Origin of the sequence: Nostoc sp. (genome assembly GCF_036917415.1) — a bacterium.
In the GTDB taxonomy this organism is placed as follows: domain Bacteria; phylum Cyanobacteriota; class Cyanobacteriia; order Cyanobacteriales; family Nostocaceae; genus Nostoc.
Window position 1 is genome coordinate 1 of the sequence record NZ_JBALDJ010000131.1, and the last position, 43,706, is coordinate 43,706.

Here is a 43,706-nt window from a genome sequence, read left to right on the forward strand (position 1 = left end):
GTCCTGACACAATTCAACTCAGCTTCCCTGAATCGTCACATCGCCCGTACCTACAACTTTACTGGCTTCAATGAAGGGTTTGTGGAAGTGCTAGCAGCACAACAAACACCAGAAAACCCTAACTGGTTCCAAGGTACAGCCGATGCTGTACGTCAGTACCTGTGGTTAATGGAAGAATGGGATGTAGAAGAATATCTAATTCTCTCAGGCGATCACCTCTACCGCATGGATTATCGCCAGTTTATCCAGCGCCATAGGGAAACGGGGGCTGATATTACTCTCTCAGTCATCCCTATCGATGAGCGTCGCGCCTCAGATTTTGGCTTGATGAAAATTGACGATTCTGGTAGGGTAATCGATTTTAGCGAAAAACCCAAAGGTGAAGCGTTACTCCAAATGCAAGTTGATACAAGTGTACTGGGATTATCAAAAGAACAAGCCCAGCAACAGCCTTACATCGCTTCAATGGGGATTTATGTCTTTAAAAAAGAGGTTTTGTTCAAGTTGTTGAGAGAGGGTATAGAAAGGACTGATTTCGGCAAAGAAATTATTCCTGATGCCTCTAAAGATTACAACGTTCAAGCTTACCTTTTTGATGACTACTGGGAAGATATTGGAACAATCGAAGCATTTTATCATGCCAATTTAGCTCTAACTCAGCAGCCTCAGCCACCCTTTAGTTTCTACGATGAAAAAGCGCCAATTTATACCCGTGCCCGCTACTTACCTCCAAGTAAACTTTTAGATTGCCAGGTAACAGAATCAATTATCGGCGAAGGTTGTATTTTGAAAAATTGCCGCATTCAACATTCAGTATTGGGAGTGCGATCGCGAATTGAATCTGGTTGTGTCATCGAAGAGTCCCTACTCATGGGTGCAGATTTTTATCAAGCTTCTGTAGAACGTCAATGTAATGTTGAAAAAGGTGACATTCCTGTAGGTATTGGTACTGACTCGATTATTCGCGGTGCCATCATTGATAAAAACGCCAGTATCGGTCACGATGTCAAAATCATCAATAAAGATAACGTGCAAGAAGCTGACCGCGAAAGTCAAGGTTTCTACATCCGTAGTGGCATCGTTGTCGTGCTGAAAAATGCTGTAATTCCTGATGGAACCATCATTTAGTCATTAGTCATTAGTCATTGGTCATTGGTCATTGGTCATTGGTTAATAGTTACAAGCAACAAAGGACAAAGGACAACGGACAAAGGACTAATGACTAAACTCATTCTGCTGATTGGTCTTCCAGGTAGTGGGAAGTCAACTTTGGCAAAACAATTACTGGCAGAATGCCCCCAAATGGCGCTAATTTCTACAGATGCCATTCGGGGGCAATTGTTCGGTTCCCAAGCCGTTCAAGGGCCGTGGCTGCTGATTTGGCGCGAAATTGAGCGGCAATTTCAGCAAGCTATTTCCACAACTAATATAGCTATTTTTGATGCCACCAATGCCCAGCGCCGCCATCGTCGTGAAATCATTGCTTTAGCCCGTAACCAGGGCTTTAACCACATTAGGGGAATTTGGGTAGATACACCAGTTTGGCTGTGTTTGGCACGGAATAAAAAGCGATCGCGCCAAGTTCCTGAAGAAATTATTTTGCGGATGCACCGTCAACTCCGGGATGCTCCCCCAAGCCGGCAAGAAGGACTAGATAGCCTGAGCCGCTTATCAGAAAAATCGGAGTACGGAAATTGCGATCCTTTGGTGAGCGAGAACCACACTTAATTTTCTATATTTTTTGTTAATTTAAAATCAGATTCTATTTTGTTTGGCACTATACCAAGCAAATTAAACATCTCTCATCTAAAAAAAAACATAACGGGAATTTCTATAGGAGGCTGGTAGATGGCTGCAACCGACTTCAAAGACTATTATGCTATTTTGGGAGTCAGTAAGACTGCCAGTTCAGAGGAAATTAAACAAGCCTTTCGCAAACTAGCCCGCAAATATCACCCTGATGTCAACCCAAACAATAAACAGGCAGAGGCACGCTTCAAAGAAGTTAGCGAAGCCTATGAAGTTGTATCAGACCCAGATAAACGCAAAAAGTATGACCAATTCGGTCAATATTGGAAACAAGCTGGTGAAGGTTTCCCATCTGGCGGCGCTGGCCCCGATATGGGTAACTTTGACTTCAGTCAATACGGCAATTTTGATGAGTTTATTAATGAGTTGCTAGGACGCTTTGGTGGTGCTACCCCTCGTGGTGCGGGGCGCCAAAGTCACTCACGAAGTTACTCTTACCGCACTTCTCCAGGCACCTCAACTAATTTTAACAGCAGCTTTAACGATTTTGGGTTTCAAGATGGAAGTGTGGGTAGTGCCCAGGATAGTGAAGCTGCGATCGCTCTAACTTTTACTGAAGCATTTAATGGTGTGAAAAAGCGCTTCAGTTTAGGTAATGAAACAATAGATGTCAGCATCCCATCTGGGGCGAAAACTGGTACTCGCTTACGGGTGCGGGGCAAAGGTCAGATCAACCCCATGACTCAACAACGGGGGGATTTATACTTAAAAGTCGAACTTCAGCCGCACACGTTCTTCCAAATGGAAGGCGATAACTTGGTATGCGAAGTGCCAATCACACCAGATGAAGCTACCCTGGGAGCGTCTATTGATGTACCCACTCCTGATGGTTCAGTTAATGTCAAACTACCAGCAGGAGTGCGTTCTGGTCAATCTCTACGTTTACGTGGCAAAGGTTGGCCCCTCCCTAAAGGTGGACGCGGCGATCAGTTAGTGAAAGTGGCGATCGTTCCACCAAAAGACCTCAGCCAACAAGAGCGGGAATATTATGAAAAAATCCGCGCTATACGTACTTATAATCCCCGTAGTCATTTGAACCAATTCAGGCTGTGAATATTTTGGATTTTAGAGACGCCAAGCAAAGCGCTACAAAGTGCAGTTTCGCGTCTCTAAATTAATTAATTGTGAATTTACTGCGCCATTCTCGCCATAACAATAGACTTAAACGCTTCTATTGCCTCCAGTGTAGCCTCGGTAGCTTGCCACGTTGGACGTGTTACTAAACGATCGCACCAAGTATTTAATTTTGGATATTCACTTAAGGAAATGCCTACACTTGGCAGCACATTGACTACAGTCCCAGCCACAACCTCGGCGAGAGTGAGGTGGTGACTAGCAAAGTAAGGGCGATCGTCTAATAAATTTTCAAAAAACTTCAGCACTGTGGCAATTTTATGCTCTGCCTTCTCGATTTTTGCTGGATCTCCTCCAGCCAAGCCGAGAAACTGAGGTAAAAAGGTGGTGGTTGCTGGCAAAAGATCGTTTACAGTTACTAGTTGTACCATCCGTGCGATCGCTAAATCCTTGGCGTCTTTAGGCAACATCGCAGGTGTAGGATATTTTGCCTCTAAATAGTCCAGAATTGCCAAAGATTCCACTAGATTAAAACCGTCATCTACCAACACTGGAATGTGATGGAAGGGATTAATTGCCAAAAATTCTGGTTGAAACTGCTCCCCATCCAGTTTTATCTCCACCAATTCAAACTCAAGTCCTTTTTCCAGTAGAGTAATCCAGACGCGGCGTGAGTTGGGAGAAATCGGTGCGTGGTAAAGTGTCAGCATGAGAAAACCTCACAGCTTTATAAGTGGGGCGAATATTGCCAATTTTACACCTTATACTTAATTAAATTGTTCTAACAATGTCTCAACACTAGCATTATGATCCAAAAAAGAAAATAAATGCCAGTAGCGCAGTTTTCCTTCTTTATCTAATACAAACTGTGCTGGTAAAGGCGCTCCTAGTGCTTGTCCTACTTGATATTTATGAAACACTCGACAACTAGGATCGCTCAATAGTGGCATTTTTATACTTAAATCTTTCACAACTATTTGACTCTGCCGTTCATCGGTACTAGTAATCATTAAAACTTCTATACCGCGGTTTTTAAATTGTTCGTAGTTTTTATTCAAAGCTTTGATGTGAGGAAAACAGAAAGGGCAATATTGCTTTTCGGTAAAGATGCGAGTAAAGGCAAGTAACACTGGTTGTTTGCCTTTATAATCAGACAATTTTACTAAAGTTCCGTTGGTAATATCTGGCAATTGAAAGTCTGGTGTTCCCACTCCCAATCTGAGTTGATTGCTAGCTGGGACTGGTAAAAAATTGCGGAAGAATCGCTCATTTAATAAGCCACTAAAGTCAGTTGAAGTCAGCATATTTTTCACCTTGATTCTTGATTTAAATACAATTTTAGAAAAAAACCACAGATATATGACGGAGGTTGACATTGTTTAATGTGTATCTCTGTTTATCTGTGGTTTTCATTGATTTTGCTTTCAACTCTAAAAGGCTGGATTAGAGTTTTTTAGCTAGCGGAATTTAGACAGCAGAGAAATAGACTTTAGACTTCACTGGGTCAGGATTCATTGTCTTGTCACCAGGTTGCCAACCAGCTGGGCAAACTTCATCAGGGTGAGACTGAACATACTGAATTGCTTGTAATGTCCGCAGGGTTTCATCAACGCTACGACCAAAAGCTAGATTGTTAATGGTGGCGTGCTGTATGATACCATCTTTATCGATGATGAACAGACCACGCAAGGCAATGCCTGCTGCTGGGTCAAGAACGTTGTAAGCGGCGCTAATCTCTTTCTTGATGTCGGAGACTAGAGGATAATTCAGGTCGCCAACTCCACCAGACTTACGATCTGTTTGAATCCAAGCGAGGTGAGAGAATTCACTGTCAACGGAAGTCCCAAGGACTTCAGTATTGATTTTCTTAAATTCTTCGTAGCGATCGCTAAATGCTGTGATTTCAGTGGGACAAACAAAGGTAAAGTCTAGTGGGTAGAAAAACAGGACGACATACTTACCGCGATAATCGGAAAGTTTGATTGTCTTAAATTCCTGATCTACCACAGCCGTTGCTGCGAAATCGGGAGCTTGTTGACCAACGCGGAGGCTTCCTTCGGTTCCGTAAGTGAGGGACATTAACCTAATTCTCCTTTATCGATTTAGTAGCGTTGGAATTTGGGTCAAGTAAAACTTACCCATCCACGCTCTCACAATTTAATTACGATCTGTTACGACTATATCATACTCATAACGATTTTGAGTAGCAAATGCCTGATTTAGATACAAGAGAATGGTTGCTTACCAATGGCTTGGGAAGTTTTGCCAGTGGTACAGTTTCTGATGTCCGCACGCGCACCTATCATGGTTGGCTGTTTGCCGCGACAAACCCACCTTCTGGAAGGACTCTGCTGTTTTCGCACCTAGAAGCTAGCTTGGAAATATTAGGGAGCGTTGTGGCACTGGGGACAAATGTTTGGGGTAACGGTGAGATTGAGCCAACAGGTTACGAACAGCTACGCCGTTTTGATATTAACCCAGTTCCCAAATGGACTTGGGGTCAAGATAACTGGCAATTAACCAGACAATTGTTGATGCCCTATGGTTTGGTGGAGACTGGGGGCTGGGGATTGGGGATTGGGGACAAAGGGACAAGGGGACAAGGGGACAAGGAGACAAGGGAGGATAAGCAATGGCCCAATGCCCAATTTTGCCATCGAATTTTAATCCAGTATCGCTATGAGGGAAGTGAAACAGCTATTTTACGGTTGCGACTGTTGATAGCAGAACGTGACTTTCACCACCAGCAAACTGCTAGTCAAGAATTACAGTTTTCACAATTGCTAGGGCAACAGCAAGTCTGTCTACAAGCAATCAATTCTGGGCGCTTCGGCATACCTTGGCACTTGCGTTGGACACAAGGAAATTATCAACCAGATGCAGTTTGGTATTGGGATTATAGATTGTCTGAGGAGACAAAACGGGGGTTAGGCGACAAGGAAGACCTCCACAGTCCTGGTTACTTGATAGTCACACTTCAACCAGGAGATACGGTGACTTTGGAAGCACGAGTCGGTTTTCCCGACTCCGTGCCAAGTGTTCTCACCCTCAAAACCTTCACAGAAGCTGTGGAGGCAGAGCAAGAAAGGCTCTCACAGATTTTTGGATGGAGAGAGAGAGGTACGGGAGCAGAGGAGCAGGGAAGCAGGGGAGACAAGGGGGACAAGGAGGAATTATTGAAAATCTCTCCCTTGTCTCCCCCTTCTATCTTGTCTCCTTTGTCTCTTCTCCATGACGGCAGTTGCTTCAAGTCGGGAAACCGCAAGGGCGCACTGCCTCCCCAATGCCCAATGCCCAATGCCCACTCTCCAATTTGGCAACAACTACTCAAAGCAAGCGATCGGTTTATCGTCTATCGAGCCTCAATTGCAGGTCCCACGGTCATTGCTGGTTATCACTGGTTTAATGACTGGGGACGCGATACATTAATCGCTTTACCGGGGTTGGCACTAGTTCCACAGCGCTTTGACCTAGCAAAAGGAGTATTGCGAACTTTTGGGCATTATTGTCGCCACGGTTTGATTGCGACTGCATTTCCCGATCTCAATGGCGAACCAATTTATAACAGTATTGATGCGGCATTGTGGTGGATTGAAACTTTAGGACTTTATTTGGAAGCTACCCAAGACTGGGATTTTTTGGCAGAGCAATTCCCTGTAGTACAGCAAATCTATAAAGCATTTGTCGGTGGTACACATTTCAATATCCAGGTCGATGCTACGGATGGGCTAGTTAGTTGGGATGCTCGTGGTGTAGCTCTCACCTGGATGGATGTGGTAATTGGGGCACACCCCGTCACACCCCGTTATGGGAAGCCAGTGGAAATCAATGCGCTGTGGTATTCTGCTCTATGTTGGCTGAGTCAGTGGGCAGAGCGCTTGAGCCAAATGGAATATGGCTCACCAGTGCGTCTCACTAAGCAAGCACAGCGTTATGCTAACCAAGCACAACACGTGAAAACCTCACTGCAAAAATTCTGGAATCCTCAGCTAGGTTATCTGTACGATACTATTGAGCCGGACGATCGCCGGAATTTTCAAATTCGTCCGAATGCCGTTTTGGCGCTGTCGCTACACCATTGTGGGTTTTCTGAACAGCAAGGGTGTCAGATATTAGATTTGGCAACTACTAGCTTGCTCACACCTTATGGTCTTCGCAGTCTCGATTCAGGAGATCCCGAATATAAAGGGAAATATGAGGGCAATCAACAGCAACGCGATCGCGCTTATCACCAAGGCACTGTTTGGACTTGGCTAATTGGCCCATATATTCGGGCTTGGCAACGTTTTTATCCACAACAAGCGCTGCCTTTTGATTGGCAACCCTTGCTAGAACACTTTTTATTTGACGCTTGTCTTGGTTCTATTTCTGAGATTTTTGATGGCGATTCACCTCACACACCCAGAGGAGCGATCGCTCAAGCTTGGTCAGTTGCCGAAGTAATCCGCCACATTAAATAGTTGTAGGGACACAGATGGTCTTGGATAATTATTCTTGATTAATATACGTTCACAAATTAATGTTGCTAGTTTTAACCTACAAAACCCCTACTATACAAGATTTTTATTAATTTATCTGATTATCCAAAAGTGACTAGGATTTTCGATAATTTCACAAATTGAGGCCGCAAAACCAAAAATTTTTATTTTCTTCTGTGAGAAAATAAAATATGAAAAAAGTTTATCAACGAGATGTAGTATTCTTGATAGTAGCAATGTATTTCAGGCTTAATTAGATGCTCTACAGGATGGATGATTGATAGCGCAATTACTATATTAGAAGGCTGATTTTACATTTCCTTCTTATAAAACACATCATATCTTAACGCTAAATAAGCCTAAAGAAGTATAGATATGAATTGAGAAATAAATTTATAAAATAAAGTACAAAAAATCAAGTTCACGTAGGAATAATTGTAAATAAAGTGACTCAACCTAATAACAAGACTAACCTTCAAGAGGAAACAGATTTAGGGACTTCCATTGCTCTGGCTACTACTACAGATAAATGGCAAGTATTGTCGTACAGTGCTCCAATCCTACCTATACATGCCGCTCTACTTCGTACTGGTAAGATATTCTTTTTCTGTGGCTCAGGTAACGATCCCAATCAGTTAAATACTCCCTATGACAGTGTAATCTGGCATATAAACAAGGGAACCTTTTCCCGTCAAGCGCCTCCATTGGATAGTAACAATCAACCTATGGATCTTTTTTGCGCTGGTCACTCCTTCCGCCCTGATGGGATGTTACTGGTTGCAGGTGGAACTTTGCGCTATGACCCATTTTATGGTTCACCCTATGCTCTGATGTTCGATCCCATTGCTGAGAAATGGGTCAAGAAACTATCAATGAATAATGGTCGCTGGTATCCTACTGTGTTAACACTAGGCAGCGGTCGAGTCTTAGCAGTGTCTGGGCTGGATAAAGATGGCAAGCTCAATAGACAACCAGAAATTTATTCTGCTTTCTTTCCAAATGGTTGGAACGCTTTTCCAACAACGAGTGCTTTACCGGCATACGGGCATCTGTTTCTACTAAATAGTGGAAAAATTTTTTATTCAGGTGCTCAGATGGGTGGTACTGGAGTGACACCAAGGATATTAACCCTGCCAGAGACATTTACACAATCCATTACAGAAAAAGTGGTGACAGGGCTGCAAGACGCAGCTTTTGGCGATCAAGGTGCCAGTGTGCTTTTACCACCTGCACAAGATCAAAAGGTGATGATTCTCGGTGGGGGTAGTGGTAAGACAGCAACAAAGAGGGTAAATATTGTCGATTTAAAAGCTAGTAATCCAACTTACGTAGCAGCAAAGCCTTTAAACTATGCCCGAATGCATCACAGCGCAGTTTTGTTGCCCGATCGCACAGTGTTTGTTTGCAATGGTAGCAAAATGAATGAGGACACAACACAATCAATGCTGCCAGCAGAAATCTACAATCCAGCTACAAATACTTGGACAGTAGTAGCTAAACAAAATGTCCCCCGCGTATATCACTCAGTGGCCTTGCTCTTACCAGATGGTAGGGTCGTCACAGCTGGGGGGAACCCTCAACGGAGGGTAAATGAACTGCGATTAGAAATCTACAGTCCTGCATATATGTCGCGATCGCGACCAGTTATTCAGAGGGCTCCTCAAATAGTGACCTACGGGCAGCAATTTACGATTCAGACACCCCAGGCTGCGAATATTAAATGGGTTAGTTTTATTAGACCAATGGCAACTACCCATTCTTGCGATACAGAACAAAGGTTAGTGGATGCACCGATTACTTCTAGAAACGCTACTTCTCTTAAGGTCACGGTGATAAACAATCGAAACATCGCACCTCCAGGCTGGTACATGCTTTTTATTAGTGACAACAATGGAACACCCTCAGTAGCAACCTGGACGCAAATATATTAGCCTTATCTGTTTATGTTCGCACTGCTACCTAATAAAAATCATTAATTCTAGGAAGGAAAATATGAATTACAAGCTATCACGTCGACAGTTTGGACAGTTGGCACTTGCTGGAACTGTAGTATCTGGACTTAGTTATCTCACCAAGAAAGCCTTGGCAGAAACACCAAGTTTAAATATTGTAGGTATAGGTTCCAGCCCGATGGTTATTACTGACCAAACGGCTATTACAGAGGTAAACACTACTGAATTAGTAGAGAACACTGCCCTAAACAGTGTAAGCACAGATATTCGCACAGATATTAAGCCTGTAGGACTAGTTTTGCAATCCTTAATTACAGGAAAGGCTCAGGTACTTACAGATAAAAGTACACCTCTATTAGAGCCTAATGAGATATTGAGTGGTTTTACCTCTTTAAGCGATGGCACACTTGTTGTAGCCATTACTCCGGTTGCGATTAGTCAAAGACAGGCAACACCTACTCGCATTACATTTTTGGGTACGCTTGTAAAAACTTTGATAGTCTCAGGACTTAAACAAAATCAACAGCTTGGGAGCTTGCTAGGTACTAACGATGGGCGACTCATTGGTCTAGTAGGTAAGAAGAACGGTACACCACCGATCAAATTGGTAGATATTAACCTTCAAACAGGAGAGATAAGTTCTATTAATAAGATTAAATTCCTGGACGATGAGCGGGTCGACAATTTAGCTGAGTGCCCAGATGGAATACTTTATAGCTCTATAGTTGGTGCGTATGGTGATACAACTCTGGTGCAGCTAGATTCAAATCAAAAAAAGCCCATTAAACTAGGACAATTGAAAGTTAATGGTCAAGCATGGAATAATGGCTTACAAAGCTTAGTTTGCTCTGCAACAGGTCAACTCCTGGCCTTTGGAGCTATGAGATATGAGACACCTAATGCTGTGTATATTGTTGACAAGAACAGTGGAAATATGACTCGGCTACAAGACTTTGATACTACTCAGATTACGCGTGCTCGTGCTTAAAAGGAATTGAGCTGATATCTCTAGCAAAAAAAACTGCCTAGTACTTTGTCACACAAAGTTTGAGGGGTAAGGGAACGAACCACAGAGGCGCAGAGAACGCAGAGTAGGAGGAAAAGCGAGGTTCAAAAACTTGGTTTACTCCGCAAAGTTGCTATGACAAAGTACTAGCCCTCATCTTTGCTTGAGGGTTTTTTATTGGCATTGATTGGTACAGCTTATTCCTAATTACCACTGCTTTATCTGCTTGCATTAGCCTGATAGGAGCCGGATTGCTGTTGTCAGGCAAAGTTACAGAAGGAACGTTTACTGTCGTTGAGGGAATGGCGACGAGTGTGCAATGCATTCGGTTTGCCAAGGAAGCTAACGATAGGCTTGATAAAACTTTGGCTGAAATGAAAGACAGAGATTAAACGAGTGCTGCTAAGGTCGCTTTGCTTTGAATTTCAACTACTGAAACAAAATTACCTAACACCCACCCGATAACGGGTGGTTTTTATTTAGGCATTGGTCAAGTTGTAGGGGCAGGTTATGAAAAATTTTTCAGGAATTTGGTGTTGGGGTCGTGAATCTAATATCTAATAATGCTTCAACACTATTAGGACTTACGCAAAATATCTCTCAAACTCTGATTTCTCCGTGCCGCGCCAGTTGCTACAAGTCGGGGAACCCGCCCAACGCACTGGCTTCTCTGTGCCTCTGCGGTTCGTTATTCCGTAACTTGTGCGTAAGTCCTAACTATATCTAAATCTAAATGAAATTCATTTCTCCACATACAAGATAGAAGAATAAAGAAATTGAGGTGCAGACTTGTGAATAACAATAATCGGTGGTTTTCGTGGTTGAGTTGGGGTCTCGTTGCGGTATTAGCGGTGTTATGGTGGGTGTGGTGGATATACTTTCGTCCTCTCCCCTACGCGAATCCCTGGCGGAGTCTCGGACTGCATGGCACGATTTTGTTAGGATACATCTTTGTGTGGATTAGTACCTATTATCGTCGTGGAAATGACCCAGGTCGTTGGTGGTTCTGGGTGTATTCGGTTGTTGTTGGCTTTAGCATTCCAGGCGTTATCCAAGACCTCCTTCACGTCAATCATGTGAAGACTTTATCACCGTTGGTCGAAAATGCCCTTTTAAGCTTTGGATTCTTGACGACCATCGGGTTGGGCTTCCTTGCCCAAAGAAGAAGATAAAGAGCCATTCAAAGCCAGCTTTCAGAAATGGCAATCGCTTTGGCATTTGGCAGCTTGGTCAATTAGAACACCATTTAAATCTCCGATCGCATCTTACAACTGGCTAATACACCGCGTAGACTCTCTGTTTCTATAGCCAACCCCATTGATGATGCAGCAGACTTGATGAATAAACTTGCTCGTGGTCAACTAGCAGTTGCGGGAATATGAAAAATTTTTCAGGATGCTTCACTTGCAAAAAAAGAGGAGCAAAAGCGATGCCAAAGGCTGGCTACGAAGACAGCACCTGGAGCGTTCGCTTGCTTCATTTGTGATTTCAGTCCTCAGTAGCCGTGATTCACATCACTTCTAGGAGTGACGTGAATCACGGTTGCTGGATTGAGTTGGTATTAGTTACCCCTGGAAATTCTAATTGATACAGAATAGCAGTAACTCAAACAAATTTATAATGATTTTGATAGATAGCTTATATCAGCCAAGGTTTTTGAAGTTCAAAATTTAGTGTATTAGATTCTCCTTTGGAGTACGGCGATCGCCTTTTCGACAGCTAAGAATCTTTATCATCTTCCAATACGCTTGGGTTAGCGTCAACAACGATAAACTGTGTAGGTTGGGTTGAACGAAGTGAAACCCAACAAACCACTGAAAATGTTGGGTTTCGTTCCTCAACCCAACCTACGATTCTACGATTCTCCTTAACCCAAGCGTATTGTATCATCTCTTACTTAATTGGTACTGGGCAATTTAAGCCATCCAGTAGACCGGAGCGCAAAAAGAAAGGGCAGAATCATTATCTGCCCTTTAGACATTAAAACTTAATTTTTGATCTTAAAGCTTAGTAGCGCGATCTATTGTATCCACCGCCACCACCGCCGCGACGATCGCCACCAAAAGAACCACCTCTATCTTCCTTTGGTTTAGCCTTATTCACTTTGAGGTCGCGTCCCATCCATTCAGCTCCATCAAGAGCATCAATGGCAGCTGTTTCTTCAGCTTCTGTGCCCATCTCTACAAAGGCAAAGCCGCGTGGACGTCCTGTTTCACGGTCAGTAGGTAACTGAACCCGCTTTACAGTACCGTGTTCGGCAAACACAGAATTGAGGTCATCTTGTGTGACCTCGTAGGATAGATTACCTACATAAATTGACATGCATTATCTCCAAAATCATAGGTGTGTAGAGATTTAGATTTCGGAGGCAAGCTTGTTAAGACCAAAAGGGAAAAGCCTGTCAATACTAAAAACAAACAATGTAACCGAATTTTATTCTCACTTGATTACCTTAGCACATCATTCAGTTCTTACCCACCGTGTAAAAGGAAGTACTAAGAAACAGACGGGCTACGGGCAAGATTGGGGATTGGGAATTAGGTATTAGGTATTGGGAAGAATTTAATCCCTAGTCCCAGTTTCAGTCTTCAGTCTTCAGTTCCCTCATAATATTGATTAGCAGAAATTCCCCAAATAATTGCAAAATAAATGCAGTTCGTCATTGTTACTAATTGGAAATGCCGACTACACTTACTGACGCACAAAATTTACTTTCTGACCTGATCGCCCGCTACTCTAAGCGTGTAGATTATCTGATGATTCGCCTTGAAGAAGCAGAAGGGACTGATATCTTGTTGCGTGGCGACAAGGTAGAAACCCTTAGTGAAGGTCTCTCCATTGGTGGACATATTCGCGCTTGTTATAAAGGCGGATGGGGGTTGAGCTGCTTTAACCAGCTGGCAACAATCAAAGATCGCATAGAAGAAGCGATCGCTGCTGCGCGGATGGTTGGTGATGAAGAAACTTTACTTGCACCTATTGACCCGGTGCAAGCAGTATGCATTCTACCCCTAAAAGGTACTGACCCCCGAAACATCCCACTCTCGCAGAAAAAACAATTGTGCGATCGCTATGCCCAATTGCTTAAAAGCGTCGATCGCCGAATTACCACTACCTCGGTGCGTTACGGTGACAGCGCCCAAAAAGTAATCATTGCTACTTCAGAAGGTACTTCGATCGAGCAATCTTGGGTGGATATGGAAATGCGCTTTGCCGCTACCGCCAGAAATGGCGAAACCGTACAAACTGGACGGGAAACTACTGGCTCTCGCAAAGCTTACGAAGATTTAACTGGTTTGGATGAACAGGTAAAAGGTGCGGCTCAAAGAGCGATCGCTGCTTTATCTCTACCATCGGTCAAAGGCAATACTTACACCGTAGTCATTGACCCAATTCTCACGGGTTTATTCGTCCACGAAGCCTTCGGACATCTTTCTGAGGCTGATATGGCTTACGAAAACCCCGATTTGCTGGAAGTTATGACCATCGGACGGCGGTTTGGCCCAGAAGAACTGCAAATTTTTGATGGTGCGGCTCCAGAGGGGCATCGCGGTAGCTATTTTTACGACGATGAAGGCACACCTGCCACTACTACTCAACTAATTAAAGATGGAATTTTAGTGGGACGTTTACATTCTCGTGAAACTGCTGGCAAATTGGAGGAAGCACCTACGGGTAACGCCCGCTGTCTTAACTATCACTTTACTCCTATTGTGCGGATGACAAATACCTGGATTGAACGGGGTAAAACACCAGTCGCAGACTTATTTACCGATATCAAAGAAGGAGTTTATGCCCGTAATTGGTTGGGTGGGATGACGAATGGGGAAATGTTCACCTTTAGTGCTGGGGAAGCCTGGATGATTAGGAACGGCAAAATTGCTGAACCTGTCCGGGATGTGACGCTTTCAGGAAATGTATTCCAAACCTTAGCGGATATTGAGGCACTTGGTGATGATTTTTACTGGGATGAATCTGGCGGTTGTGGTAAGGGAGGGCAAAATGGCTTGTCAGTAGGTTGTGGTGGCCCTAGCCTCCGAATTCGAGATGTAGTGGTTGGTGGGCAAACATAAACTATACTGCTTCAGTCGTAAGAATCATAATCTGCAAAAGAATCGGAATTGGTTTTGCCATAACCTCTGCCAGACGAACACCAGAATTAAGTATAGCGATCGCTTTGGACTAATGCTTAACGTGAGTCTCCAACGGAGACTCACGTTAATACTTAAATTTTTCAGGTGAGCAACATCCCTCCCAAGTATGAAATTAACTCACAACTCTAGGTGGTAGCGCTAGTAGTTAAAAATAGCTAATTTAGACAAAGTTGATTCAATATCCACTCTAGTTTCATTCATCACACTAATCCTCTGTGGCGCGTGCTGGGGATTTAGTGTTAGTCTGGATAGTCCAAAATTATTCATAATCGATCGCTTGCGGACTTGCTACTACTGCGCTAACGTAATTCGTAATTAAAGATTGTTTCAGACTCTTATTTAGACCCAAACTGAAATAAAGCCACGTATTATATAAAAAAAGGGCAATTACACTCAAAAATTACGAATTACGAATTAGTTAAACGTTCCTTAGCACAGTGACAGATATGAAAGCAGATCAACTCCTGAAAAACTATGCCGCAGGTGTCAGAGACTTTACTGGTGTCAACTTGAGCGAGGCCAACTTAAGAGAAGCCAATCTCAGTGGCGTAATTTTAGATCGAGCAATTTTAGATGGAGCTAATCTGAGTCACGCTAATTTAACCGACGCCAGTTTGATTGAAGCAGACTTAAATGGAGCAGATTTGAGCAATGCGGATCTCAGTAATAGCAACTTAAGCAAAGCTATTTTGGATGGAGCTATCTTGGATGGAGCTATCTTGGATGGAGCTAATTTGAGTCATGCTAATTTGACGGTTGCTAAATTGATTGAAACTAAATTGAGTGAGGCAGATTTGCAGGAAGCAAACTTGGTAGCAGCAAATCTAGATGGAGCGGATTTAAGTGGTGCAGATTTAACTGTAGCGGACTTATCCCAGGCAAATCTCACTCAAGCAGATTTGAGCCAGACAAATTTGAGCGGAGCCAATTTGGATGGAGCCAATATAGAAGGAACTATTCTGGATGAGAATGTTTAATCTCGTTTCTATACTCTGCCAAAAAAAGAGGCTAGGATTAACCCTCTTTAATCACTATCGGTAGAGAAAAATCTAAAACCCTTATTTCTCATGACTTTTATCAATTTAGACGTAGGTTGGGTTGAGGAACGAAACCCAACACCCAAAGACCTTAGAAAAGTTGGGTTTCACTTTGTTTAACTTAACCTACATTTATTTTTCTTTCCCCAAAGTGATAGAAGAGGGTTAAGGGAGAAGACTGCACTGGTTCCCTTAATCTCCTCTTTGCAGGCGCTACAGCTTACACACAAGTCTTTTGGAGTTGCAATGGCATTGTTTTGACTAACAATGCCATTGTTTCGACTGACAATGCCATTGAGATGAGAACTTGGAATATTGCACAAAAGTTTATAACTTGTGTGTACACAGAATCTGCTTGCCAGAAAAAGTCAGATGGATATTTTTTCTATACACAAGGATATTACTGTGAAAAAGTTTGCTACAAGTATTGTTATTTACGATTGTCATAATTAAAACAATTGACTCTCAACTATCAATGGTGAACTCTACCCTCGTTGTCACACTCTATGTCAACCCTATGACAGGGAATGATACCAATACTGGTTCACGGTTGAGTCCGTTTAAAAGCCTCACCCGTGCTTTAAAAGTAACCAAAATGCCGACGAGAATTCATCTGGAGTCGGGAACTTACAGCGCCGCCAGTGGTGAGGTGTTTCCGCTGATTGTCCCTGGAGGGGCGACAGTGGTGGGTAACGAAGCTAACAAAGGTGCAGGGATTGTAATTTCCGGGAGTGGCGAGTATCAAAGTCCCAGTTTTGGTATACAAAATATTACGTTGCTCTTGGTAGATAATGCCAGTCTTTTAGGTGTAACTGTCACCAATCCCTCAGCCAAAGGTACTGGTATCTGGATTGAATCAGCTACACCTACTTTAAGTAACAACACTCTGAGCAACTGTGGGCGGGAAGGTGTGTTTACCACTGGTACTGCCAAACCCACAATTTTAGATAACGTATTTGTGCAAAATACTGCTAGCGGGTTAGTGATAGCAGGTCATAGCCAAGGAGAAGTACTGCGAAATGTATTTCAAAAAAACCCTTTAGGCATAGCAATTAGTGACTTTGCCGCTCCGACGATCGCAAATAATAAATTATCAGAAAATCGCACGGCGATCGCACTTTCTCGTAACGCCCAACCTATGCTGCGTCAAAATCTGATTATTAACAATACCCAAGGTGGTCTATTAGTCAATGGCAATGCAGTCCCTGATTTAGGTAATACCCAAGATTCCGCTGATAATATTTTTCGCGATCATAGTGAATTTGATTTATACAATGCCACTACACAAAAGCTGGTTTCCGTAGGTAATCAATTAAATCCTGCTCTAGTCAAGGGCTTGATCGAATTACTCCCAAGCAATCGAGTAACGGTTAACACCAGTCCCTTTGATACCCCGACAGAATCCCCTTCTCAAAAACTTTCCTTGTCCCCTTATCCCCCTGTCCCCTTGTCTCCCCCTTCCCCCCTTCCCACGTCTCCCGAACTAAACGGACATTGGGCAAAACCATTTATTCAGGCATTAGCGAGCATGGATTTAACTCATGCTTTTGCCGATGGTAGCTACCAGCCAGATAAACCCATGACTCGCGCCCAGTATGCAGATTTGGTGGCGATCGCTTTTAACCCATTTCCCAAAATCCCGGCACCTGATTTTACGGATGTACCCAAGGATTTTTGGGCTTATAGCGCTATCCAAATCGCGGCTAGCGGTGGCTTTGTTGGTGGATTTAGCGATCGCACTTTTCGCCCCGATCAAAGTGTGCAGCGGCTACAGGTGATTGTCTCCTTAGTAAACGGACTGGGACTACCAGCTGTCGATCGCGATGTTTTAGAAGTATATAGCGATCGTCATACCATTCCTGACTACGCCCGAACAGCCGTTGCCACTGCTACACAACAGGGAATAGTTGTCAACTATCCAGATCCAAAAGTTCTTGCACCTTTACGTTCAGCAACACGCGCCGAAGTTGCAGCGATGGTTTATCAAGCGTTAGTTGCCATTGGGCGAACATCTGCGATTAAATCAGTCTATGTGGGGTTGCATTTTAGAAGTTGATAAGTAGAATAGGGAACACTTGCCTATCGGCTTGGCAACTCTTGGAAAAATAAACCATGTAGTTAAAAGCACGCTAGGCTAATATGCGGTGGGTGACAAATCTTAGACCTATTGCCTAAAGCTAATAGCCTCATGTTAACAACACTTCCAGACACCTCTGCCAACTTGGCGATCGCTTTATTAATTAACTATAGTTTCGATCTCGGTGGGTATAGTGCCAATGAGCTAGTTGAGCGTTGGCAAACGCAATACCCCCTTAATTGGCTACACCTGGCAGTGATTGAGGCACTATATCAAGGTCGTTATAAAGCCGTTTCCGTGCAGCAAATTTTAGTATTTTGGCAGCGCCGGGATCAGGCTACATATCATTTCAACATGGAATTTGAACGGATGATTTGTAGCAAATTTCCTCAAAGCTTAACCTCATCAGCTGCACCAGTTCTACCGCCAGCCAAGAGAAAACCCACTGTAGAGCAAGTGACGAGTCCTCAATTACCACCAGCTAAGATTCGCAACGGCTATCAACACAGCAATACTGCGACTCTCCAACTGAAAAGTTATGAACCAAAGACATCTTTGAGTGAAGAAGAAGGAAAGCAGGAAGATAGAGACAATAAAACCGTCTTGAAATCTCCGCTTTCTGAGAAATTTGCCTCTTTGGCAACTCTTGAGCGATCGTCTGCTATCAGCCAAAGGCAAACTTCACAAGAAAGTCCAGCGCCTTCCCCATCACCAAATCATCATCGACGACAGCCAAAACTGCTCCCACCTGCTGCTATTCATGCCCCAATCGGGCAATTTACCCCCGAAAAAAGTGATCGCTCTGATTCTTTTACATCTAAACTCAAAGCCATGTCTGGGGAGCAAGGGGGCAGGGGGCAGGGGGCAGGGAGCAGGGAGCAGGGGGCAGGGAGCAGGGAGCAGGGGGCAGGGAGCAGGGAGCAGGGGGCAGGGGGCAGGGGGCAGGGAGCAGGGAGCAGGGGGAGAATCACTAATGACAAATGACAAATGACAAATGACAAATGCCTTTTAGATTTTTATTCTGCAACTAACTGCTTAAAGCGCTCATCATCGGCAATATCATCAAAATCTAGGTCAGTTGCTGCGTCTTCTTTATACCTGGGATTAAGTTCAATTGCTTGTTGTAGAGTTAACAGAGATCGGTCAACTTGTCTTTGCAGTGCGTAACAGGCTGCTTTGTTGTAATAAGCACTGGCGTAATCTGGCTTAATTTCTAAGGCTTTGTTAAAACTAGCGATCGCTTCATCATCGCGTCCCAATCTTACCAAAGTATAACCATGTTTATCCCAGATTTTGGGAGAATTAGGTTGGAATTCCAGCGCTTTCTCAAAGGACGCTATTGCCTCTTCGTATTGTTCTAATGCTACTAGAGAAAGACCGCGATTTAACCAGGCAACGGCATCGTCAGGTTTGATTTGCGTAGCTTTGTCAAATGAAGCAAAGGCTTGCTGATGCTGTTGTAAGTTCCCAAAAGCAACGCCGCGATCGCACCAAGCTTGATGATAATCTGGCTGAATCGCAATCGCTTTATCGTAGGATGCGATCGCATCTTGGTAGCGTTTCAATCTTCCCAGAGTTAGACCACGTTTTAACCAACTTACAGGTTCATCAGGTTGGATTTTAACTGCTTGGTTGTAAGCTGCGATCGCATTTTCATAGTGCCTTTGAGAAAACAGCCCATCTCCCTGTTTTACATACTCATCAGCAGTGAATTCTGGTTGTTGTGGCTGTTCCTGTATTTCTTCCTCAACTTCAGAATTCACCATCTCTATAATAGATTCAGGCGTAATTTCAGTTAGTTCTTGAAGAATCAGATCCTTTCTTTCTTGAGCATCCAATTGTAACTCAGAAATTTGAGAGACAAACTCAGTTTCTAATCTTTCTAACTTCTCCAAAATGAGAATCTTTTGTTGTTGAGCATTCCATTGAAATTCTGAGAATTGCGAAGTAAATTCAGAAGCAGATTTTTCTAAATTTTCAACGATTAACTCTTTGGATTTTTGAGCATCGACTTGTAATTCCGATAATTGAAATTTAAATTCTGACTGCAATGCTGCTAAACTTGCAATAATTTTATTTTTTTGTTCTTGAGCATCTATCTGCAATTCAGATAATTGAAATTTAAATTCTCGCTCAAATATACCTGAATTTTCAACTGCAATCTCTTTTTGCTTTTGAGTATCAATCTGTAATTCAGATAATTTTTCTACAAACTCCGACTGCAATTTTGTTAAACTTTCAAAAGTTATATCTTTTTGTTTTTGAGCATCAGACTGCCATCCAGAAAGTTGAGACGCGAACTCAGACCTTGATATTTCTAAATCAGCAACGGCTAGTTCTTGCTGTTGCTGTACACCTAATTTTAACTTAGACAGTTCTTCTGCGATCGCAGATGCTAATTTTCCTAAATTATCCAGTGCTATATCTTTTTGTTGTTGAGCATCAAACTCTAACTTAGATAACCCCGAAGCAAATTTTGACTCTAATTTTTCTATATTTTCTTGAGATTTTTTTAGTTCCGCTTCTAATCTACTTAATACTTGTGCTTTAGCTAAATTTAGCTCGGATATCAGAATAGATACATTTTCTTGTTCACTTTTAATTTTTTGTTGTAAAGCAGTCGTTTGTTGTTCTAATTCATAATTTATTTGTTTAGCATTTTGAATAACATTTTCAGCCTCTTGTTTAACGGTAGTTAGCTGATTTTGTAATTTTTCCATTCCCTGGACTTGTTGCATTGCCCTATCAACAATTTCCCGGATTATCACCCGTCGCAACAGCCATAACAAAGCAATGACTGCAACTGGAAAGAGACTTAATATAACTAGCCAAACATCGAGTAAAATAGTTGTACGGCTAAAAGTGCTTTTAAAATCAGATTGGACTTGCTGTTGAATTCGTTTTTCTGCTCGTAGTCGTGCTAACTCTTCCCGTTCTGAATTCGATAACACCGGAGTCGGAGTTAGTGCTGGGTTAGGTGATGGTGCAGATTGTCCACTGGCAATTCCAACGGATAACAATAAGGGTAAAAATACAATCGTGCTTTTTATAATTAAAGCGAAAACAGCTTGATTTTTGCTCTGCATAACAACCATCTGAGTCTGTTGGTCAGTTTTTGAAGCGGCGTGCCTCTCTCCAATCTATAACAGAATTAAGTGGTTAAATGTTGTAGAAGCAGTGTAAAATTCTGAGCAATCTTTAACTAATCGGTTTCCTCGTCCTTAGTGTACGTACAACTTTAGTGGTATAGTGCAGTTAATTTTGTGACAATTTTTGGTGAGGTACTACTATAATATTACTACGTTGTGATTACTGCTAAAGATGGTGAAAGTCAAGCGGTAAAAATAATAATTTATCAACCAGTGGAAGGCAAAATGCGAAAGCATCGACGCTTTCTTAAACTATCCAGCGAAGAAGGTTCGGACTTTATTTTTACAGATAACAGGGCGGTGAAACTGGAAGTTCTACCTGTATGGGAAGTGTCAGGTGTGGTTACTTCGCATTAACATTAGATTATCTACGGTAAGTAGATTACTTGTCCTCAAATTAACTTAACAAAGGTAGTAGAAAATGGGTCGGATCAATCCTTACACGCTGCAATTGCAGATTACCCGAATGTTTGAGCAAGGGCAATCATTTTTTGCCACAACTAAGGTACAGGAATGGTTGAAAGAACATAAACACAATCCAGAAGATTATGACATTATTTTCCATAAAAAACCTGCACCTCCTGGTTCCAAAGAAGTGATGGTAGTGGAAATTGAATTACGCCGCAAAGATGGACAACCTGTCGATCCGTGGTTGCAGGAACAAGCAAATCTCCATGCCTGATTTTCGCAACTATAGCAGTCCTAAATTAGATGTGAAAACTTATTTTTCTTTTCTTAGCATTTCACAGAAAAAGTGGTTTTTTCGTTTTCACAACTTAGATAGGATTGCTATGTGTAAGGGCTATGCCTATGCCTAAACTAAAAATATAAGCTACTGTAAATATTGAAATAAGTTTATACAAATTTTATATATACTTGACAAACTTAAAGATTTAACGAAGATCATCTTTTGTTGGTTATTTCTTAACCTATATACATTGCTTAAAAGTTTATTTAAGTGAAATTACAGAATTATTCATTTTTTAGCTTCGGAGCATTTTCTGATGAAATTAGCTAAAGATATTGGCATTGCTGCTTTCGCTGTTGCTATCTCGGTTGCTGCTGTTGTTAAACCGACGCAAGCAGCCTTAGTTAATTATGATTTCACCGTAAATGCGACATCTGGCGATCGCCCTAGTCAGTATTTCGGTTCTTTTCGATATGATGACTCGACCTTAAGCGGGTTAGGCGAGGAAACTCTAAGCGTTAACAATGGATTATCTATTTTGTTTGATTACTTGGGTACTCAGTACACAGAAGCAAGTGATTTTGATTACCCATCATCTCCTGTAGTCAACTTTACAAATGGCAACCTGTCAGGACTGAGCTATTTAGTTGAAGATCGGTTTTTTATTGGTAACGATCCAGGTAATCCAAATACAGGAGGAACAAAATTTTATAGCATTCTGAGTGGCGACTTATTGTCTACAACAGAGGTGGGTACGGTAACTTACTCTAAGAGTACGTCCATACCAGAACCGATGACTCTTGGTGGTATAGCGATCGCTGGTGCTATGGCGTTGGGAATGAAACCCAAGAAAAAACTAATAGTCCGACTTTGAAAATTAATGTAGAGACGTTAGATAATAACGTCTCTACACACATAGTTTTAAGTAAAACTACCAGTAGGATTTTTACGTTTGATAGCAATTACAGATGGTTTGGGAAGACTTCTAGGTTGACCCTTACCACCGTCAGCAGTTGGGATGTTACTTGGCCAACTACTGCCACGAGGGACAGTCCGGGTCTGATTGAATGTAATACCATTCAAATCCAGTAATTCGATCTCACGACTCAAAATCGTACCATCATTAATTGGGCTATCTTCGCCGGGATGCTGTACGGAAATAATCAACGTATCTCCCACAAAAGTTGGCCCTGTCATCTCACAACGCACTGGCCCCTGAGCAAAGGGTATTACCTTTCCCGCGTGAGTACCAGTAGTAGGAATATAAAATAGCCAGTTATTACCGAAAACTCCTGTAAAATTGGAAACATTACCATTGGCTGTGTGGTCGATGATAGTTACAGTACCAGCAGCACCAACATTAAAACCATTGTGAGTGGTGGTAGACATATCCGTTACCCCCCAAATATTTGCCTTATTGTCGAACACTAGGTTATCGACATTGGCAAAACCAGCACCAGAAATCGATCCGGCTTCTCCACCCTGAGCAAATCTTTGCCAACGGAAGGTTAGACCAGTACCATCGGCGCTATCTTCAATAATCTTGTACAATCCTCCAGACTGCTGTGTTGCATTGACGTTTGTACTTAACTTGGCAACCTGGAAAATGCGTGAATCTGGATAACCGTCACTTCCTGGTGCACCATCAGTATAGGAAATGAATACTTCTTTGGTGGTCGGATGCACTTCTATATCTTCTGGACGTGCTGTCGGAGTTCCGCCAGCCAAATTTGCTGCTAAAAAAGCATCACTGAGAATAGCACCTTGGGAAGTGTAGAAGTCAGATAGCTTCTTACCTTGATAAGCAGGTAGTCTCTCTGCTTCGTTGGTGCGATCGACTGCGAGGGAACCGCCATCTGTAGTTTGACCTGCAATCCCATTGCGTTTTGGTAGGGGTAAAAGACCATTTCTTTGAGCCGAACCCAAAGCAGCAAACTCCACAGAAGAAATTACCGATGGCGAAATGGGATTGGTAGAAGTGTTTAAATTTAAGGGTATCCATTGACCCGTACCATTTGGATTGTAACGGGCGACATACAATGTACCACTTTCCCATAAACTGCTGTTGGCTTTATTGGTTGGTGAAGAAATAACACCTGCACTGATAAATTTCCAGGTGTGTCCCCCACGTCTATCATCACCCATGTAGGCAATTAATGGTTTTCTAGCTTCAGCACGGATGGCAACGTTTTCATGGCGGAAACGACCCAATGAAGTGTGCTTGCGAGGGCGGAAATTTGGATTAACAGGGTCAATTTCGACAATCCAACCGTATTTTTCGCCAACTAAACCGAAGGTTTTACCAGTAGTACCATCGATGTAACCTGTTTGAGTACCATTAGGATTGACTGATTCTGTAACACCAACAAAACCTCCTACACTTCCTTGAAAGTTCTCTTCAGCACTTAAAATAGTTCCCCAAGGAGTTGTACCGCCAGAACAGTTATAGCCAGTGCCAATAATTTTGTTACCTAATCCATCAGAGGAGAGGTTAAATACTTGGGTTGCAGCCGGGCCAGTTGCGATGAGATAGTTTTGATCGCCTTTTTGGTAGCTACGATTTCCCCAAGAAGTGAGATTTTTATATCCATCACTCCTTTGGCTATTAATTCCCAACCCAGAAAGACCATGAAGGCGGCGATTTCTTGCATCACCTTTAACCACAGCATAACGGCTACTAGAATTACGTCGGGAAATGCGGACAATCGATCCGCCTAAGTTATATAGAACTTCGCCGTCAAATTCAATACCTCTGGTGGCAGGTAAAGCCCAGCCAATCACTGATTTAAAGGTGGTAGTCAATCCTTTAACATCAGCAGGAGCTTCTGGTGCTAGATCGGAAAAAGGAAAACTCACATATTCGTGATTCACCCACAAATAGCCGACATCGTTGGTTCTGCCCAGAGGAATGAAACCCGTATAATCGTTGTTGTAACCGAAATATTCATCTTTGTTAGGAAAGACGCGATCGCCCCAGCTGATAATTACATAACGTTCATATTCTGGTGGCACTACCAAATCGTCAACTACGTTATAGCTATTTAACTTCGTATTTGCAGATGCATTGATTACCTGTCCCTGACCGATTCCCGTTGGCAAAAAACTTTTCTGCTGTTTATAAACGGGTAAGGAATGGGGTAAGCGCACTGGTGTAAAGCTCAGTGGCCTGTTGCTTGCTCCGGCAATACTAGAAATACCATCTATAATTGTGTCTCCCAACACAGCCGCACCAGCACTGCCAGCAAAAAATACTAAAATTTGTCTGCGACTTAATTTAGACATCAAACTCTCCTCTCTTGTGACATCAAGAATTTCGTAAAGGCAAATCTTGATTACTGGCAGAAAAAGCCATCAATTATTTACGTGAAATGCCATACATTTTGAATGGTCAGTAACCCGTTCTTAAACAAAAGGTTGTTTGCTATTTAGGTCAACTAACTAGACAAAAAATTTTCAGTTTGTCATATAATCTAATGACCAAAAATTAACGCCAGGTTATATCTTGATTAATAGAAATTTATTTTGTAGTTGATTAAAGCCTTTGTTCTTTACTAAATTTAAAAATAAGAAGTTATACCAATTCAAAAAATATTTGTGACAGATACCACACTTACCCAGACGCGCACTCTCCCCGATGCCTTGGGGAGGAATTATCAACCTTTGCTGTTTTCTCAACCAGAATCGGTAAGGAACAGTGTCAGCGCCTGATATGTCCTATCCTGGAGATGTGTAAATAGTGTTGTGGGTGAGACTGTGTTTTTCAGCGTTGTGATACCGACTTATAATCGCCAACCGATTTTAGAAAAGTGCCTCCGCGCCTTGGAGGTGCAGGAGTTGAGTCAGCCAAGTTCGGTTACTGATTACGAGATTGTCTTGGTAGATGATGGTTCTACTGATGGCACATTGGAGTGGTTAGCAGCATACAAAGAAGAGTTTCCCCATGTGCGCTGGTTTGGGCAAGATCATGCTGGCCCAGCTGCGGCTCGGAATTTGGGAGTAGAGAAGGCGCAGGGAGACACAATTATCTTTATTGATAGCGATCTAGTAGTGCTGAAGAATTTCCTGCAAGCTCATACTGATGCACTAGTGCAAGGGAAAGAGAAATTGGGGAGCGATCGCTTTTTTACTTACGGTGCAGTTATTAATACTTGTAACTTCAACAATCCAACGGCTGAACCCTACAAAGTCACAGATTTTTCAGCAGCTTTTTTTGCTACGGGAAATGTAGCAATTCCCAAACATTGGTTAGATAAAGCCGGACTTTTTGACACTAGCTTTCAACTCTATGGCTGGGAAGATTTAGAATTAGGTGTGCGGCTGAAAAAACTAGGTTTGACACTAATTAAATGTCCAGAAGCCGTAGGATATCACTGGCATCCAGCATTTAACTTAGAGCAAATTCCCCGATTAATTGACCAAGAAATTCAACGCGGACGTATGGGAGTTTTGTTTTATCAAAAGCATCCCACATGGGAAGTGCGAATGATGATTCAAATGACTTGGCTGCATCGCTTACTTTGGGGTATCTTGTCACTCAATGGCGCACTAAATGAACGGACAATGGCTCCATTTTTGCAATGGCTAATTAATTTAGGTAAACCTCAATTAGCTTTAGAAATTGCTCGAATTTTTCTCAACTGGTACAACGTGAAGGGTGTTTATGAAGCTTATGCCGAAATGCAGCAAGTATCGTGATTGAATAGTGAGGAGTGCAGAGCTAGGTCTAATACCATTTCCAAAAAACTTTGCAACAGATGAATCGGTTGTAGGGGCGTATTGCAATCATTGGTGTCAACTTAACGTTATTGGCTAGTTTTAGGGCGTGTGGCGAGGGTTTTGCAACTTGGTGAGAGAATCACATCTTGAGAGTTATCGCTTGCTGTGGGTGATTTTGGTAGCAGTTGACGGGGTTGTGGGGTTGTCTTGCTGGTTACGTTGGTTGCGTTGGTTACGCTATTTGCAATACTGGGTTACTCGTGTTTTCTCTCTATCCCCTAGAGTAGCGGTTTTTTGCGTCCAATAGAAAGAAAAATAACAAATAAAAACAAACGTACAAAAATTTTAATTACGTTATTCATTTAAACCTAGTTTATGTTTTGGGATAAAACTGTAAGCATACACATTCTATTCCTAAGTATTCCCATAATTTGAAACTATCAAACAGTGTTTTCTTCTGGAAGTACAGGGGGTTCAGCCGGGATACGCGCAAATTGGGACACGTTGTAAATTTTTGTTGCAGAGCGTGTTTTATTGATTTACTAACTTGCCCCAAAATGATATTTGGACAATCAAAATTTTGCACGGTGAAATCAACTCTTCACCCCAATAGTCCCTCAAACTAGCCCATAAACAATCATTTTTGGCAATGTTCTTACCTGAAGAGTCCAGTTCAGTTTGAGACTGAAACAACGCTAAATGAAAGGTTTCAGCAATTTTATTTACAAAACTTTATAACGTGTCCCGTTTTACACGTATCCCGCCTGAACCTTTACAGCAATGTCGTCAAATATGGTCAAATCTGACAAATTCTAAAAGTGTCAGTAAATGACAAATCTGTTTTTTCACTTTCAATCGGCTGAAAACTTTATTCCATAAGCGTTACAGGTGTCACATTATTTACGTAAATATAAATTCTAAACCTGATACAAACTAGTGATTTTGTACTGAGACAAGCCGATAAATCAAAATTCCCCACAGCGATCGCTACAGGGAATCAAAGGGTTAGTCGTCAACTTCAGAATTATTCATCAACTCGCGTAGGCGTCGTATGTTCTCAGGTTTTACGGTTAAGAGTGTGGGTTCACTCGCACTGTTCTCTAGCAGTTGCCGCAAGTCATCCTCAGCTATGCATTAGATCCCTTAGTGTTCATATAGCTTGACGTAGAATTTTATATACAGCAGTTTTCGTTTGGATGAAGTACAAAGTCACTAGTTTTGAGGCAGGAGGCAGGAGGCAGTTATGCTGGAGGGAGAAGAATAATTTAATTTTTGAGTCCTCGGTTTTGTACCTCACGCTTGTTGCAAACTGCTGTAAGTTATTACCGATAATGTTGGATATAGTTAAATGTAATAAATATGGACTTCAATCAGATAGAGAAAGTTTTTGATATTGCTTCTAAATTGATCGTAGGTACTCTTACACGCTACCTGCGGTCGTTAACTCTTACCATCGCATCTCAAGAATTATTTCTGATCAACTGCAACAATATTGACTCAAGACTTTGTAATGCAGCGTTTGTGGTGCGCTGATGTTCTTCAAAATTACGTTGATGTTGTTCATGGCTATCACGTAATTCAAGTAACACATCATCCAAAATCGCACTACGACCTAAAACACGGTCAACGTTACTGGTTAGCTCTCTCATTTCTTGGCTTAGTTCATCCAGTTGTGCCTGTGTGTTAGCTTGTCTAATCGTTAAATTGTCTAATTGTTCTTGTGTACTAGTTTGTCTTTCAGCCAACCCCAAGATTATTTGTTCAATACGGTCTATTCGGTTAGGGAAATATTCGGGTGTATCAGTCATTTTCCTTGTGTTGAACTCCTACAATTTTACTTTCTCCTTTGATTCAATATCCTCAAACACCGATAAATATTGTTTTTAGGGCGGCGTGATAGTTAAATTATTTTATCGCTAGCACTACAAACCTGATACAAATAACGCGATTTTCTACTGAGATAACCCCACTAAATCACAATTCCCCAAAGCGATCGCTACAGGGAATTAAAGGGTTATGCGGGTTAGGGGATGGTTAAGGCGGGTTAGTCCTCTACTTCAGAATATTATATATTATGTCAAAATCGCTCCGCCCATCAAGCGCTCATACCGATACTTCAACTCTTCTTTCATCAAATACCAGCGCTCTAAAGTTGCATCCATCTCTATTATTTTCTCTGCTGCTTGCCGCGCTAAAATTAAAACTTCCTCATCCTCAACCAAACTTGCTAAGGTAAAATCTGGTACTCCAGATTGACGAGTTCCTAGTACTTGCCCAGGCCCACGAAAACGCATATCCATCTCTGAGATGAAAAAGCCATCCTGAGATTGTTCCAATACCTTCAACCGTTGTTGAGCATCAGGGCTTCTGGAACTGCTCATCAATAAACAGTAAGATTGAGCCGCGCCACGACCAACGCGCCCCCGCAGTTGGTGCAGTTGCGATAAGCCAAATCGCTCCGCATTTTCAATGAGCATCACCGTAGCATTAGGTACGTCTACGCCTACCTCAACAACGGTAGTAGAAACCAAAATTTGCGTTTGGTTATCACGGAATTTGGTTATTGCTTCATCCTTTTCGGCTGAACTCATGCGACCGTGCAGCAACCCAACTTGAAAATCAGGAAAAACGCTTTCTTGTAGCTTTTGATGCTCATCAGTTGCCGATCGCAAATCCAGTTTTTCTGATTCTTCTACCAAAGGCAGAACCACGTAAACTTGTCTACCTTGGACAATTTCTCGGCGGATGAGGTCGTAAGCATGGTTGCGTTGCTGACCTGACAATACTGTTGTCTGAATCTTTTGCCGTCCCGGTGGTAACTCATCAATTTGGCTCACATCTAAATCCCCGTGTATCGTCAGTGCCAAAGTTCGGGGAATTGGGGTAGCTGTCATAGTTAGCACATGAGGTTGATTGCCTTTTTGCTGCAAACGCGCCCGTTGTTCTACCCCAAAGCGATGCTGCTCATCAATCACCACTAACCCCAGTTGATGGAAGTTTACGGGGTCTTGAATTAAGGCATGGGTTCCCACTAACAGAGGCAATTCACCAGTTCCTAACTGAGAATGTATTTGTCTTCGTTTAGCAGTTTTTGTAGAGCCTGTCAGTAATTCCACTGGTAAATGCAGTAGGTTAAACCAACTAACTAACTTGCGATAATGTTGTTCTGCCAAAACTTCTGTGGGAGCCATCAGCGCCGCTTGGTAGCCAGATTGAATTGCTGCAAGGATAGCCAGCACGGCGACGACTGTTTTACCAGAACCGACATCACCTTGCACCAAACGATTCATTGGCACAGGTTTTTGTAAATCGTTGAGAATATCGTTGAGAACTCGTTGCTGTGCGCCAGTGAGTTGAAAAGGTAGTATTTCGTGAAATTTCTCTACAAGTTGACCTCGTGGAACAAGGATGGCGCTGGTTTGAATCGCCCTTGCTTGCTGCTGACGTTGCAGTAACCCAAGTTGTAGGTAGAAAAATTCATCAAAAACTAGGCGACGACGGGCAACTTGTAAGGCAGCGCTATCGCTGGAAAAATGGATATTAGCGATCGCATCTTTTAATTCCATCAAACCATACTTCTCCCGCAAACCACTTGGCAAAGGGTCTTTCAGGTTAGCCGCAGCAGGTAAAGCAGCAATTACCGCTTGTCGGACTGTATTCGCCACCACGCCTTCAGTCAATCCATAAATTGGCACTACCCGTCCAATATTTAGCGACTCAATCGAATCTCCTGGATTTGCCAAAACCTCTAGTTCTGGATTATCCAGTGTCAAGCCGTATTTACTTTCTTTCACTAACCCACAGGCTGCTAGAATGCTACCTACTGGATAACGGCGTTTTAAACTTTCTTGCCAAGCGCGACTGCTAAAGCGCGTACCTGCGTAAAAACGACCAATTTTGATTTGACCGCTATTATCTTTTACAACCAATTCTAAAATTGATAATTTCTGATTTTTAGGGCTAGTAAAGCAGTTGCAACGCTTTACTGTAGCCACTATTGTCACCGTCTCACCCGCCTGTAACTCGCGGATATTCACCTGACGCGCATAATCAATATGGTCACGAGGATAGTAGAAAAGCAAGTCACGGACGGTATGTAAACCAAGCCGTGCCAAATTATCAGCTTTTTTAAAACCTATTTCTGGTAAATCACTGAGTTTTTGCTCAATTTTTGGTGCAAGTCTCCGACTCACCTCAGTAACAATTGGAGATTTTGGATTTTTAATTTTGGATTGATAAATTCTCCCCTGCTCCCCCTGCTCCCCCTGCTTTTGCTGCTCCTCTTGCTGTAGTTGGGAAAGATACCTACGAGTCTCTGCTATTAAATGCTGCCTTTCTTCTAGTGCTAGATGTGGATAACTAGCAAATTGCACCGCTAATCCTTGCCAACGGCGGCGTTCAGTTTGGGGTAAGCCTGTTGGGAATTTGCCCAAAGTTAGGCTCAGAAATTCACTGAAACGGTATTCTCTGCCCATCAAGTCTGTAAAGCCACGTTCAGCTTCTATTGCCAAGGCTTTGTGCAATCGTATCCAATCTGGTTTTTCATTAGTCATTGTTATTGGTCATTAGTCATTGGTCATTGGTCATTTGACTTTGGACAAAGGACAAAGGACTAATTCTCAAACCAACTAGCGCGCCATGCAGCTTCCGCTTCAGCGATCGCCTTTTCTTTATGTCTCTTTTGATACTCTCGTCCTAGTTTGTTTAGCTGAACTAAAATACTGCGGATTCGCTTGCGCTCAGAGGAAAGTGTCACATCAGCAAATTCAATTTCTCCTAGCCGCAGGTTAATAGCCATGATTTGAGTCAGTCCAGAATCTTCTGACTGTTGCTCATTTTCAATTTCAATTACTAAGTTTAATAAATTGGGTGGCCCTGGCATTACCTCAGCAGATGCTTCTGATGCTGCCGCCGCCGCTGCTAAAATCGGTTCTGGTAATTTTTTCGGTAATACTCGAGCTTTTTGTAACAAAATATTAGCATCGTGCGAAAGTTTTTTCAGTATATCTTGCGCAGCCTCTTCTAATTTCTGTTGCCATTTTGCCAGTTCTATAGGATCGGAGGTGTTGGCAGTGAGATACTGAGAATTAGAAGTGGAAAGAAATAGTGAAGATGAAGAGGATGTTACTTCCTCATCCACCTCATCCACCTCATCCACCTCATCTTCCCCTGATTCTTCACTTTTAAGATAAATAAGCAATTGTTCAGCTGCCAGTTGACCCAACTTACGAATAGCTTGTTGCAATTGTTGACGCTGATTCAATGACAAATGCAAAAAGTTTTCGGGATATCCTTGGGTACAGAGGTGGTAACTTGCGAGAATCAACTGTTTGCGTACAGCTAGCCCCAAGGTGTTTAGATAACTAGCATAAGCGCTTTGTAGTTCGATTGCGATCGCCCGGATCGCTTCTTGGAGTGCTGCAATATCCTGCTCAATTCGCTCGATTGCTCTTGCCATATTTTTTCGCTCTTGCCCATCTGAACCATTACATAGTACAAATGTACAAACTTATTTTAGGATAACTTTTTAGAGAATTTTAGATTTTAAATTAAATGCGAAATTTTCTGTCTTTACTAAATAAAATACAGGTCAAGCAAATAACCTGACCTGTTTTGTAAAGAGTCATTAGTCATTTGTCATTTGTCCTTGGTAAAGACTAATGACTAATGACTAATATTACTTGGTGCCCATTTGTGCAGCGACTTCATCAGCAAAGCTCATTTCTTGCTTTTCAATGCCTTCGCCCAGTATATAACGGACAAAGCGAGTCACTTGAATCTCTTCGCCTAATTGTGCCTTCACTTGCTTTATCAAGTCTTCCACGGAAATACTCTGATCGCGAATGTAAGGCTGATCGACCAAAGTCAATTCTTTCAAGCGTTTTTCAATCCGTCCCTGAACAATCTTTTCTTTGATGTTTTCAGGCTTGTTCGCCAAATCATCCTTGCCCATTTCAATGTCTTTTTCCTTTTGGGCAACTTCGGCGGGGATTTGGTCTACACTCACATACTCGACATTTGGACAAGCCGCAACTTGCATTGCAGTGTTCCGTGCCAAGGTTTGGAACTCTGAATTAGCAGCTGCTGACTCAGTTTTGGAACCTAGTTCTACTAATACACCAACTCGACCGCCAGTGTGAATGTAGCTGTCTACTATACCTTGTGTGCTCTCTGCTATTGCAAAATTAACAAAGCGGCGCACTTGGATGTTTTCACCAAGGGTGGCAATGGTTTGCTTGATAAATTCTTCTACAGTCGCACTTTCATTATCAATATAGGGTTGAGCCAACAAAGACTCAACACTATCAGCTGTCGCTGCTTGCTTTGCTAGATTCTTAACTAAAGCTTTAAAAGCCTCGTTACGAGCAACAAAGTCGGTTTGGCAGTTGACTTCTATGAGTACACCCACTCGACCTTTGGGCTGAATGTAAGTGTCTACTAGACCTTCTGCCGCAATGCGATCGCTTTTTGCCCCCGCCTTAGAGATGCCCTTTTTCCGTAGCCAGTCTGCGGCTTCTTCGACGTTGCCTTCAGTCTCTATCAGCGCCTTTTTGCAGTCCATCATGCCGGCACCAGTTTTTTGGCGTAGCTCTTGGACGAGTTTTGCAGATATTTCCGCCATTTTGCCTCAATTCCTAACTTGACCTCGAGTTGTAATCACTTACCTAATTTAGTACTGAGTACTGAGTTTTGTTAGCGTTAGCGGGACGTTTAGCCCGTGCTGAGTTTTGAGTGTTCAGTTATCAATTTTATTCTTCATTGACAAATCACAACTTACAACTTCAAAAATCAAGACTCAGCACTATCCAATTTGCTGAGTCTTTCTATCTTACTCAGCACTCAGCACTCTTGACTCAGCACTATTCTTCTGTTTCCTCGTCGGGAATTACGGCATCAGTATATTCGGTTTCTTCGTAGTCATCGTCATACTCACTACCGTCGTAATCTTCGTAATCATCTTCAACATCCAGCTGACCGTGACGACCTTCATAAATGGCATCTGCCAACTTTCCGACTATCAGTTTAATCGATCTGATAGCATCGTCGTTTGCTGGAATGGGGATATCTACTACATCGGGGTCACAGTTTGTATCCAACATGGACACAATGGGAATATTTAGCTTTTGGCATTCTTGAACTGCGTTATATTCCCGGCGTTGGTCTACGATTACCACGATATCGGGCACTTTTCGCATTGTTTTAATGCCGCCCAAGTATTTCTGAAGCTTCGTCATTTCCCGACGTAGCATTGATGCTTCTTTTTTCGGCAATAAATCTAGTGCGCCAGTTTCTTCACGGCGTTCTAAATCTTTCAGACGGTCAACCCGTGTTTTAATGGTTGCCCAGTTGGTCAACATTCCGCCCAACCAGCGTTGGTTAATGTAGTGGGAACCACAACGGCTAGCTTCTTGGGCAATAATTCCAGCTGCTTGACGCTTGGTGCCGACAAAAAGAAATTTCTTCCCTTGTTCTGCGTGCGATCGCATATAGTTGTAAGCATTATCCATCAACTGGGCAGTTTGCACCAAGTCGATAATATGCACGCCATTGCGGGAAGTATAAATGTAAGGAGACATTTTTGGGTTCCAACGCCGGGTCTGATGCCCAAAGTGAACCCCTGACTCCATCATTTGAGCCAATGAAACTACTGGCATATATTTTTCAACTCCGATTCGGGTTAAACCTCCATCCAAGTGTATTTCCCAACAGGGAAACACCCGAATTCTTAGATGTGCGAGATTAGTTAACCATACTAGGTTAGCATATTCTGAAGAGTTATAGTTGCTTGACCAAGTGAGGTCAAGAAAATAGTGCTGCCTACTCAACAATCGGGCAGCACTTAGTAATGAAAATCTTGCTGTTTTAAAGGTCTACTCCTGGTCTTCTCGATCTTGGGGTTTGGGTTTTTGTCGCCGTTGTTCGATCTGATCGTCGATGGTTTCTCTCATTTTGCGATCGGCAGCGTCCATCGCAGAATACTTAAAGCGGTTGATTATGCCACTGAACAAGTTGCCAAAGAATCTTTCAATTTCTTGCATAATTTTATACCTCAGTAATTAAAGGTAAATTCTTGACTCTACATCGATCTTGGACTTTCTAGTGGAAGTAGGAAATAAAACGCTAACCTGTCTTTGGAGTATCTATTAATCTCTTAGCGTCTCTGGGTGCTTAAAAGGTTGGCGGTTTATTTATCCTTTGATTCAGTTTTGCTTGGGAATTACTGTATAAAACAGTCTTCTCAATTAAATTAGTATTGTTGAGACTTACTAGATTGAAACGCGCTAGAGATTCATCTATTGTATTCTGTCTCAGGTAATAAATGTAGCAAAAATACAGGTAACAAATTGTCTACTTGGTATTTAGCCAAGATATAATCAAAAATCTGCAAGATGGACTGAATCCTACTGTGGCAGCAATCTGATTCAGGTTAAGTTCTTGGGATAGATGCGTTCTGATGTATTCTAAGGCGGACTTTAACAAATTTGGGTCTAAAAACTCTGGTGGACGTTTGAGCCGTCCAGATATGTTTGAGCGTCGGTAAATAATTTGTGCCAACACTGCCGTTGCAACTGATTCTAAGTAAAATTCACCACCAGTTTGTCCATTATAAAAAAACTCTTGCATAGCTACAGTAACTTTTGGAATTACACCTTGCGGGTTACTCAATAGTATCGGGGTCTAGATTGAGCGATCGCAACCTTGCCTTTAACTGTTCTATCTGCAACTCTGCCTGTTCTGCTCGTTGGCGTTCTTGTTCTGCTCGTTGGCGTTCTTGTTCTGCTCGTTGGCGTTCTTGTTCTGCTCGTTGGCGTTCTTGTTCTACTAGTTCTTCTGCCTGCTGTCTTGCTAAAACTTCCTGTCGTAAAGCCTCTACCAGTTCACCAGGTATCAGTAATTTTTCCCCCGTATCCTCTCGATAAAATCCAATTAGCCTTCCCTCAACTACCAAGCGTAGTTGTAACGGTTCACTGCGTCCATCTTGTATCGGTTCGTAGATTTCTCCCCGCAGGCGATAGCCACGTAACTGTTGTTCCACCCACTCGCCTTTAGGGTCAAATAGCCAGTATTCCTTGACACCTAGCTGTTCATAGAGGGTCTTTTTGAAGATTTCGTCTTGTCCCTTAGTTCCAAAGGATGTCATTTCAAAAATAACTGTGGGTACTTGACCCTCTTCCCAAACTTTATAGTTGTCCCGACCGCCAGGTGCAACATCAAAAATCACCATCACATCTGGGGCTACCCGTAATTTGGGAAAGCCCTGTGCATAGTAAAGAAATTGATTTCCTAATACTGTTGCCTGACGATTTGCCAGATACTGTTTCAGGACTTCTAAGGTAGTTAGTAAAGCATAAAGGTGGTCGTAGGTTTCTGCCACTGGTTGACCATCAGCACTGGGGTAGAAGATTTCTGATTCGACACTAACAGGTAGAGTAGCTGTCATGGTTGTAAACTCAGTGCTACGAGATTATTGTAGAACAACTCTACTTCTCTCTAACTTGGGATGTACAAGCTTTGCAAAATGTAACTGGATAACTCACAAAATCCATCGCCTTCGGCAGCTGCGGTCATATAAGCGGGCTGATGTTGCAATTTATCTGCATATTCCAGCACATTTGCCACGCCTACAGAAACAGGAAAATAACGGCGATCGAATAAACTTTCATCATTGGGACTATCGCCTACAGTGACAATTTGTTCTGGTGAATAATCAGGCAAATATTCGCGCAATACCTGCAACAATCCCACAGCTTTATCTTGCCCTTGGGGTTTAATGTGACACTGCACGTTGCTATAGGTAAATCCCCAACCCATTTGTTGACAGAGATTATTTAGAGTTTGTAGCTCGTCTTGACGCAAACCAGCTACATCAAAAGTCCAGTCGGTGATGCGAAAGCGATTATCAGCAGATTCTTGGATTTGAGGAAATTTAGTTTGTAAATTCTGAAAAGTTGTAGCCAAGTGCTGGCGATGGTGAACTAAATCAGGAATAGGTGTTAAAACTAATGGTTTCTGATTTCCAGGTAGAAAGTATAAACCACCATTTTCTGCCATAGCACCTGCCACTGGCATTAAACTACTCAATCCACTTACCCACCCAGCAGAACGTCCGGTGACAATTAGCACCTTAATATCAGCTGCGGCTAAATCCTCTAAAGCTTGTAGCAGTGCTGGAGTAAATTTTCCTCGTCTAGTCAGAGTGCCATCCATATCTGTGGCTATCAGACGAATCTTGCTAAAGCTTGTAGATGAAACCTCAGATAGGGGAGAGAGGCTCAAATGTCTGGACATATACGATTTGTAAAACGCTGTAAAAAATATTAATCATACAGCAAGATGACCTTGAAGATTTGGGCATCCTAAACATCAGGAGTCAAGTTTTTCAGTTTCCAACCATGTCCACTTCAATGTTTCTTGCCCAATCCTCTGGGAAAAAGACTACTAAAAAGGCATCCCAGGAAGTGCCAGCAAGTAATCCTGAAATACCACCATTATTGTTGGTAGCTTCTGGAGGACTGGCTTTAGTGGTGATTGCTTTGATTGTGTATAGTAAACTCCAGATGGATAAGCTGGAGAAAAAACTTAAGTTTGAACAATTCCGCGCACGAGAACTAGAGAAAAAGTTTAAGCTGGCGCTGGAAACAATTCGCAAAATGGAAACTAATCCCGATTTGGTGAATTCACGGGACTTTAACCTGGATTATCTGCGAATGCGGATGTCAGAGGAGGTGTTTCATTTTGCAATTCTTAATCAAATAAAGATTCAGATCAAAGAAAAAATTTCTCAAGCTCTGCGTCCAAATCAAGCACAACTTGGATCGGTCGGAATTGCTAATAGTGCTGGACGGCAAGTAGATGAAATTTTTGATGTCGAATATGAGACTGGTAGTCCAGGGAATTCTGCTAAACGGGTGCTGTTTCGGATTCAAATCAAGTTAATGAAGTTACCGACACAAGCAACTTCTGCAACTATTAGTCAAATTATTGATTGTATAGAAACTTACTTAAGCCCCATAGAAGACGAAGATAGTTGGCAACCAATAATTCAAGGTCGGATTGCTACCATGCATTGGGATCAAAAGGCTAAACCTACGCCTTTACTGGTGCTGGAACAATCAAATGAAGGTGTAAATGTGACTTTTCGTACTAGTCGCCAACCAAATACTCCAACTCCGCCAAAGTCACCTGGAATTAAAAAATCAGGCTCGGCTAGATGATAAATTATGGCTGTCATTAGTCATTGGTCATTGGTCATTGGTCATTGGTCACTTGTACTGAGCGAACGCGAACAGCGTCTCGTAGAGAAGTATTGATCATTAGTCATTAGTCATATCAAGTTCGGGTTATTACTTGTAATAAAATCTATCAATGTAGGTTGGTTGGGGAGCCACTGCGTTGAACGGGTTCCCCGGCTTGAAGCAAGTGGCATTTGAACACCAGTGAAACCCAACATAAACAAGGATCAAATGTTGGGTTTCGTTCCTCAACCCAACCTACAGATATTATAAGTTAGGACTTACGCACAGGTAACGGAAAACGAACCACAGAGGACGCAGAGGTCACGGAGAAATGAGAGTTTGGGAGGGTTTTCGCGTAACTCCTATAAGTGTTTAACCAGACATGATATCATTGGTCATTCACAAAGGACTAATGACTAATGACTAAAATCATCACTGAATAACTGTATTAGAGGAATTACGGGTTAAAAGACCATCTTCCATTTCTACGATGCGATCGGCTATGTCTAAAATGCGGTTGTCGTGTGTCACTAATAAGATAGTAGTTCCCTGATTTTTGGCTAAACTCTGCATTATTTCTACAACATCGCGTCCTGATTGTTTATCTAATGCTGCTGTTGGTTCGTCTGCTAGTACCAAGGGGGGATGATTTACCAAGGCGCGGGCGATCGCAATTCTTTGTTTTTGTCCACCAGAAAGATTGTCTGGGTAATAATCAACTCGTTCTTCTAGACCAACAGACCTTAGCATAGCTTTTGATTTAGCCATTGCTTCTGTTTGAGAAATATTATCGTTCAATTCCACTGCCATTTGCACATTTTGCTTGGCTGTCAAGAACCCTAGCAAATTATGAGCTTGGAAAATATAACCAATGTTGCGTCGCATCTGCACTAATTTGTTTTGACTGACGCCAATAAGTTCTTCACCTAAAAATTTTAAACTTCCTTGTTGTACAGACCGCAAACCACCAATTAAGCTAAGTAATGTTGTTTTACCTGAACCTGATGGCCCGGTCATAATCACAATCTCACCTGGATAAATTTCTAGGTTAATATCAAATAATATCTGTTTTCTTAATGCACCTTTCCCATAGTAGTGATTGAGATTTTTAATGGCGATTACAGGTTCTTTTTCCATCATATTTTTGTTTTAGTTATAAATTAGTATTTTCCACATTTAACTCTAATGAGTGTCAAAAATTAAATTTACTTAATTATTATTATAATTTAGACTTATTGTTGATATCTTTTAATTTATATTGAATTAATTAAAAGATATCTGCTGGATCGGCAGAGCGTAATTTTCTAACTGCGATCGCCCCAGAAATAATGCACATTATTATAGTCAAAATCAATACCATTGTCGCTCGGTCAAAACTCATAAAAACTGGTAAAAGTGTTGCATTTCTGGCGCTATTATACATAAATAAGGCAAAAACTATTCCAGGAAAATAGCCTAAAATTGCTAATAATAAAGCTTCTTGAAGAATGACTGTCAATAAATAGTTTTGTGTATAACCTATTGCCTTAAGAGTAGCGTACTCAGCTAAGTGATCTGCAACTTCTGTATAAAGAATTTGATAAACAATCACAGTACCAACAATGAAACCCATGACTGTCCCTAATGTGAAAATAAAACCAATAGCTGTACTATTTGCCCAATAATTCCGCTCAAACTCAATAAATTCTTGTTTAGTTAAAACATTTACTTCATTCGGTAAATATTTACGTAATTCTTGAGCAACAACATTAGCATCAGCTCCTGGTTTTAATCTAATTAGCCCAATATCAATTAATCCTTTTTGACGATTACTGAATATTCGCAGAAAGTTGATATCACTCGTGATTAAATTACCATCTGCGCCAAATGATGCGCCTAATGTAAATAGCCCTTCTACTTGAACTCGCCGCCTTCGTACTTCTGCTGTTACAATCTTTCCTTGCTCATAATTAGCAGCGATCGGGCCATACTCTACCCTAGAAGAACGGTCAAATAGAACTACATCAGGTAGTTTAAGTTTATCTAAATTTTCCTGAACTCCAGGTAAGTTAAATAGGTTATTTTCTGGATTAATTCCAAAGATTAGGATACTCCGAGGACGACCTGTTACAGGATTTTTCCAGATTGTAAAGTCCAAATATATCGGATGTACTGATTGAACGGCGGGTAATTCTAAAGCTTTATATAATCGTCGTTGAGAAAAGCTTCTCATCGCCAATATAGCGTTAGATTGACTATTAATTAAAACAATATCGCCTTGCAAGCTGTTATGGAATCGAACGTTACTATAATACAGAGCATCCCGAAAGCCGAGTTGCATAAACATTAAAATATCGGCAAAAGCAATTCCTGCTAAAGCCACAGCTAGGCGAGTTTTTTCTCTTGTCAGTTGTAGCCATGATAGAGGTATTTTCTGATTCATTTTATAGCAAGGTTAGCAATTTTAGCAATTTTAGATTTTCAACCCATTATGGTGACACCAGTACCGGATTGATAGAATGTTTAAAATTGATTAAACAGACTATTAAAGAGTATTTTTAATCCAAAATATCAAATTATGGATTGGGGTTACTGCTCACCTACAACTTAATTAATTATTAATATCGACAATAACTTTGGCGTAAGTTAAACCAGAAACTTTCTGGCTATCTTCTGGAGACAGAGCAATTTTAACTTCTACAACTCTGGCATCCACATCTGCTGCTGGATCTGTATTCAGCACATCTTTTTTACCAATTTTTCTACCAATTTCAGTGACAGTTCCCTTTAATTCGCCGCTAAATGCGCCGTTATCACTGGTGATAGTAGCATTTTGACCAAGACGCACTTTACCAATGCTATCTTCGGTGACTTCAGCAATTACAAACATTTGGTTGGTTTGGCCAATTTCAGCAATGCCATTTGCACCGATCGCTTCGCCCGATTTGGTATAAACCTTTAAAATCTCTCCAGCGATTGGTGCTTGAACGTAGCTTAACCTTAGTTCTGCTTCGGCTTTTCTGACATTTGCGATCGCATTACTAACTTGGGCTTGCGCTACTTGCACATCGGTAGGAGTAACATCTAAAATTTTACTCAGTTTGGCTTTTTCTTCATCAATTTGTCTTTGCAAAGTTGCTAAAGTTTTGTCACGGTTAACTCTGGCTTCGATTAACTGCTGTTGCAAAGTTGCTAAATTTTGTATTTGGTTTGCTCTAGCCTCAGCAAGTTGCTGTCGTACAGTTGCTAATGTCTGCTTCAAGGTAGCTTGGCTTTCAACCACTTGCTGATTAGCAGTTATTGCACTCAAACGTCTACTATCCCGTTCTTGCTGAGAAATCGCACCTTCTTTGTATAAAAAATCATAGCGTCCGGCATCAACTTGGGCATTGCGTTGTTGGGCTTGAATACGTGTAAGCGTTGCTCTCAGAGCTTCTTTTTGCCCACTGAGTTCAGCTTCTAGGCGATTTACAGTTGCTTGTTGGACAAGTTTATCACCACTTAACTGAGCTGCAATCCGCGCGATCGTTGCTTGTTGACCATTCCTTTCCCCAATTAACTGCGCTTGTAGGCGAGCAATAACTGCTCTTTGAGCTTGAATATCTCTTGGAGAGCCAGCCCTGACTTGTGCTAAATTTGCACGGGCTTCTTGGACTTTCGCTTTTGCCTCTTGTAGTCCGGCTACTTGGGTATCGCGGTTGTCCAAAATTGCCACAATTTGACCTTGCTTTACCTGTTCACCCTCTCTCACTAAAAGTTGCTGAATTCGTGACGATGGGGCTAATCCTGATGATGGGGCGGACAATTTAACAACTTCGCCTCGCGGTTCCAAACGCCCCACAGCACTAATGCTATTGGTAGATGGCATTACTGGTACGGATGTAGTTAGTTTTCTTAACTGCTCAATTTTGGCCGTACCTAGTATCCCAGCAGCGATTACTACTGGCACGGCTATAGCGATACCCCACCAAATCTTGGGTTGTTCGTGATTAAGTGTCTGTTCACTTGGCTTTGGCTTTTCAGTCACCCTTGACATAGTATCTTGCCCATTTATCTGAATTGTGCTGATGGAAGTAAAAATAAAAGGGTTTTTAATCAACAGCCAGCTGTTAGGACAAACAACAGTGGTTTCAAGCTGGGTATGGCTTAAAAATCCATTGTGTGATGAACGTTCAACACTATGGCTTTACAAAATGGTGTTTACTATAGCGATGCCTTACGACAAGCCGCTTTGCGTCTACGCTCGTACCCTGCGGGAATTCTCTACGCATCTATGTATGCAATATATTGACCTCTCTCCTAAAAGGAGAAGCCACTGCGTTGGGCGGCTCTGCCGACTTGTACCCAAGCTAGCAAGAGCGTCTTCGACAGGAGAAGCACGTGGCATTAAAAGCTTTGAGGCTTACTCTCCAACGCTTGCAGGCAAGGGAGTGGGGGTTAGGTCTGTATTTGACTCAACACAGAAGCGGTATAGTAGCTAGCTATTCAATAACTCTGAGTATTATTGAGACATGAGTGCAATGGGAATTAGCAGAATTCACAAGCAGTATGAATCTAGATGTAAAAACGCGATAGATCGCGTCTCTAGACAAAATCCTAAATTGGTATGATGCGATATTTTACTGCTACATTCACTACGGCTATAGTTAATCACAAAATTGAAAAGAAACATCAAAAATAGACTGTTGCCTTTGTTGGACACAATCTTGCTACAAAAGTTAGTCTTCCTTAAGTGAATGAATGATTAACTAACTAAAAAATATCTGTTCCCCCTGAGCGACTCGTGCCGAGCGGAGCCGAGGTAAGTCGAAGGGTCAACTTGAGCATTCTTAACATCATTTCTTTAACTTTCTGATCGATTAAGTTAGCTGTCTCTAGTTGTTTGCACCTACCAAGACAACAAACCATTTTGTGATATTCGCTTCAAAGACCTTACTACTCTCCCTGTTGCTGTTTTGGGACTCCATTAAACTCTCGTTGAATGAATTCTACATTTATCCGTTACGCGAAAACGTAACAGAGCCTACAGATGAGGAGATAGGGGAATGATTAAGTTGGAAGGTCGAATAAAACTGTGGTCATGTAATTTTCTGCCCAAGCTGGGCCAAAGGCTTTTTCTAGTACGCGGCGGGTTTTATCGTTTTGCTGCTGTTTAGTGCAGTAGTTGTGTTGTCCAGCAAGATTTTGTGTGACTTGTTCAACTGAAACAGGATGTGAGGCGATCGCTTGGATGCAATGAATATCTAAAAATTCTCGCACCCGCGACAGAAACATTGTTTCTTCTTCTGGAGAACTGGGGCGCACAAAGATACAAAAATCTGAAAAAATATTTCCCCATTCTGGTAATTCACGGGGTTGGGAAAAGTTAAGCACTTTTAGCTGTGTCAGTGCAGAAGTATAAGATTCTGGTAAGGTACGCTCTAATTGAATTGGAGAAAGGTCTGCGATCGCAGCACTAATTTGACCTCTACCCCCAACTAAATCACAACCAAACATCGGCAGATTGTATTCTGGACGAGGAAACATGACGCAGTGCAAAATATCCAACATATTTCCGATTTTTGCCAGTTCCAAGTGCATTTTCCGAAACTGGGGCGTTTGATAGCAGCGGTTTTCAATCGTCAGTTTTTCGCCTTCTAGTCTACCTTCCACATACCCCAACTCATTAGGCAAATGGTAGGGGGATAAATCCAGGTGCTGATGCCAAGCTGCCTCAATACAATCAGCTAGCTGACGAATTAGGGGATGTTGTTGCTCGCGCAGCGAGGGCATAGAAGTAAATGACATATTCTAGTTGGGAATGCGATCTAGTGGCCAGTCTACAACCTGTCGTGCCATACCTGTTGTGGTCTGCAATATAAGCAAACACTTACACCCAGCCAACGTAAATTTATAAGACAGATGCTTTTCACAAGGATTATTTATTTTGTAGTCTAGGTTACAGAAATAATTTTAGATTAGCCCATTTGTGAAGGCTAATAGAAAGCTATGAAACTAGATTCTCATAGACCGGATTTTGCTGTGCAAACAAGAAGGTACAATCTGGAAGGCTTACAGAGGTTCAGAGCTTCTACTTGGGTAAACCTTTTGCAACTTCCCAACCCCTTTAGTTTTGACGAAGCACTTTTATTGTGTCCGGTTTCAGCAGATGAGTGGCTAGCCTGGATTCCAGATCATGGCGAAGCAATACTCAATATCAGGCAATTTAGTTATTGAGCATTGGGCATTGGGCATTGGTAAGTGACAAAGGACAAAGGACAAATGACAAATGACAAATGACAAATGACAAATGACAAATGACAAATGACAAATGACAAATGACAAATGACAAATGACAAATGACAAATGAC

The 43,706-nt window shown here is 42.0% G+C and carries 38 protein-coding genes; 19 read left to right on the forward strand and 19 right to left on the reverse strand.

Annotation, left to right across the window (positions count from 1 at the left end; translation table 11 throughout):
• The 3 genes from V7K41_RS32080 to V7K41_RS32090 form a co-directional block, all read left to right on the forward strand.
• The coding region (locus tag V7K41_RS32080; RefSeq protein ID WP_334854539.1) for a glucose-1-phosphate adenylyltransferase at window positions 1-1,128 on the forward strand (1,128 nt) is incomplete at its 5' end.
• A gap of 90 nt (window positions 1,129-1,218) precedes the next feature.
• Window positions 1,219-1,728 (forward strand): AAA family ATPase, encoded by a 510-nt coding sequence (locus V7K41_RS32085; protein WP_334854540.1) that lies wholly within the window; start codon window positions 1,219-1,221, stop codon window positions 1,726-1,728.
• 120 nt (window positions 1,729-1,848) lie between these two features.
• Window positions 1,849-2,862: a DnaJ C-terminal domain-containing protein gene (locus V7K41_RS32090; RefSeq protein WP_334854541.1), complete on the forward strand. Its 1,014-nt coding sequence runs from the start codon at window positions 1,849-1,851 to the stop codon at window positions 2,860-2,862.
• Between the two features lie 77 nt (window positions 2,863-2,939).
• On the opposite strand, the gene V7K41_RS32095 is transcribed toward V7K41_RS32090, so the two are convergent.
• From V7K41_RS32095 to V7K41_RS32105, 3 genes are all read right to left on the reverse strand, one after another.
• Window positions 2,940-3,593: a glutathione S-transferase family protein gene (locus tag V7K41_RS32095; RefSeq protein WP_334854542.1), complete on the reverse strand. Its 654-nt coding sequence runs from the start codon at window positions 3,591-3,593 to the stop codon at window positions 2,940-2,942.
• Between the two features lie 57 nt (window positions 3,594-3,650).
• Window positions 3,651-4,187 carry a peroxiredoxin family protein gene (locus V7K41_RS32100; protein WP_334854543.1) on the reverse strand — a complete coding sequence of 179 codons (537 nt, stop codon included), beginning with the start codon at window positions 4,185-4,187 and terminating at the stop codon, window positions 3,651-3,653.
• Window positions 4,188-4,350: 163 nt separating this feature from the next.
• On the reverse strand, window positions 4,351-4,962 hold the full coding sequence (locus V7K41_RS32105) for a peroxiredoxin (RefSeq protein ID WP_334854544.1): 612 nt from the start codon (window positions 4,960-4,962) through the stop codon (window positions 4,351-4,353).
• 131 nt (window positions 4,963-5,093) lie between these two features.
• On the opposite strand from V7K41_RS32105, the gene V7K41_RS32110 reads away from it, so the two are divergent.
• From V7K41_RS32110 to V7K41_RS32130, 5 genes are all read left to right on the forward strand, one after another.
• Window positions 5,094-7,343, forward strand: coding sequence for an amylo-alpha-1,6-glucosidase (locus tag V7K41_RS32110; protein WP_334854545.1), 2,250 nt, complete (start codon window positions 5,094-5,096; stop codon window positions 7,341-7,343).
• A 464-nt stretch (window positions 7,344-7,807) separates the two neighbouring features.
• Entirely contained in the window at window positions 7,808-9,292 is a 1,485-nt protein-coding gene (locus V7K41_RS32115) for a galactose oxidase-like domain-containing protein (RefSeq protein ID WP_334854546.1), read from the forward strand.
• Window positions 9,293-9,353: 61 nt separating this feature from the next.
• Window positions 9,354-10,301 (forward strand): hypothetical protein, encoded by a 948-nt coding sequence (locus V7K41_RS32120; RefSeq protein ID WP_334854547.1) that lies wholly within the window; start codon window positions 9,354-9,356, stop codon window positions 10,299-10,301.
• Between the two features lie 224 nt (window positions 10,302-10,525).
• The gene (locus tag V7K41_RS32125) at window positions 10,526-10,711 is read left to right on the forward strand and encodes a TRADD-N-associated membrane domain-containing protein (RefSeq protein WP_334854572.1); all 186 of its coding nucleotides are present in this window, start codon (window positions 10,526-10,528) and stop codon (window positions 10,709-10,711) included.
• Window positions 10,712-11,095: 384 nt separating this feature from the next.
• Window positions 11,096-11,491, forward strand: coding sequence for a hypothetical protein (locus V7K41_RS32130; protein WP_334854548.1), 396 nt, complete (start codon window positions 11,096-11,098; stop codon window positions 11,489-11,491).
• Window positions 11,492-12,326: 835 nt separating this feature from the next.
• On the opposite strand, the gene V7K41_RS32135 is transcribed toward V7K41_RS32130, so the two are convergent.
• Window positions 12,327-12,641 (reverse strand): RNA recognition motif domain-containing protein, encoded by a 315-nt coding sequence (locus tag V7K41_RS32135; protein ID WP_334854549.1) that lies wholly within the window; start codon window positions 12,639-12,641, stop codon window positions 12,327-12,329.
• Between the two features lie 356 nt (window positions 12,642-12,997).
• Here V7K41_RS32135 and V7K41_RS32140 point away from each other — a divergent pair, with 356 nt between their 5' ends.
• The 4 genes from V7K41_RS32140 (at window position 12,998) to V7K41_RS32155 (ending at window position 18,571) form a co-directional block, all read left to right on the forward strand.
• Window positions 12,998-14,392 carry a TldD/PmbA family protein gene (locus tag V7K41_RS32140; protein WP_334854550.1) on the forward strand — a complete coding sequence of 465 codons (1,395 nt, stop codon included), beginning with the start codon at window positions 12,998-13,000 and terminating at the stop codon, window positions 14,390-14,392.
• A gap of 527 nt (window positions 14,393-14,919) precedes the next feature.
• Window positions 14,920-15,450 carry a pentapeptide repeat-containing protein gene (locus tag V7K41_RS32145; protein ID WP_334854551.1) on the forward strand — a complete coding sequence of 177 codons (531 nt, stop codon included), beginning with the start codon at window positions 14,920-14,922 and terminating at the stop codon, window positions 15,448-15,450.
• Between the two features lie 535 nt (window positions 15,451-15,985).
• Window positions 15,986-17,566: a DUF1565 domain-containing protein gene (locus V7K41_RS32150; RefSeq protein WP_334854552.1), complete on the forward strand. Its 1,581-nt coding sequence runs from the start codon at window positions 15,986-15,988 to the stop codon at window positions 17,564-17,566.
• Window positions 17,567-17,698: 132 nt separating this feature from the next.
• The gene (locus tag V7K41_RS32155; RefSeq protein ID WP_334854553.1) at window positions 17,699-18,571 is read left to right on the forward strand and encodes a hypothetical protein; all 873 of its coding nucleotides are present in this window, start codon (window positions 17,699-17,701) and stop codon (window positions 18,569-18,571) included.
• 32 nt (window positions 18,572-18,603) lie between these two features.
• Here V7K41_RS32155 and V7K41_RS32160 read toward each other — a convergent pair whose 3' ends face one another.
• The gene (locus V7K41_RS32160; RefSeq protein WP_334854554.1) at window positions 18,604-20,673 is read right to left on the reverse strand and encodes a tetratricopeptide repeat protein; all 2,070 of its coding nucleotides are present in this window, start codon (window positions 20,671-20,673) and stop codon (window positions 18,604-18,606) included.
• Window positions 20,674-20,961: 288 nt separating this feature from the next.
• On the opposite strand from V7K41_RS32160, the gene V7K41_RS32165 reads away from it, so the two are divergent.
• The 3 genes from V7K41_RS32165 (at window position 20,962) to V7K41_RS32175 (ending at window position 22,298) form a co-directional block, all read left to right on the forward strand.
• Complete coding sequence (locus V7K41_RS32165; RefSeq protein WP_334854555.1) at window positions 20,962-21,093, forward strand: hypothetical protein; 132 nt, start codon at window positions 20,962-20,964, stop codon at window positions 21,091-21,093.
• A 64-nt stretch (window positions 21,094-21,157) separates the two neighbouring features.
• Window positions 21,158-21,418, forward strand: a complete 261-nt coding sequence (locus tag V7K41_RS32170; protein ID WP_179068682.1) for a hypothetical protein — start codon at window positions 21,158-21,160, stop codon at window positions 21,416-21,418.
• Window positions 21,419-21,740: 322 nt separating this feature from the next.
• Window positions 21,741-22,298 (forward strand): PEP-CTERM sorting domain-containing protein, encoded by a 558-nt coding sequence (locus V7K41_RS32175; protein ID WP_334854556.1) that lies wholly within the window; start codon window positions 21,741-21,743, stop codon window positions 22,296-22,298.
• A 47-nt stretch (window positions 22,299-22,345) separates the two neighbouring features.
• Here V7K41_RS32175 and V7K41_RS32180 read toward each other — a convergent pair whose 3' ends face one another.
• Window positions 22,346-24,706: a PhoX family protein gene (locus V7K41_RS32180; protein ID WP_334854557.1), complete on the reverse strand. Its 2,361-nt coding sequence runs from the start codon at window positions 24,704-24,706 to the stop codon at window positions 22,346-22,348.
• Window positions 24,707-25,165: 459 nt separating this feature from the next.
• Here V7K41_RS32180 and V7K41_RS32185 point away from each other — a divergent pair, with 459 nt between their 5' ends.
• Window positions 25,166-26,119 (forward strand): glycosyltransferase family 2 protein, encoded by a 954-nt coding sequence (locus tag V7K41_RS32185; RefSeq protein WP_334854558.1) that lies wholly within the window; start codon window positions 25,166-25,168, stop codon window positions 26,117-26,119.
• A gap of 1,481 nt (window positions 26,120-27,600) precedes the next feature.
• On the opposite strand, the gene V7K41_RS32190 is transcribed toward V7K41_RS32185, so the two are convergent.
• The 9 genes from V7K41_RS32190 to V7K41_RS32230 all read right to left on the reverse strand — a co-directional run bounded on the left by V7K41_RS32190 (window position 27,601) and on the right by V7K41_RS32230 (window position 36,430).
• The gene (locus V7K41_RS32190) at window positions 27,601-27,948 is read right to left on the reverse strand and encodes a hypothetical protein (protein WP_323202785.1); all 348 of its coding nucleotides are present in this window, start codon (window positions 27,946-27,948) and stop codon (window positions 27,601-27,603) included.
• Between the two features lie 264 nt (window positions 27,949-28,212).
• Window positions 28,213-30,693 carry an ATP-dependent DNA helicase RecG gene (recG, locus tag V7K41_RS32195; RefSeq protein ID WP_334854559.1) on the reverse strand — a complete coding sequence of 827 codons (2,481 nt, stop codon included), beginning with the start codon at window positions 30,691-30,693 and terminating at the stop codon, window positions 28,213-28,215.
• A 59-nt stretch (window positions 30,694-30,752) separates the two neighbouring features.
• On the reverse strand, window positions 30,753-31,598 hold the full coding sequence (locus tag V7K41_RS32200; RefSeq protein ID WP_334854560.1) for a hypothetical protein: 846 nt from the start codon (window positions 31,596-31,598) through the stop codon (window positions 30,753-30,755).
• Window positions 31,599-31,817: 219 nt separating this feature from the next.
• Window positions 31,818-32,762: a translation elongation factor Ts gene (gene tsf / locus V7K41_RS32205; RefSeq protein ID WP_334854561.1), complete on the reverse strand. Its 945-nt coding sequence runs from the start codon at window positions 32,760-32,762 to the stop codon at window positions 31,818-31,820.
• A 238-nt stretch (window positions 32,763-33,000) separates the two neighbouring features.
• Complete coding sequence (gene rpsB, locus V7K41_RS32210; protein ID WP_190913288.1) at window positions 33,001-33,795, reverse strand: 30S ribosomal protein S2; 795 nt, start codon at window positions 33,793-33,795, stop codon at window positions 33,001-33,003.
• A gap of 216 nt (window positions 33,796-34,011) precedes the next feature.
• Window positions 34,012-34,179: a hypothetical protein gene (locus V7K41_RS32215; RefSeq protein ID WP_334854562.1), complete on the reverse strand. Its 168-nt coding sequence runs from the start codon at window positions 34,177-34,179 to the stop codon at window positions 34,012-34,014.
• Between the two features lie 310 nt (window positions 34,180-34,489).
• A complete protein-coding gene (locus V7K41_RS32220) occupies window positions 34,490-34,807 on the reverse strand; it encodes a hypothetical protein (protein ID WP_334854563.1) in 318 nt (105 codons plus the stop codon).
• On the reverse strand, window positions 34,800-35,582 hold the full coding sequence (locus V7K41_RS32225) for a Uma2 family endonuclease (RefSeq protein ID WP_334854564.1): 783 nt from the start codon (window positions 35,580-35,582) through the stop codon (window positions 34,800-34,802). The genes V7K41_RS32220 and V7K41_RS32225 overlap by 8 nt, the downstream gene beginning before the upstream one ends.
• A gap of 50 nt (window positions 35,583-35,632) precedes the next feature.
• Complete coding sequence (locus V7K41_RS32230; protein ID WP_334854565.1) at window positions 35,633-36,430, reverse strand: HAD family hydrolase; 798 nt, start codon at window positions 36,428-36,430, stop codon at window positions 35,633-35,635.
• A gap of 104 nt (window positions 36,431-36,534) precedes the next feature.
• Between V7K41_RS32230 and V7K41_RS32235 the strand changes: the two genes are divergently transcribed.
• Complete coding sequence (locus tag V7K41_RS32235; protein ID WP_334854566.1) at window positions 36,535-37,356, forward strand: hypothetical protein; 822 nt, start codon at window positions 36,535-36,537, stop codon at window positions 37,354-37,356.
• 453 nt (window positions 37,357-37,809) lie between these two features.
• Here the strand turns inward: V7K41_RS32235 and V7K41_RS32240 are convergent, their stop codons facing one another.
• The 3 genes from V7K41_RS32240 to V7K41_RS32250 form a co-directional block, all read right to left on the reverse strand.
• Window positions 37,810-38,514 carry a DevA family ABC transporter ATP-binding protein gene (locus V7K41_RS32240; RefSeq protein WP_334854573.1) on the reverse strand — a complete coding sequence of 235 codons (705 nt, stop codon included), beginning with the start codon at window positions 38,512-38,514 and terminating at the stop codon, window positions 37,810-37,812.
• A gap of 130 nt (window positions 38,515-38,644) precedes the next feature.
• On the reverse strand, window positions 38,645-39,799 hold the full coding sequence (devC, locus tag V7K41_RS32245) for an ABC transporter permease DevC (protein WP_334854567.1): 1,155 nt from the start codon (window positions 39,797-39,799) through the stop codon (window positions 38,645-38,647).
• A gap of 168 nt (window positions 39,800-39,967) precedes the next feature.
• Complete coding sequence (locus V7K41_RS32250; protein ID WP_334854568.1) at window positions 39,968-41,392, reverse strand: HlyD family efflux transporter periplasmic adaptor subunit; 1,425 nt, start codon at window positions 41,390-41,392, stop codon at window positions 39,968-39,970.
• An 88-nt stretch (window positions 41,393-41,480) separates the two neighbouring features.
• Here V7K41_RS32250 and V7K41_RS32255 point away from each other — a divergent pair, with 88 nt between their 5' ends.
• Entirely contained in the window at window positions 41,481-41,837 is a 357-nt protein-coding gene (locus V7K41_RS32255) for a hypothetical protein (protein WP_334854569.1), read from the forward strand.
• Window positions 41,838-42,405: 568 nt separating this feature from the next.
• On the opposite strand, the gene V7K41_RS32260 is transcribed toward V7K41_RS32255, so the two are convergent.
• The gene (locus V7K41_RS32260; protein WP_334854570.1) at window positions 42,406-43,143 is read right to left on the reverse strand and encodes a phycocyanobilin:ferredoxin oxidoreductase; all 738 of its coding nucleotides are present in this window, start codon (window positions 43,141-43,143) and stop codon (window positions 42,406-42,408) included.
• Between the two features lie 201 nt (window positions 43,144-43,344).
• Between V7K41_RS32260 and V7K41_RS32265 the strand changes: the two genes are divergently transcribed.
• Window positions 43,345-43,572 (forward strand): hypothetical protein, encoded by a 228-nt coding sequence (locus V7K41_RS32265; RefSeq protein ID WP_334854571.1) that lies wholly within the window; start codon window positions 43,345-43,347, stop codon window positions 43,570-43,572.
• Window positions 43,573-43,706: the final 134 nt, after the last annotated feature.

Bases quoted from the DNA above. Each gene is read 5' to 3' on its own strand.
- V7K41_RS32120 (WP_334854547.1), top strand. From the start codon at position 9,354: ATGAATTACAAGCTATCACGTCGACAGTTTGGACAGTTGGCACTTGCT.
- V7K41_RS32090 (WP_334854541.1), top strand. From the start codon at position 1,849: ATGGCTGCAACCGACTTCAAAGACTATTATGCTATTTTGGGAGTCAGT.
- V7K41_RS32105 (WP_334854544.1), bottom strand. From the start codon at position 4,962: ATGTCCCTCACTTACGGAACCGAAGGAAGCCTCCGCGTTGGTCAACAA.
- recG (WP_334854559.1), bottom strand. From the start codon at position 30,693: ATGACTAATGAAAAACCAGATTGGATACGATTGCACAAAGCCTTGGCA.
- V7K41_RS32235 (WP_334854566.1), top strand. From the start codon at position 36,535: ATGTCCACTTCAATGTTTCTTGCCCAATCCTCTGGGAAAAAGACTACT.
- V7K41_RS32180 (WP_334854557.1), bottom strand. From the start codon at position 24,706: ATGTCTAAATTAAGTCGCAGACAAATTTTAGTATTTTTTGCTGGCAGT.
- V7K41_RS32170 (WP_179068682.1), top strand. From the start codon at position 21,158: ATGGGTCGGATCAATCCTTACACGCTGCAATTGCAGATTACCCGAATG.
- V7K41_RS32240 (WP_334854573.1), bottom strand. From the start codon at position 38,514: ATGGAAAAAGAACCTGTAATCGCCATTAAAAATCTCAATCACTACTAT.
- V7K41_RS32175 (WP_334854556.1), top strand. From the start codon at position 21,741: ATGAAATTAGCTAAAGATATTGGCATTGCTGCTTTCGCTGTTGCTATC.
- V7K41_RS32215 (WP_334854562.1), bottom strand. From the start codon at position 34,179: ATGCAAGAAATTGAAAGATTCTTTGGCAACTTGTTCAGTGGCATAATC.
- V7K41_RS32225 (WP_334854564.1), bottom strand. From the start codon at position 35,582: ATGACAGCTACTCTACCTGTTAGTGTCGAATCAGAAATCTTCTACCCC.
- V7K41_RS32095 (WP_334854542.1), bottom strand. From the start codon at position 3,593: ATGCTGACACTTTACCACGCACCGATTTCTCCCAACTCACGCCGCGTC.
- V7K41_RS32265 (WP_334854571.1), top strand. From the start codon at position 43,345: ATGAAACTAGATTCTCATAGACCGGATTTTGCTGTGCAAACAAGAAGG.
- V7K41_RS32190 (WP_323202785.1), bottom strand. From the start codon at position 27,948: ATGACTGATACACCCGAATATTTCCCTAACCGAATAGACCGTATTGAA.
- V7K41_RS32250 (WP_334854568.1), bottom strand. From the start codon at position 41,392: ATGTCAAGGGTGACTGAAAAGCCAAAGCCAAGTGAACAGACACTTAAT.
- V7K41_RS32110 (WP_334854545.1), top strand. From the start codon at position 5,094: ATGCCTGATTTAGATACAAGAGAATGGTTGCTTACCAATGGCTTGGGA.
- V7K41_RS32160 (WP_334854554.1), bottom strand. From the start codon at position 20,673: ATGCAGAGCAAAAATCAAGCTGTTTTCGCTTTAATTATAAAAAGCACG.
- devC (WP_334854567.1), bottom strand. From the start codon at position 39,799: ATGAATCAGAAAATACCTCTATCATGGCTACAACTGACAAGAGAAAAA.
- V7K41_RS32135 (WP_334854549.1), bottom strand. From the start codon at position 12,641: ATGTCAATTTATGTAGGTAATCTATCCTACGAGGTCACACAAGATGAC.
- rpsB (WP_190913288.1), bottom strand. From the start codon at position 33,795: ATGCCAGTAGTTTCATTGGCTCAAATGATGGAGTCAGGGGTTCACTTT.
- V7K41_RS32155 (WP_334854553.1), top strand. From the start codon at position 17,699: ATGTTAACAACACTTCCAGACACCTCTGCCAACTTGGCGATCGCTTTA.
- V7K41_RS32260 (WP_334854570.1), bottom strand. From the start codon at position 43,143: ATGTCATTTACTTCTATGCCCTCGCTGCGCGAGCAACAACATCCCCTA.
- V7K41_RS32140 (WP_334854550.1), top strand. From the start codon at position 12,998: ATGCCGACTACACTTACTGACGCACAAAATTTACTTTCTGACCTGATC.
- tsf (WP_334854561.1), bottom strand. From the start codon at position 32,762: ATGGCGGAAATATCTGCAAAACTCGTCCAAGAGCTACGCCAAAAAACT.
- V7K41_RS32100 (WP_334854543.1), bottom strand. From the start codon at position 4,187: ATGCTGACTTCAACTGACTTTAGTGGCTTATTAAATGAGCGATTCTTC.
- V7K41_RS32165 (WP_334854555.1), top strand. From the start codon at position 20,962: ATGCGAAAGCATCGACGCTTTCTTAAACTATCCAGCGAAGAAGGTTCG.
- V7K41_RS32145 (WP_334854551.1), top strand. From the start codon at position 14,920: ATGAAAGCAGATCAACTCCTGAAAAACTATGCCGCAGGTGTCAGAGAC.
- V7K41_RS32200 (WP_334854560.1), bottom strand. From the start codon at position 31,598: ATGGCAAGAGCAATCGAGCGAATTGAGCAGGATATTGCAGCACTCCAA.
- V7K41_RS32085 (WP_334854540.1), top strand. From the start codon at position 1,219: ATGACTAAACTCATTCTGCTGATTGGTCTTCCAGGTAGTGGGAAGTCA.
- V7K41_RS32230 (WP_334854565.1), bottom strand. From the start codon at position 36,430: ATGTCCAGACATTTGAGCCTCTCTCCCCTATCTGAGGTTTCATCTACA.
- V7K41_RS32150 (WP_334854552.1), top strand. From the start codon at position 15,986: ATGGTGAACTCTACCCTCGTTGTCACACTCTATGTCAACCCTATGACA.